The sequence below is a fragment of the Mangrovivirga halotolerans genome (genome assembly GCF_026241165.1).
GTDB lineage: Bacteria > Bacteroidota > Bacteroidia > Cytophagales > Cyclobacteriaceae > Mangrovivirga > Mangrovivirga halotolerans.
The window spans coordinates 57,672-113,590 of the sequence record NZ_JAPFQN010000013.1; the positions used below are offsets into that span (position 1 = coordinate 57,672).

The following is a 55,919-nucleotide window of genomic DNA, read 5'->3' on the forward strand; positions in this document are numbered from 1 at the left end:
AAAAATGATATCACCGGTGACCAGCTATATCGCTCAATCTGGTATTCCATCGAACGGACAAAATTGGAGAAACAAGTTTATCTGGTAAGAGAAAGAGCCAAAAGTCCTAATGGAATTTTAATTCTCAATACAAATAACCAGGTGGTGTATGCTAATGAAGCTGCAACAATTTTTCTTAATGCTAACATGAATGAGTTGAGCAATATGCATCTTCACTTTGACTTTAAGCCTAATCAAAATCACGAAGTAGAAATTACTACCAGAAACGGAAGTCTTGGGGTTGGAGAGATAAGAACGATGGATATTGATTATGAAGGTCAGAAAGCTTCCCTGATAACCATTATAGATATTACCGGTCACAAGCAGTTACAAAATAACTTGCTCACTGTGAATTCAAGGCTCGAAAAGCAGAATAATTACCTTAGGCAATTTGCCTACATAGCTTCACATGATCTTAAAAGCCCTGTAAATAATATTCTTTCTTTATTAGATCTTTTAAATATAGAAAGTAAACTTGATGACTCTGAATTAGAGCTATTCAATGCATTAAAGAAAGCCAGTAATAAGCTGGAGAGGTCTATTCAGGAAATGATCATGCTGCTAAAAGACCATAAGGAGGATAGTGAAATTGATGAGAATAAGGTAGATATATACGAGGTTTACGAAGATATCAAGGAATCGATTTATGAACAGATCGAACACTCTGGTGCTCAAATCGAAGTTGATTTCTCAGAGTTCAATCAAATAGGATATAACAGAGTTCATCTTAGAAGCATCTTATTAAATTTAGTTACCAACGCCATTAAATATCGAAATCCGGAAAAAGATCTGAAAATTGAGATCTGTACAGGAATTAAGGAAGGTAGAAAATATCTCCAGGTTAAGGACAATGGGAGAGGAATTGATTTAGATAAACATGGTGCAGCATTATTCGGATTATTTACAAGATTTAACCGGGATATAGAAGGGTCAGGAATCGGACTATACTCCGTGAAATCGATTGCTGAATCTTATGGAGGATCAATCGCTGTTAAAAGTACCCCCGGAAAAGGAGCCACCTTCAGGATTTTTCTTCATGATAAAATCAAATCACCCATGAAGGTTTTGGAAACTTAATATTCTTTCTGCGTCCTTTTATTGTAATTTCTTATAGATTGCGTTCAGTATTTTTATTTTTGCTATATGAATATTGTACTGTTCGACAACCCCACTACTCGTAAGAGGTTATTACCTTTTACCTTCACAAGACCTGTAGCAGAGATCCGGGTAGGAATTCTCACAATTGCAGATAAATGGAGTAAAAGACTCGATGAGAATATTTCTTATCTTACTGAGTCGTACCTTTCTAAAAAGTTCCCACTTCAAACCGACGAAGAAAACATATATATCGACGGAGCCCTTTGCCCGACTGAAGCCCTTATCAGGGAAATCAAATCCCTAAATGATAATCGAGGCCTAAAGATCGGGGATTCAGTAATTGCATTTAAAAGTAAAAATAAGATTGATTCCTGGGATTCTCTCAATGCTCATTTGGATGCTTGCGAAGAATGTAGCGAAGAAGTAGAAATGATCGATGTCCCATGGAAGATCTTTCAACAAAACAGGGCTCAATTGGAATTAGATTATGTTTTATTGACCGATGGAAGAACTTCTGCTGAGATAAGTGATCCTTATACGAAAGTTTATGGTAAGGAAAAGATCTTTATCGAAGATGGTGCAGATATTAAAGCAGCAATAATTAATGCTGAAACTGGTCCGGTTTATATAGGAAAGAATGTTACGATCCAGGAAGGTGCTATGATCAGAGGAGCTTGTGCACTTCTTGATAATTCCTATGTTAACATGGGAGCAAAGCTCCGGGGAGATAATACAATCGGACCGTATTGTAAAGTAGGTGGAGAAATTTCCAATTCTGTTTTTATAGGTTATTCTAACAAGGGGCATGATGGTTTCTTAGGAAATTCTGTAATTGGAGAATGGTGTAATATAGGAGCAGATTCTAACAATAGTAATCTTAAAAATAATTATGCTAAAGTTAAGATCTGGAGTTATGATCGTGAAGGTTTTGTAAACACAGATCAGCAATTTTGTGGTTTGATGATGGGTGATCATACCAAGTGTGCGATAAATACAATGTTTAATACAGGAACGGTAACAGGTGTTTCTGCAAACATCTTCGGTGCAGGATTTCCACGTAATTTCATTCCTTCATTTTCCTGGGGAGGGCCTCAAGGAGTGTCTACCTTCAGTGTAAAAAAAGCTTTTGAGGCTGCAAGTATTGTCTTTGATCGACGAGGCAAAGAATTTGATGATACTGAAAAAGAAATTTTAAATCATATTTTTGAAGAGACGAGTAAGTTTCGAAATTGGGAGAAATAAAATATGCAGTTTAAAGAGATACCTGGTTTTAAAGACGAAAAAGCAGCCTTAATTCAGGCTGTAAAAAACAACCACCTTGCCCATGCCCATATGTTTGCAGGTAAACAGGGGGGTGCCAATTTGGCTCTGGCAGTGGCATTCGGTCAATATATAAATTGTGAAAACCGTTTAGAAAACGATAGCTGTGGGGAATGTGGTAGTTGCCGGCAATTCAGCCAGTATACTCATCCTGACCTGCACTTCATTTTCCCAACGGGAGGAACGGCGAAGCTTTCCTCAAAAGATGCTGTTAGTAGTGCTTTGATGACAGAATGGAGATCGTTTTTAAAAGATAATCCTTTTCCTGCTTTAAATGACTGGGCGGCATTTTATGGAGGCCAGGATAAACAATTGAGTATTTCTAAAGAAGAAGCCAGGAATATAGTTAAGAGCCTTTCCCTTTCTACTTTTGGAGGGGGCTACAAAGTTATGATTATATGGCTGCCGGAATTTTTACATCCCTCTGCAGCTAATGCTATTTTGAAAATATTAGAGGAACCACCCGGAAAAACAATATTCATCCTGGTATCGTGTGACCTCGAGGCAATTCTTCCAACTATTCTTTCAAGAACACAGATTTTAACTGTAGGAAATTTTAAGGAGGAAGAGTTAAAAGAACTTCTTGTCGCTAAAGGAGTTGATGAAGATCAGGCTTTCCAGTTAGCAAGGATTTCAGAAGGAAATGTCAGTAAGGCAATATCTTATATTGGCCAGGAAGATCAGGATACGCATAAACTTTTTCAAGAGTGGATGCGAACTTGTTATAAGCGTGATTACTCTGAACTGGTATCCTGGGCAGACAGATATCAAAAGCTGGGTAAAATGAATCAAAAAAGCTTACTGGAATATGGGTTGCATATGATGCGGGAAAGCCTTATCGGTATCAGTGGAGCCGAAGAATTATACAGGATGTCCGGAAGTGAGATGGATTTTATAAAAAATTTCCAAAAGGTATTAAATGCTAAGAAGGTAGAACGGGTGTATGAATTACTAAGTGAATCATTATATCACATAGAAAGAAATGTAAACGCCCGACTGATGTTTTTAAATTTATCATTAAATCTGGTTAAAGCGTTAAGGTGAAAGAGGTAGTAAAGATAGTAACGAGAAAAAGTCTGTTGGCAATGTGGCAGACTAACCATATAGAAGATCTGCTAAATAAAGCAGGTCTTGAGACCGAGATCATTAAACTTGACACCATCGGAGATAAGATTCTCGATGTTGCCATAAATAAAATAGGTAGTAAAGGGGTTTTTACGGAAGAGCTAGAAGCTGCTTTATATGCCGGTGAAGCTCATATTGCAGTTCATTCTGCCAAGGATATGCCCAGCAAACTACCTGAAGGACTTGAACTTATTGCATTTACAAAGAGAGAAAAAATGCACGATGTGCTCGTTTCCGATAAGGAAATCGATATGACATCCAAGTTGACCATAGGTACATCATCTACGAGACGGGTAGCGATGCATAAGCGTTTCAATCCTCAGTTTAACATTGTAGATATGCGAGGCAATCTGCAAACAAGGATTGCCAAAATGCGTGATGGTCAATGTGATGCCTTACATTTGGCTTATGCCGGTGTCCATCGAATGGGATATGAAGATCTGATCAAGCATCATTTTGATCTTTCAGTTTTCACTCCTGCTGTAGGCCAGGGTAGTATTGCTATTGAAGCAAGTACATCTCTAGAACCAGAACTTAAACAAAAGATCGTTGAAGCAGTAAATGATTCAGATACTCATGCTTGTTTAGCTGCAGAAAGAGCTTTTCTTAAAAAATTAGAAGGAGGTTGTAGTGTTCCGGTATTTGGTCTGGCATCTCAAATGGGAGACAAAATATCGTTGCGAGGAGGTATTGTAAGCCTGGATGGCCAGACAATGATAGATGATGAAATATCTGGCAGCATGTCTGAGAGTAAAGAAATTGGCGAAAAACTTGGCGATATGCTTATAAGCAGAGGCGGGAAAGAACTATTAAACGAAATTAAAAGAGGACTCTGATATGAGGATAATCAAACTATCTCTAACCTTATTATTTTTATTTGGGCTGGTAAGTGCATGTGACGGGCTTTCAGAAGAAGAAAATCCGATTGTTGTAATGCATACAGAGATGGGAGATATGACCTTTATCCTCTTTGATGAAACAGAAAAACACAGGGAGAATTTCGTTAAGCTGGCAAAGGAAGGGTTTTATGACAAAACCAGTTTTCATCGTATTATCAGTGGAGAAATGGTTCAGGGAGGCGACCCGAATACTAAGGATGAAGATCGGTTTAATGATGGCATGGGCGGACCCGGCTATAAATTACCTGCAGAAATATTTCCTGAAATAATCCATAGAAAAGGGGCATTAGTATCGGCGAGAATAATTGGTAAAGATCGAGAAGAAAAATTAGCTCATGGATCACAGTTTTTTATTGTATATGGTAAAAAATGGGATAACAATAAGCTGGATAGTCTCGCTACAGCAAGAACCCGGGAACAACAAGATTACTATATAGCCAAATTTCTTGGCGATTCTGTAAACACTGAGATCCGTGACAGGTTAATAGAACTTTCAAATAACAGAAATGCATCCCGGTTTAAGTCAGTTACAGATTCTATAAGAGAAGAGGTGATTTCTCAATATGATTTGAAGCCAATTAAATATTCTACCGAGGCCAGGACAGTTTATGAAACTTATGGAGGGATGCCAGAATGGGATGGCGATTTTACCATATTTGGACAATTAATCGATGGCTTTGATACATTTGAAAAAATAATGAATGCCAAAACCGGACCTAATGGAAAACCAGAGGAAGACCTGGTGATTAGTGTCGAGGTTTTTAATGAAAATGAAATTGCATTACCAGAAAATTATAAGGAGTATTTACCCAATGAGAATTAATTTATATTGCCTTTCGATTCTATTTATTTTTCTTTTCTCTAATACAGAGATCAATGCTCAGAAAAAGAAAAAGAAAGATGAGCTGGTAAGGATGCATACTCCATATGGAGAAATGCTCATTTTACTTTATGATGATACCCCCCTGCATAAAGAAAACTTTTTAAAATTGGTAAAAGAAGGGTTTTATGACAGTACCACTTTTCACCGGGTGATCAAAGATTTTATGATCCAGGGTGGAGATCCTAATTCTAAAGATACAATCCCGGGGAATGATGGCTCGGGAGGCCCGAGATATACCATCGAATCGGAATTTGGTGCAGGGCACAAACACTTTAAAGGAGCACTTGCAGCTGCACGAAAAGGGGACAGAGCAAACCCTGAAAGAGAAAGTAGTGGTAGTCAGTTTTACATTGTTGAAGGACAAAAAGTAGATTCCATTCAATTAGTAAAGCTTGAAAAAGATAAGAATATGAAAAATCTTTTCAGGATCATGTCTGAAGCAGCCAAGCAACCTGGAGCAGATACTCTGGCAATTAAATATCAGGAATACAGGGATGCAGGTGACTATGCAGCATTTGAGGAATGGTTGTTAAGTATAAAACCTGCGCTTTTGGAATTTTCTGATGATTATTACGAGGTTAATTATTCTGAGTCTGATATAAAAAGATACCAGGAAATTGGAGGAGCACCCCATCTGGATGGTGAATATACTGTTTTTGGGAGGGTGATAGATGGAATGGAAGTAATTGATAAAATCAGTGAGGTGAAAACTAACTATAGTGACCGGCCTGAAAAAGATATTAAAATAGCTGTCGAGGTAGAGGAGTGGAAAAGAAAAAAGCTGGAAAAAGAATACGGAGATATATATAATTAATTCGACATGACATCAAAAAAAATATTGATAACCGGTTCAAATGGCCTTCTTGGACAAAAACTCGTTGGCCTTTTGGCTGAAAATCCTGAAGTAGAATTAATTGCTACATCCCGGGGCGAAAACAGGATCAGACATATCGATCCGAAAAGTTATCAATATGCAAGTCTTGATATCACAAGTAAAAGTGAGGTCGACGAAGTTATAGGAATGTATAAGCCCGATGTGATCATTCATGGCGCAGCAATGACCAATGTTGATCAATGTGAACAAAACCCTGAAGAGTGCCAAAAGTTGAATGTCGATTCCGTTAGCTACCTCACCGAGGCAGGTTCAGAAATAAAGGCATTTTTTCTATTTCTAAGTACTGATTTCATATTTGATGGATCCCAGGGGCCGTTATTAGAAACTGACATTCCAAAACCGATTTCTGTTTATGGTCAGTCAAAGCTTGATGCTGAAGAAATTGTAATGGCTTATCCTCATAATTGGGCTATTGCCAGGACAGTTCTGGTATATGGATTGACTCCATCGATGAGCCGGTCAAATATAATATTATGGGTTAAGAAAAGCCTGGAGAATGGTGAGAAGATAAATGTAGTGACTGATCAGTGGAGGACACCTACGCTTGCAGAGGATCTTGCCGAAGGTTGTGCATTAATAGCATTAAAAGAAGCAGAAGGAGTTTTTAATATCAGTGGCGAAGAAATGCTTACTCCATATGATATGGCTATGAAAACGGCAGAATATTTTGGTCTGGATAAGACACTCATTCAGAAAGCAGATGCCTCAACATTTTCTCAACCAGCCAAAAGACCTCCAAAAACCGGTTTTGTAATAAATAAAGCAAAAGATATTCTTGGTTATGCCCCACATTCCTTTGAAGAAGGGATTTCTATTTTGGATAAACAGTTGAATGAATTAAATTCACAGGATGGTTGATTTTTTAATTGAGGAGGGATTTGACGGTTGGTTAGATAATGTGTTAGCACCGATAACTGATAAAGTCAATGACATTGTACTTTTTAGCATTCCTTTAACAGATTCTATTGAAATTCCGGTTGTGGTTGCATTGCTGCTTATTTCGGCAGTTTTTTTCACGATTTCTTTCAGGTTTATAAATATAGGTATGTTCAAGCATGCCATTGATGTAGTCAGGGGTAAATATGACAATCCTGATGACGAAGGTGAGGTAAGCCACTTTCAGGCTTTGACTGCAGCACTATCCGGAACTGTAGGTATCGGAAATATTGGAGGAGTGGCTATCGCTGTCTCAACTGGTGGGCCCGGGGCAACATTCTGGATGATTCTTGCAGGAATCTTTGGAATGACTACCAAATTTGTTGAGTGTACGCTGGGTGTTAAATACAGAAATATTTACAATGATGGCACCGTTTCAGGTGGTCCAATGTATTACCTTCAAAAAGGATTGGCTAAAAGAAATCTACCACGATTCGGTCGTTTTCTCGCAGTGTTCTTCGCAATTGCCTGCGCAGGTGCTGCAATAGGTAGTGGTGGCCCTGCACAGGTGAACCAGGCGACAGAGCAAATGATTGCCATAACAGGAGGAGAGAATGGGTTTTTATATGGAAATGGATGGATGTTCGGCCTAGTGATGGCTGGAATCGTTGCTCTTGTAATTATTGGTGGAATTAAAAGTATTGTTAAAGTAACTGAGCGAATCGTACCATTTATGGTAGGGATATATCTGCTGGCAGCATTTGTCGTTTTATTTGCCCATGCAGATGACATTATTGGGGCTATCGGGACAATAATCTCTGAAGCATTTACCATGAAAGCTGGAATTGGTGGGTTTGTAGGGGTAATGATCGTAGGATTAACCCGTTCGGCCTATAGTAATGAAGCCGGGCTTGGATCAGCATCAATTGCTCACTCGGCTGTTAAAACTGATGAGCCGCTTTCTGAAGGCCTTGTGGCATTACTTGAGCCATTTATTGATACGGTTGTTGTATGTACAATTACTGCCCTCGTTATTGTTGTGACTAATAATTACGACCCTAATGCAACCGAAGGTATTAGTTTAACTAGTAAAGCCTTTGGAAGTGTCATTACCTGGTTTCCTTATGTGCTTTCAGTTGCGGTAATCCTTTTTGCTCTTTCTACCATGGTAGCATGGGCATATTATGGATTGAAAGCCTGGACATTTTTGTTTGGAGAAAACAAAACAGCAGACCTCATTTATAAGGTGCTGTTTTGTGTTGCTGTAGTCATCGGTTCCTCACTTAGTCTGAAAGCTATGTTTTCCCTGGCAGATGCTTTGGTCTTACTTATGGCTTTTCCAAACCTGATTGGTTTGTATTTCCTCTTCCCCGATGTTGCCAAAGAAGTACGTTCATATAAGCAAAGGCTTCGCGATGGTATTATTAAAAAAATGAAATAGACCAGGATTTATTTCGCCGTTAGCCAGTGTTTTGCTTTTTCTGTATCAGTAAAAACTTTTACATCCGAACCTGTTATTCGAGCTAAAAAGTAGATCGCATAAGCATCCATCGAATTTAATGCAATGATAGCTCTTGCTTTTACATGAGCCCGGTATTTTATTTTGAGTAACCTGAAAAATGCACTAAAAACCGATTTTCTGGAAATAGTGGTCATTACCAAAGCTGATTTCGGATCACAGTATTTTAAAAAGGCATCCCGCTCAGTGGTACTTTCGTTATTGAGGTTCAGGTCTTCCTGAACGATCAATTTTCCGTTGTGTGTTATTAGTTTTATTGCTGACATAGACAGGTGGTTTTATTTCAAGGATACCTCCAATTTTCGTCAAATACCTTTCAGCAATGCTGCAAAACTTACCGATATGTGATATTTCCCCTGTTTTACGAAATGTTTTTATACATAAAATAAAAATTGTCTTTTTTTAAGAACGCGATGTTTTAAATAGGTTTAGCCTTTGTATAAAGGATTGATTGTCAGTTTTCTATCGTGTTTTTCATGTTGAAAACTTTAATTCTCAAGTGGTTTGAGGAGGTATAATATCGCCAGTTGAATTGAATATAATTGAGAAATATGAAGGTAAACCCCCGGGTAATAATTTTTTTGAAATAGACTCTTTTTGAGGTTTTGACTCTTTTTTAATGTGATTTTTATTAGAATAAAAAAATAATCTTACATTATTAATCGCATAAGATTTTTTCAGACGAACCGAGGTTTGAAGTTTCTTCTTTTAGCAGGGAGCCATTATTGTTAACATATCTTATAGATCTGTAACCTGCTTCTTCAAAGTCTCTATATGCAAAAAACACTATCTCTGCTTCATTACCTCTAAATTCGATTCCTGTATATTCCGGTTTAATGGTCTGTCCATATTTAGAAGAGGCAGCACCATATCCATTTTCAGTTAGAAAGATTGCCAGGCGTTCATTTTCATTTTTATCAAGATCATGCATTCTGATCGTTTTAGCCTCTATACCTGCAGAATCATTTTCATTGATATCCCACAATGTCCATCTGAAATTATTTTTAATCCATACCGAAGAATCATTCCATGACTTTAGGTCTTCAGAATCAGATCGATAAAAAAGAGATCCGTCGGTATTGAGCAAATAATGGTATTTCCCGTATTTTGTTAACACCCGAGCACCATCTTTCACTGGTAATTTTGAATATCTCGGGGCTACGACTTTATAATTTTTAGTATTTATCCAACCAAATTTCCCATCCCGAACAATGACCAGATTGTTATCGTCAAGTTTTTGAAAGCCATCATAAACCCCGGGAAGTAGCGTTTTTCCATCAAGGGTTTTAAGCATATAGTTACCTGAAGTAAACATAATAGAGATAACGGAGTCACTCATTATTGAATAACTTTTTCCATCTCCGCTGAAGACCTGTTCACCAGATGCATTATAGACGACCTGCCTTCTGCCTTTATAGGATATCAGGGCCTGATCATTTTCTTTTTTATCAGTGGTTGATATTAATTTAAAACCAGTGCCAGAAGTAAAATTTATTGATTTTTTGTTATTGAAATAAACAACCGGTTTTTCGTTAGTAACAGTAACCAGGAAGTTTTCTCCCAATATATATGAAGAATCTGTTTCAAGATTAAGTGGAGCAGACCATTTTTGATTGTAAACTACTGTGCTTGTATCATTTTTGGCCAGTAGCCATTTTTTACTATTAACCAGTTTATTATAAGGGTCGGTATAATTTTGCATGTTATCATATGCGAGTCTGTAACCCAGTGCATCTTTAACGACAATACCGAAAGGAGTATCATAGATCTTATTTTCAGCGGGTGATTTTAACCATTGCAGATTTTCATTAAGCACTCCAAATTGCCTGTTTTCATTTTCAATGATTAGTGTTGAATCATTTGCCAACTCATAGTCATAAACATTCCTTATCCATGGAAAAAAATCAGTTTTTATATTAGGCAACATGGATACATGACTTACTTTTAACTGATCATCAGTTTCATGAAAAATAAAGTCTTTTTCCGAGTAAAGATCACCGTCCACAATAGTCATTAAAAGTGAACCCAGCAGAGATCTGAATTCTATTAATCCGGATTTTCTTGCTGCAATAAAGTTTTTATGTGGGAAAAAGATCTCATCGTAAATAGGAGGAAGGATTATAGAACCATCAGAAAGTAAAAGGCCACTTTTTCCATTTTGAACGAAAGAAATGTAGGCCGGGGAAAGTTCAATAATATTTTCTGCAGGTCCACGGAAAACAAATTTCCCTGATCGATTGACCACGGCAGTGGCCTCTCCTATATATCCAATAATATATTTAGATTCATATCCTTTACAATTATCTGATGATTCCAAACGGTCGAAAATCGCTGGTACAATATATTCGCCCTGTGAATTAATCAGCCCGATCTTTGCATTTTGGGCAATTGGATATAATAATTCAGACTTTGAAGATTCATCATAATGAGAATTAACTATCAGCTTTGCTTTTTTTGCTAAGTTAAGATCAGGATACTGATTTGCCAGATATGACATTTTTTCTTTTGAACCGGAAATAGTTAGCAAATCGGCCAGTTTGTTTTCAACCTCTTGTATGTACGGACTATTAGGGTTTTTTCTTAGGAAATTGGCATATTCTTTTTCTGAGAACTCAGTAAAGTGCTGGCTAAATTCAAGGTCAGCCTGACGCCTTTTAATATTGCTTATATACTGGCTGTTTGGAAACCACCTCTTAAAATTATTGTAGGCTGAATCAGTATGAGTAGCAATGGCTGTATTATATGCCCAGTCTTCCCATATATTTTTTGCCTGTGATGAATATGGCTGTGTATTATGAATTGTAAGGAAGTTGAGGAACCTGTTTTGCGTATGTGGAGGATTCAACTGTTGAAAAGCCAAAGAATCAATTCTGATCTTCAAACTATCAGGATGAACTTCTTCACTTAGTTTTGACTCTTCTGTAGCAATGTTGAGGTATTTACTCAACATTGATGCAGCGCTATCCAGATGCTTAAGATTTTCGGGGTACATCCACTGAAGATAATAAGCAGTGGCAAGTTTAGTTTCAGGATCGTTGGGATCCTTATCATTTATTTTGAGGACATAGTCTTTAGCCTTGGCAGTATCGGCTTTTCCGACCAGTTTGAAAATTCTGTTTTGTGCTGAAACAGAAAAAGATAGAATTGCAAGTAGTATAAAAAATAGCTGGCGTATCATCATTTCTGGTTTAAGATTCGATGAAAGGATAAAGCTAATATTTTCTAAATAATAATACGATAATTTGTAATTAAGCTTGCGTAAATGGTGTAAGAATGCAGATATTTACCCTGAAAATACCATTTATATGAATTCGGGATGTAGCGCAGCCCGGTTAGCGCGTTCGTCTGGGGGGCGAGAGGTCGCTGGTTCGAATCCAGTCATCCCGACAATGAAAACCCAACACGGAAGTGTTGGGTTTAGTTATTTAAAGGCGGCAAGCCAAGTTACACTTGAGCTTGTGCCTTTAAATAACTAAACATTCCCGCGATAGCGGGATAGGTTTTCATTAGCACCGTTCCCAAACCTGGATCGCCGGCAGGCAATCCAGTCATTAAGTGATTAATGTATAATCTGGTTCGTGGAGACACGAACCAGGGCTTCACTAGAACTATGAGCCAAGCTCGCTTGAGCTCAACCCCCTACTAAACAAAAAAGGTATATCGCGGTAGCGATATGGGTTTTCATTAGCACCGTTCCCCCACCTGGATCGCCTCCAGGCAATCCAGTCCTCCCAGCTGCAGTTGATCATTGAGATTTGTAAATAACACATCGCGATAGCGGGATAGGTTGTCATTAGCAACACCTCCAAAACCTGGATCGCCGCCAGGCAATCCAGTCAATGATGTTTAACTGTTTCGTGGAGACACGAACCAGGGCTTCAAAAAACATTTGGTTTGATAAGAATACAGTTTAAATGTATAATTGTGATAAGTGACCGAGTCACAGACTCTGCATTTCATACAAAAGTTTGAAGTTGTCCTGCGGAACACTCCAAACAGCGGGGAACTGATATTAATCCAGCAACAATAGCATCAATATTGGCAAATATTTTTAATCCTGCAACCACAGGTATAGGCGAATCAACTTCACAATTAGAAAATACGTTTGAAAGTGGAATTGGAGGAAGTGTAGCAGTAGGTTCTTCAACTCAAGAAGCACCGGCAGCATATTTAAATTATTTGTATTTTGATGCTAATTTTGAATTCCAACATGGTGATTACATACAGGTTCCAGAAACAGGAACTTTTCAAGATAATAATGGTACCCCTTTGGGTGAGAAAGTAAATTATACCCTAACGGAAGTAAGGGCTACACTAGAAGAATAAAAGAAAAAATGAAGACTTGGCTATTTAAAATATTTGCGGGATTAATCTTAGCTATTTTGGTGATTTCAATTTATTGGTATCTTAATTCAAAAATTGCTGATCCTGATTTTCATCAATTAGTTAATTCTACTCTTCGGCAAAGAGTAGAAAAGGATTCGAGTATAGTCAAAAGAAATCCAGATATTCTTGTATCCAAATTTACCTTTAATAACGTGGTTTTTTTTGATAAATCAGGATCTACTGCGAAATTACATTCCATAGATTTTATTCAACAGGGGAGGAATAAATATGAGGAGATACTTCTCGAATTGCCAAATGGAGAGTTAGATATTATTTATAAGAAGGATGATTTAAAAAAAGAAATAAATTATTCTGGTTCTGATTACAATGTGAGTATTTATAATGGTAATATTAAAATTGTTGAAAAGTATGGAGGTAATAAGATAGTTTTTATTGGAGTCCAAGAGTAGTGTTTAATTTTTGTAATTCCACACTTCATAGTGTGTCTTAGATACATTTCAGTCAAATTATTGAAATGATACATTTAAGATTTTAAGTCTCCAGATTATTCTACACCCTCTGTTAGTAGTTTAGTGATAGCGTAACTACTAACGATAAATGAAAAGTAGGGCTTGTCTGAACTAGGATTTATAGGATAGAAAGATGATAAGATATGAAGCCTCTGATCACTCAGGGGCTTTTTTTGAATACACATTTTTAACAGAAGCCATTTTACTAGCAATCCGAACAATAAATATTCTTATATTCGAAATTTTAAATAAATGAAGAAAAAACTTAACAACACAAGCCCAAGAGAATTCTTGCGCCAGGGGGGGATACGTATACAACAGGATCCTTTGGCTGTTTTGGAATATATGGAGGGAACGCTGGAATTAAGAAATTTGTGACTGATGTTGTTAGGAGACGTGAAGCAAATAGAAGGGAAGGCACAGGCACAACAGTTTGGGTTATCGTTGAAAAAAGGATGAATGTTAATTGGAATTGGACTGTAGACTCTAATGGAAATAATATTAAGAAATAAGATCTTCGTAATGGTAATTTTATTTATATCACAAAGCTGTCAAGATAATCGTTCACTTGAAGAAAAGCTTAATGGATCATGGAGTGGTAATTTTAATGAGGATACAATTACATTAAATTTTGTTACAAAAGATAAATTAATTTACTCTTCTACAAATATTAATAATCAGGAGAGACATTATTCTTTAATGAATGATTCTTTGCTTGAGATAAATAATACAACATATAAAATTATCTTTAAAAGAAAAGATGAGTTTTCATTATCACCTCTAGATTCAAATATCTGGAATAGAGAGAGCTTAAATATAATTTACTTAATTTCTTTCAAAAAAAAATAGGAGCTTTCTTGCATCAAGTTTATCACTTTTCTTATCAGACCTGTTGCATTTTATCAAAACTCCAGCTATTAGAAGTTTATCAATAGCCTAATTACGAACTTTTAAATGAAAAGCAGGGATTGCATCCCGGTCATAATAACGAGAAAATAAATAGAAACCAAAAGCCTCCACTCGGGCGCGTTGCTTTTTCAGCAAAACGCGTTCGGCTAAATAAATAAATAGAAACCAAAAGCCTCTGATCACTCAGGGGCTTTATTATGAATAAGCCTTTTTAGCTTTAAAATCCCGGATAGACATATCCATGAAGTAGTAAATCTTTTCCTGGATGTCTTCGGGCAGTTTTTGGAGTTCAAGCACCCGGTTGAGTGTTTTTTTGTCAATGAGCTCATCGGCAGCACCGACGAGATAATCTAAGGAAACATCCAGGTAATCGGCCATCTTAGCAGCCACTTCAATGGAAGGCTTCATCTCATCGCGTTCATACCTGCCAATAGCCGGACCTTTTGTTCCCAACTACATGTGAAAAACCTTTGCGTTTAATTTATCTCTAATCTATGAGATATTGAATGAAAACCTTAATTTAAGCATATCAAGAAACATCAATTTATAGGTGAGTGATTCGGTGAGTTAATATTTTGAAAAGCTTGTAAGTCATTGAAAATAAACGGGTTTAAGAGTAGGGTTTCAATCCTGCCACACTTATTTCAAACTAGCTATTTTATTAATTAAGTTTAAAGAATTTATCCCTTTTTGTTAATTTAGAAGTATCAAAAAATATCAAAATAAAGTAGACCTAATCGGATACCTGATTTTTGAAATTGACCTTAACTTATTGATAATAAGATAGATATTTGACTGGGTTCAAATCCAGTCATCCCGACAATGAAAACCCAACACGGAAGTGTTGGGTTTAGTTATTTAAAGGCGGCAAGCCAAGTTACACTTGAGCTTGTGCCTTTAAATAACTAAACATTCCCGCGATAGCGGGATAGGTTTTCATTAGCACCGTTCCCAAACCTGGATCGCCGGCAGGCAATCCAGTCATTAAGTGATTAATGTATAATCTGGTTCGTGGAGACACGAACCAGGGCTTCACTAGAACTATGAGCCAAGCTCGCTTGAGCTCAACCCCCTACTAAACAAAAAAGGTATATCGCGGTAGCGATATGGGTTTTCATTAGCACCGTTCCCCCACCTGGATCGCCTCCAGGCAATCCAGTCCTCCCAGCTGCAGTTGATCATTGAGATTTGTAAATAACACATCGCGATAGCGGGATAGGTTGTCATTAGCAACACCTCCAAAACCTGGATCGCCGCCAGGCAATCCAGTCAATGATGTTTAACTGTTTCGTGAAGACACGAACCAGGGCTTCAAAAAACATTTGGTTTGATAAGAATACAGTTTAAATGTATAATTGTGATAATTGACCGAGTCACAGACTCTACAATTCATTAAAAAGTTTGAAGTTGTCCTGCGGAACACTCCAAACAGCGGGGAAAAATCATAACCATTAATATAAATGAAGTTGTTTAGTAAAGTAACAGGATTAGTATTTACTGGTTTATTAATGATTTATTCTATAGTATTTGAATGGGATAAAGCAAATGTAGCTATTAATTATACGCTGATAATATTAATGATTATAACATTATTTATCATTTTTAACTTAGGATTGCTCAGTAGTAAAAATATATTCTTTAGTTTTCTAAGGAAGAATATTTTTATTGGAATAATATTTTTTCTTTTTTTAACAGGTGCTATTTATTTATCTGAATATTTCTTAGGAGTTTATTTATTTAATTTATTTTTATTAATAGGTTTATCGCATAAGTAATTAAATAAAATTTTTGTGTTATTGTTATTACCACCACTGACTAGAGTTTAGTGATATCAGGAAAGGTTTTTATTAACAACACACCCTCCACTGTCTGGAGTTTAACGATAACATACCTTCAGAATTTTGATAAAAAGTAGAATTTCATCCTAGTCATTTAAATAAGTATATTTCATTATATTTGACTGATATCTGTAATCGGTCAAAATCAATTATGAAAACCACTGTAAATATTGTTTTTGCAATTTTAGTTTTAGCAATGTCTCAGTCTTGCTCTAAGCCAGCACCCGCTGTAGAATTTGAAGGTACCAAATGGTTAATGACAAGCTATTCAAAGAGTTGTAATCAAGATGATTATCTACAGAAAACTTTTGATTGCGAACAAGAAAATTGTGTGGAATATTATTTTGATGGCACATTACTGATAATAAACTCTTATGATTCTTTAGGTATTCCTGTTAATTACCAATATGAATATTATAAAAATGGCAATCAACTTCATTATGACACAAATGAGGTTTTAGATGATGAAATTGGAGAAGTTTATGTGAGCTACCATATTCTGGGCAAAACCTTATATTTTGATGAATTTGTAATTGAGGGATGTCAAATAGAAAGAGAATTTATTGCTATAGAATAATATCAAAAGGATGTTCTATCTGGTGTTGACAAGAGTATAAAACATCACCAATTTTAAAGTTAAGATCAGGATGATTAGAATATTAATACGCTTTCAGTTGATTTTAAACATCGAATATTGATTATAATGATTGCCTGACTTTCTTTTCAACTAATAATGAATAACATTTTTTACATGGCCCTTTTTAATCTATTCAAAATAAAATATAGTGTATTTTTTATGCTCTTTATTGTGAGCAATTGGGCAAATGCTCAGGACTGCCAAAATCTTACTCCTCAGCAATTGAACCAAATACAAAACTATGCCGAAGCTATCGTGCCTATTGTTTTGTTCAAATTACATCCTGCGCCAAACAATGATACCGAACGTCAGGAGAAACTCGACTCACTCAAAACCTATGATTATCCAGCTTATGTTGAGTTAATAAATAATATTCAGGGATTCATTGCCAACACGTCTCAGGAACAGCAGGTTTGTTTCTATAAAATTGCTGATAACACCACTGTTAATGCATGGATCAGCTATATTTATCGCAAGGATGCACCTACTAATGAGTCTCTGTCACCGGAATTTCAAAAAGGAATAGGCATACTGGCTGAAATCAATCAGGGGGTAATCGATCCATTTCGTTCTACCGAACAATACCTGTTAACTGTTAAAGGACTTCTGGCCTACACTTTCGCTAAAGAACAAGCAGGGGGAAGAATCCGTATGATGCTCGGACCATCTCTATATTATTCGAAACAGGAGGTAGACGTCTATCTCACCTCCAGGATGGAAGTGCGTATCTATGATCTTAAGGCAGAGCCAGTATCTCTTGGTACTTTTAAATTTTTGTTAGAAGGAAGTACTGATCTGGATGGACTTTGGATTGCTGGCCCGGGTGTAGGACTTGAGTTTCCACAGTTTGGTGTTAAATTGCTTCATCAATGGCGTACCGGAACAGCAATTAATCAATTAGAGTTAGGGATTTCCTACCGGTTTTTAAATTAATTAAATCATGAAAAGAGCATTAATTACTAGTGGAGGAGGTGCAAAAGGCGCTTTTTCCGTCGGGGCGCTTTCTTATATTTTTAATAATAATTTAGGTGATTTTGATATCATTAGTGGTACCAGCACGGGTTCACTGATTGCAGTTTTTGCTGCTATCGGAGATATTGAAACACTCAAAGATGTTTATACAAATGTGGTCAATGATGACATCATAGCCAGAACAAACCTGGTAAGGCAGCTTCAACAAGGAGAACCGTATCTACTTGATACTTATCCTCTGAAAGAATTGATCAATGAAAAAGTTACGGATGATGTCTTTCTGCAAGTAATGAATAGTAACACTACCTTATGTCTGACGGCTGTAAGTCTTCAAACAGGGAAACCGTATATTTTTACTACTAAAAATATTATTGTGCCCGAGGGATATGAAATGAAAATGATCCAGAGCTTATCAGACTTAAAAGACGCTATGTTAGCCAGTAGTAGCCAGGGAGGATTTTTACCTCCTGTAAATATTGATGGGCATCAAATGGTGGATGGAGGACATTGGACGGTTGTTCCTTCAGCCGCAGCAGTTGCACAAAATCCTGATGAGATTATAGTTTTGAGTAACAATCCACGAGAACTATCTCCGGGAGAACCTCAATACACGAGCGTTATTAATACGATTATGCGAGTCATTTCTATATTTCTTCAAGGGGTTAAAACGAAAGACTACATGGTGCTTGAAGATTATGTAGCCAGGACTAATAACAGAGTGTTTAACATTGAGCCGGACACGAACCTCGATGAAGAAAATCCAACTGGTTTGCGTTTCGACAGGTTCTTAATGACATTATGGCGAAGTCAGGGTGAGCAGAAAGCCAAAGAAGTATTTACTGAATCTTCTAATGAAGGAGGATTAGTTACTTAATCATTATTATTTTAAAGACCATACGCACCTTTTAAGCCAAATAATATAGTAATTTAAAGGTCTGATAAATTTATCAAAAAACAATCCATGGGTTCGTATGCAACTGAAATCAATTTTTGTAGGAAAACCAAAAGAAGTACCATATAATGGTGAAATCATATCCAGCGGGATATTTAAAAAAGAGGTAACAGGTGCAGTCAAGGTGAATAAATTTAATCTCGAAGGCGATAAACAAGCAGACCTGACTGTCCATGGGGGAGAGTTTAAGGCAGTATATGCGTATCCGGTTGAACATTATGATTACTGGAATAAAAAGAGACCTGACCTTCAATTTCAACCAGGTATTTTTGGTGAAAACTTATGTGTTTCAGGCTTATTGGAAAATGACGTTAATGTAGGTGATCGGTATAAAATTGGTACTGCAGTTTTTTCAGTTACCATTCCAAGGCTTCCTTGCTATAAGTTGGGAATCAAGATGAATGATTCCAAAATTGTTAAAGACTTTATGATCGCAGAGCGAAGTGGATTCTACCTTAAAGTAATCGAAGAAGGTGTTATTAATCCCGGTGATAAAATTGAGCTAGTATATAAGGACACCTATGGTCTGACTATAAGTGATCTGGTAAAACTTTATACTACAGAGAAAGCAAATAAGGAATTATTGAAAAAGGCTATTAAAGCTCCTTCGCTTCAAAAAGACTGGCAAGAAAAGTTTGCTGAAAAGCTAAGGGCCCTTTCCTGATAATCAAGACCAACATTATTCAAAGCTTTTTGAGGTCTTCGTTTCAATGTCCAGAAGAACAATAATTTTCAATCTTCTCCTTTTTTATAAAAAAGAACCCCAAAAAAATGCTTTTCGACTATCTATGGATCTGTAATCCTTATTTTGAAAAGAATAAAGACTCCGAATGCCGGAGCCTTTATTAATGTCTAATTACCTGTACCAAAATCTGCATCCTCTTCGATCTCAAATACCTTCAACATATTCTTTGAAAGTGGGTCAGGAACTTCTGCTACAAAAGCATATTTCCCGGGTTTAAGATTTACTTTGAAATAACCTTTTTTACCTGCGGGCATGTCCTGGGTACCTCCAATCCATTTTCCAGGTGAAGGAGTTTCCAACCCGGTAATATCTATCCAGTTCATCCAGGAGTTGATCTCTGCAATTTCTTCCCCCTCTTCATATTTGACTAAGTGAACATCATGTCCGAGAAAATGAGAATATGATGTCTGATCTATAAACTCAACACCGATAATTTGCTCCCCGGGGACGAGTTTATTTAGGATGTTAATACCCCCTTCTTCAGAAATTTCAAGGCTTACATCTGCCTCAGGTTCCTCGGCCGTATTTCCCATATCCTTAACTATCATGCTTTCCCGCATCGGATGAAATTCTCCATCGGTTTTGACATAGCATTCAACTACATATGTGCCAGGTTCTATATACAATGTTGATTCAGCACTTTCACCGGGAGATACCAGTCCTATCCCACCATAAAATATTATATCTCCAAACCAAACCGGTAATCTTTCAAATTCAGCAAATCCTTCTTCGGTGTTTCCTTCTCTAATTAGTGCGTAAGCGTCATTAAATACTGGGGGAACTCCGGTTGTAAAATCTTCAAAAGTTATTTGCTTTCCTTCATGAACCGGCATCCTGTCGATCAGCATGAAATGTGTCCAGGTTGATTTATTTGTATATCTGAAAGTGGTCCAACCGGAGGGAACTTCCTTCGGAAGTATGAAATTCATTCCGGTAGTGGTTACCTCTACTATATTAACAGGCGGTTCTTCCTCCAGCATTGATACTTGTTCCGTGCTAGTGCTTTCTGCAACAGAGGTTTTGCCGCAGCCAGCTAAAAGTACCATGAATAATAAAAACATTGTGGTATTTAAAGCTCTTGTTTTCATGATTTATTTGATTGATTAGTTCCATTAAAATATAAAAAGAAATGGCAAAAGAAAAATTTAGATATATAAGTTGTACAGCCCTTAAAATGGTAACGATACTAATCTGATTAGTCCGGTTATTAAAAGTCCAAACTCTGGTAAATAAGTACGGACTTAAGGAGTAAAATTGCTTTTAGTTTCTTTATAAAGTACTTTTCCGCTCACAACCACCCGATCTGTACCACTTTACCAATTATTTGAACTTTTTAATTAAACCCAGTTAATCATGAAACAATTAAACCTTTCATTGCTTGCTCTTTTCCTTTTATTTCTTGGTGCTTGTGATGATGATGATGAGGGATCAAGAAATCGGATTGTTATCAGTCCGGGTCCCGATGCTCAGGCAGAAGTGCAGACTGCTTTTATTGAAGCCAATGCAGGAACTGATATTGTGTTTGAAGCAGGAACATATAATTTTACCAGTCAACTTTCCATTGATGATAAAAATGACATCAGAATTCTCGGAGCCGGAAGGGAATCAACAATTCTTAACTTCTCACAACAAACGGGAGGGGGAGAAGGATTGCTAGCTACCAATTGCGAAAATATATTGTTTCAGGATTTTACTATTGAAGATACGGATGGTGATGCATTAAAAACCAGGGATTGTGACTTTGTGACTTTTCTTAATGTTGGTACTGTTTGGAGTGGAACTCCAAGTACTGATAATGGAGCTTATGGATTATACCCTGTTCTTTGTACTAATGTCTTGATTGATAACTGCTATGCTTATGGAGCATCTGATGCAGGGATTTACGTAGGGCAAACGACTAATGCAGTGGTAAGAAACTCTACTGCCGAAGGAAATGTTGCAGGAATAGAGATTGAAAACACAATCAATGCAGACGTTTATGGCAATACTGCCACAGACAATACCGGAGGTATTTTGATATTTGATTTACCTGGGTTGAGCCAGTATGGTAATACCTGCAGAGTATTTAATAATACTGTAAGTGATAATAACAGAACAAACTTTGCGCCTGCGGGTAATGTTGTGGCTGAAGTTCCTGCCGGTACTGGAATTATGATGTTGAGTACCAGGAAAGTGGAGATCTTTGATAATGATTTATTAGATAATATGTTCGCTAATATCATTGCCGCAAGCTATCTGATTATAAATGATAATCCAGGCGATCCTGATTATGTGGCATTCTGGAATGAGATATATGTGCACGATAATACGTATAGCCGAAATGGTACATACAATCAAAACCAAAATCAAACTGCTATGTGTATCAATACTTTTATTGAAACATGGAATGAATTAGAACAGCCTGATATATTGATTGACGGAATTACAGGAGGTGCATTTTGTATTAAGGAAACTCCTTCTCCATCATTTATAAATGTTGATGCTTTTAACCTGGATACATCTGATTGTAGTGGAACAGCTAAAACAGATCTTTCAATTTACGATTGCGAAGGTGAAGTTCTACCTGCAGTTTCATTTGATCCATATGGAGCGAGTCTTTAAAATCAAATAGTGTGTGATGATGATTCGATTGTTGAGTGTATTGATTTTATTGGGGATATTTAGTGCAGGCTGTAGTGAAGACGAATCCGCAACTTCACCTACCGGGCCTCTGTTTCCTGAATCCCAGGTTTTTGAAAAACTAAGTGACTATAGACTGTTTGAAGGATCCCTGGCCGACCTCCAGCCGGCTGAGGGAGTTCTTCCTTATGATCTTAATTCTCCTTTATTTACTGATCATGCCTCGAAATTGAGGTTTGTTTATGTTCCAAAAGGGAACTTTGTATCCTATGATACCACAGATGTGTTGTCTTTTCCAAAAGGCACTATCCTGGTTAAGAATTTTTATTATACTCTGGAATCAGGCGAAGATTTTATAATCGAAACCCGGTTATTACTTCATCAAAATAATGGATGGAATCTGGAGGTGTATGAATGGAATGATGAACAAACAGAAGCTTACAGAAATATCATAGGGAATACTAAAACACTTTCATTTGTAGCCAACGGCCAATCTTATACAGTTGATTATGTGATTCCAAATAAAAATCAATGTAAGAACTGCCATGCAAGAGGGAATGACGAAAAACCAATAGGGCCTGTTGTCCAAAACCTGAATAAAAATTACTCCTATTCTGATGGAGTTGAAAACCAGTTGACAAAATGGATAGAAGCTGGAATCTTAGAACAACCAAATCATAAAGAGATACCCACCTGGGCCGATTATACTGATGAATCGAAAAGCCTGAATGACAGAGCAAGAGTTTACCTTGAGGTGAATTGCGCTCATTGTCATCAGAGAAATGGTTCAGCATATAACTCTGGCTTGTTCCTGAATTATTATAATACTGATTCCTTAAGCCTTGGATTCAATAAAACACCAGTAGCAGCCGGAGCTGGTTCAGGTGGTTTAGATTATGTCATAGTCAAAGGAAATGCAGATGCATCTATTTTACATTTCAGGATGAATTCTACAAAAACTGAAGTAATGATGCCTGAACTTGGCAGAACTTTGATCGATGAAGAAGGTGTAGCATTGATCAGAGAGTGGATAAATAGTTTAGAATAAAAGTTTACGTGGATCTAGAGCTATTTTATAAGGAAGGCAAATTAATTTGCCTTCCTTTTTTATTAATTCAAAGCAAACAATATAGATCTAAATATTGAATGATTCAGATTTGTACATGATTAATAAAAAAGGGAAACTGTAAATTGCCCTTCTTATTTTTTGGATCAAAAAAAGAGACTACCCTTCGATAGCCTCTTTATCTATTAATTAAATCAAACCATTCCATGTTATGATAGTCCTGATATCACCCCTTCATTATTGATATCAATACCCTCAGCAGCAGGTGTGGGGGGAAGTCCGGGCATCCTCAATATATTTCCTGCTATTGGTATCAAAAATCCTGCGCCGGCAGCGATCTCAAATTCCCGGATGTTTATATCAAAGTTCTTTGGTCTGCCTAATAATTTTTCATCGTCAGAAAGTGATTTCTGTGTTTTTGCAATACAGATGGGTAATCTGCTAAATCCCAGCTCCTCGAATCTGTGTAATTGTCTTTTAGCTTTATTAGAAAGGATTACATATTTAGCTCCGTAGACAGTCTGGCAAACTTTTTCGATTTTTTCTCTTGGTGAATCTTCCAGGTCATAGGTAGGAACAAAGGTTGATTCACACTTTGCCGTAGCTTTTACCACTTCTTCTGCCAGATCTAAAGTTCCTTCGCTACCTTTTGTAAAGCCATTACTTTCTACAAAAGGAACATTACAATCTGCACAAGCTTTTTTAAGGATAGATATTTCTGCATCAGTATCAGATTCAAACCTGTTGATACAAACTACTGCAGGCAGCCCGAATCGGGTGATATTTTCCACGTGTTTTCTCAGATTTTCTTTTCCTTTAACTACTGCTTCCAGATCTTCTTCCTTCAAATCAGCTAAGGGCTTACCTCCGTGATATTTTAATGCCCTGATAGTTGCCACGATGACCACAGCTTTTGGGGAAATACCGGCATGTCGGCATTTGATATTAAAAAACTTTTCTGCACCAAGATCAGCTCCGAAACCCGCTTCTGTCACAACGTAATCGGATAATGACATGGCCATTTTCGTTGCAATTATACTGTTTGTACCCTGGGCGATATTGGCAAATGGCCCGCCATGGATTATGGCTGGTGTACCTTCCAGTGTTTGTACCAGGTTTGGTTTGATTGCATCTTTTAATAGCGCTGCCATGGCTCCCTCGGCATTCAGATCACGTGCAAAAACAGGTGTATGATCAAAGGTATCTCCAACATAGATATTTCCAAGGCGCTCCTTTAAGTCTTCAAAATCCTTGCTGATACATAAAATAGCCATCACTTCTGATGCGGCAGTAATATTAAAGCCTGTTTCCATAGGAATTCCTCCGGATTTTCCTCCTAAGGCCGTAACCATCTTTCGCAAAGCGCGGTCGTTCATATCCATGCTGCGCTTCCAGAGCACAGTACGTGGATCGATACCCAAACTACGGGTTGAGCTCTGTATATTATTATCAATTAAAGCGGCAAGCAGATTATTTGCTTTTTCTATTGCAGAAAAATCACCAGTAAAGTGAAGGTTTATATCCTCCATAGGTACTACCTGTGAATATCCGCCGCCTGCAGCACCACCTTTGATACCAAACACAGGGCCTAATGATGGTTCTCTCAATACTACAGTTGTTTTTTTGCCAATCCTGGAAAGTCCGTCTGCCAATCCAATCGATGTGGTGGTTTTTCCCTCACCAGCAGGTGTAGGGGTTATAGCAGTAACCAGGATAAGATTACTGCGATTGATTTTATCTTTATTGTTATGTTCTAAAGGGAGTTTAGCTTTGAATTTACCATAATGTTCCAGGTCATCTCTTTCAAGTCCCAGACCTGACGCTATTTCATCAATGTGTTTTAACTGACAATTTTGTGCAATTTCTATATCTGTGAGCATGTGTTTCTGATCTTTATTTGGATTTCACTCAAATTAGCTCTACTTAATCGATCCTGTTAAGTCAGATATTAGTGGGCAAACTGACTTTTATCATCTTGGTTTACAATAGGGGGGTATTTATAACCTAGTTTGATATAAAAGCCTTGCTGCGGATCAAGGATAATAAACTAATTTTAACCAGACAGTATTCTAAAAGCCACTATATTATGAGGAGCATTATATTTTTATTCCTGCTGATTACTAATCTGATAAGCGCACAGGATTTTTTACATACTGAAGGGAAATACATAATCGATAAAAACGGGGAAAAGATTATTCTTAGAGGAATTGGTCTTGGAGGCTATATGCTACAGGAAGGTTATATGTTGAAGGTTCCTTTTTCCGGTCAACAATATGTTTTCAGAAATCATGTTGAAGAATTGATCGGAGAGGAAGCAACTGAAGAATTTTATAAAAGGTGGTTGTCAAATCATGTGCAAAAACCAGATATTGATTCACTGAAAAAATGGGGCTTTAATTCTGTCAGGCTACCCATGCATTATAACTTGTACACCTTGCCTATAGAAGATGAGCCTGTAAAAGGTGAAAATACGTGGCGTGAAACGGGCTTTGCATTAACAGATTCTTTATTAAAATGGTGTACGGACAATGAAATGTATCTCATCTTAGATATGCATGCAGCCCCGGGAGGGCAGGGGCATGACCTCAATATATCAGATCGGGATCCCTCAAAACCGTCATTATGGGAAAGCAAGGCTAATCAGGAAAAGCTGATTGCTTTATGGGAGGAGCTGGCAAAAAGATATAAAGACCAACCCTGGATAGGAGGTTATGACCTGATTAATGAACCCAACTGGCGTTTTAGTGAGGAAGGTCATAAACATGGTATTGATGAAAAAAATAATGCTCCGATCAGAAAATTGATGATAGAGATTACTAAAGTGATCAGAGAAGTGGATCAAAATCACATAATTTTTATTGAAGGAAATGGATGGGGAAATAACTATACAGGTATCCTTCCTCCCTGGGATAAAAATATGGTCGTAAGTTTTCATAAGTACTGGAATTATAACCGGACAAAAGATATAGAAGCTTTTTTAGAAATAAGAGATCAGTATAATGTTCCGGTTTGGCTGGGAGAATCCGGAGAGAATTCTAATGTCTGGTTTCGGGATGCGATTAAGCTGATGGAAGAAAACCAGATTGGCTGGTGCTGGTGGCCACTAAAAAAACTGGGAAGTAACAATCCGTTAGAAATAAAGATGAATGAAGGGTATCTGAATATCATAAATTACTGGAAAGATGAAGCAGAAAAACCTTCGAGGGATGAAGCGATCAAAGCTTTCATGCAGTTGGCTGAAAATACTAAGATTAAAAATAATATAGTTCACTATGATGTTTTGGATGCTATGTTCAGGCAAGTAAAAACAGATAGTACTCTTTCATTCAGGGATCACCTTACTGGAAAAAATATTATCAAAGCTGTGAATTATGATCTTGGTCCAATTAATAAAGCTTATTATGATGTGGATTACGCAAACTATCACGTTTCTACGGGAGGTGAGCGACAACCATGGAACAAAAGCAGGCTTTATAGAAACGATGGTGTAGATATATTTAAAACACAGGAAGGGGAATTGTATGTAGGAGATTTTGTTGAAGAGGAGTGGCTTCTGTATTCTATTGAAGAAGAGGAGAAACAGAATTATAACTTGATACTTTCCCTGAGGTCAGTTAGTGAGGGTTCAGTTGTCAATGTTTATCTTAATGATCAGTTAAAAGAGACTTTAGAAGTTGAACAATCTGATCAATTCCAAATTTATAAATTAGATGAGATTGAATTGAATAAAGGTCTAAACCAATTGAAGATAGCCGTTAATTCAGGTGATATAGATTTTAAGGATATGAAGTTTAATGTTCAGTAGCATTGATTTTATTCAACATTCTTAAGTTTTATATCCGGCATTTTTTTACCAAAAGTACTAAGTCCGTCAAGAGCACTTTTCATTGAGATAGGATTTATTTCAAATCCTTTTTTTGCAAAAAACCTGAGTTCTCCGGCATCCATTCGAGGAGCATCTGGGACAAAAACTGAATAAAAATTTTGATCGGTATCGTCAGTAATAAAGGCTATACGATAAAAATTATCTTCTTTGAGTAAAATAGCCTTCCATGGTTCTTCTACTGAATCGTCCTCGGAAATAAATTTGAATTTAAGAATTTGTAAAAAAGGAAATACCCTGAATAAAAAGTCTTCTATCCCCGATCCCCAGCTTTTAAGTAATCCGACTTTTATTAAATAACCTGCAAGGTATGATATTATTAAAATGATTATGACCAGAGAAAGTGTTGCTGCAATGGCGGCACCGAACATGGTATCAATACCAGTAATGGAAGCAAACCATGCTGCTAGAGGATTTAATAAAGCTACTATTTTGCCAACTATAATGAGCATCACAGTCAAAGGAATAAGAAAAAGTACCCCGCCTAAGAGTACTTTCCTTGTTGTCTTTTTTATTATATGCATTTCGTGTTCTTTTTTTATGGCAGCTAGCTTATTAAGTTAATAAAATCTACCATTTATTTATATGAACACGTATTTAATTCAATAATAAAGCGGTTAAGATTCTGATGATTTTACTTTATTAATTTCTCCATTCAGATCTTTCCCATTTGAATTTTTGTTTGTTTCAATATAGGATGTCAGATCAAAGGCAAATTTCATTACTTTTTCAGCTTGACCAAGTTCGTTCTGAACTAAGGTATACGCTCCGTAAAGAATTACTTCATTTCCGAATTTGTCAATTCTTTTAAATTCGCCGCTTTTAGTAATTCCATTACCAAGATCAGACCAGAATTGTTTGTACTCCATTGAAGTTCTTAAGGCCTCATCCACAAAAATCTTATGGTGTTGCCCTTCGATTTCGCTTGGGTTGTATTTCATTAGTTTGCAAAAAGCATCATTGGCATTAAGAATAGTCCCATCAGTTGCAAATTCGATCATACCAATATTACTGTTACTAATGGCGATGAGCTGTTCTTCAGCTAATGTAGATTTTCTTCTCATTTCCTCCTGGGTCGCCTGCAGTTCTTCCATATTTTGTCTCATTTCTTCTTCCTGGGCACGCATTTCTTCAGTTTGCTGCTGAGACACCTGAAGCAGTTCATTTGTTTTATTTGTTAATTGAGAAGTGCTGATTGAAGAAGCAATTGTTTCGCTCACACGATCCAAAAATTTGTGATGCTTTGATTCAAATTTTTTCAGCGTAGCTATTTCCAGGATACCCACTATTTCCTGGTCAGTTTTTATAGGAATTATAATAATTTCGCGAGGTTCAGATGATCCAAGTCCGGAGGTAATCTTAATATAGTTTTCAGGAATTTCTTTCAGATGGATTTTCTCTCTTTCGAGAAAGCATTGACCAACAAGGCCTTCACCAACTTTAATCCTTTTATCAATAAATTTTTTCCTGTCGTAAGCATAACAGCCCGTCATTTCCAGATCTTCTTCAGTTTCTGAATCAAGAATAAATAAGGCAGCCTGATTGGCATCCATGTAATTGACCATAAATGATACGATCAAATCAGAGAGTTCTTCAAGATTATTAATTTTTGAACGGACGATATCACTCACTTTAGCTATACCTTCAGTAATAAACTTTTCTTGCCTTTCTCTTTTTGAACTTTCGCTAATATTATTCCTCATGTTCTGAAGAGCTGTAGCGAGGACATCATCTTCATCATTTTTGAATTCAATATCTATGTTTCCTTTTGCTATTTCATTTGCAAAATCTATACTGCGCTGGACACTTTCATCCTTTTTTCGAAGCTCCATGATATTATCAGCACTTTCTTTGGTACTTTGTTCCTGGTTATGTGCATATATAGAAGCAATAATTATCCCTACAGCATACAAGCCTGCGTGGAATAAAAATGTCTGAAAGTCCATGTAATCCAGCTGAGTAAAATAGATTTGTTTATAAGATTCAATATTTTCGGTACTTCCCAGATACTGAATGTAAGCAAAGGAAGAATGGTGGATTACTACGAATAAAAACTGGGGGATGAAAGCATATTTGTTTTGGTAAGCTATCAAAACAATAATAGCTATAAATGCAGTAAAATGCATTTCAAACAAACCGTGCATCTGGTAAATAAATTGAGCCATAAAAATTCCGGCCACGAGGCTACCAATATACTGGTTCAGTCTTGAGTCCTTAAAAAATATTTTGGCACTGTAATACATCATCAAGTTGATCAGACCTACGCCAAATCCAACAAGAAAAGTATCATAAATAAATGAGAGACCAATTCCAAAAATAAAATAACCAATGAGTAAAGATTCCAGGACCTTATCAGATTGCTTATATATTTTTTCAAAAAATGGTAGATATTTAGATTGCATATTTATTTGTTTTTATTGGTTAGAAGGTAGCTCACAGCCATAAGTGATATAAGCTAATTCAGGAAATGAGGGTGGGTTTTTATTTTCCAAAAGCGCTTCCAGGGCAAGTTCTGCAAAGCGCGTATTTTTAGATGTGCAAAAACGAGCCTTATTGTAATTGCCTTTATAAAAAACCTTTCCATTTTCAATAATTACCGCTTGTGGAGTACTATAAACGCCAAGTTCTTTAGCTATTTTACCTCCTTTATCGATAACTGTCTCAATTCCGAGATCATACTTTTCTCTAAATTCCTCTAATTTATCAGCTTGCTTTTCTTCTATTACAGCAATGAATTTCACAGAATCAGCATTTTTACCAACAATTCGTTTGAAATCTTTGATGTTAAATCTTGAGCAGGGGCATTCACTATTATAAAAATGGAAATAAACTCTTTGGCTTGAATATGCTTTTTCAAGACTTACAGAATCACCTTGGTTAATTTCTTTTAGATCTGCAGGTTTAGGTGTTGGCATCAGGAATCTATATTCCTGTCGATAAAAAATAATTGCTATGACTGAAAGTAAAAAAGTCAGCCATATAGCGAAAAATAACTTTTTCTTCATATCAATCTTCACTTCGTTTTTTATTAATCATCAAAAGAGTTTAAAAGTAAACCCGGTTAATTTTACCGGGAAGTATTGACATGTAATGACAAAGATGAAATTTGTATTTATAGTTATATAACTTTGAAAAATGGTTAAAATCAAATTGGCTTTTGAATTGGGTGAAGCTAAATGCTATGAGAATTAATTGTTATAATCATTTGTAAAATCTATAGTTTTCAGGTTCAAAATATTATTAAAACATAGATATCATTATATTATTTGTGTCAACAATAAAATCAATTTTATTAATAGTAAAAGAACTCGCTTACAGGGTATATGTTTAGGAGGAGTAATGTTTTAACAGTTTTCGAACAATAAATAAATATGGTACTTCCAATCAGACCAGATTTAAATAATGAATAATATTAATATACCAAGATTCAAGAATTCTATAATGTTGATTTGACAAAAAGTATATTTGTACAACAAGTAGCTTTTTATTCCAAAAGGTGAAAACCTATTTTAAAGTTTTTATTACTAATTATGTTTAAAGAGAATGCCTGTTAATTTTTTAATTAGTTAAAACTCTCTACATACGTTCAAAATAATTTCCCCCGGGGGGAAGAAATATTTTTTCTAAAACACCAGGTAGTTAACCACGCCTAATATCCAGATTAAAGTCCAGCCAAATGTTCGTATGATATTGACCTTTATAAGCTTTGCACTAATGATTTTAACATCTCCTGATTCAGTCATTTTATTATGGAGTGGAACTGCCGAAAAGAATGTGTTTGCCCAAACAAGTAAAACGATTGCCAGACAGATAAAATTGATTATTCCCGGATCTTTGATAAAAAAATAAATAATGATTCCCAATTGAGTAATCATTAAAGGGGCTACCAGTGCAGTAATTCTTGCGACATATCTCTTATGCCAGGTACTCACCTCACTTTGACTCATGTACCGGAAACCTGGATATACTATGATCTGGGTTAGCCAAATGAGTATAAATAGTCCGAAATCAATAATCATTCTTACAATTTCCATGTCTTATAAACTTTATAACAGCCAATATGTTTTATGAATATGTTACACTTTAAAACAGAGATAAATCCAAATAGTTTAAAATGGATTGTCTTTATACATGGAGCAGGAGGTAGCCTTGATACTTGGAACTATCAATGGGAGGAAATGAGTTCTCATTTTAATTTGTTAGCCATAGATCTCAGAGATCACGGAAAAAGTAAAAACATTTTGCCAGATAAAGAAGTCTATGAATTTCAGTTGATCACCACTGATATTCTAAAGGTGATTGATTTTTTAGACATAGAGAAAGCCTATTTTGTTACCTTGTCTTTTGGAAGTGTTTTAATGCAGGATTTGAGCATGAGACGTCCTGAGTTGGTATGTGGAGCAGTATTGGCAGGAGCTATTTTTAAGGGCAATTTATTAATAAAAACTTTTGTACACCTGGCGAGGTTTTTTAACTTTTTTCTATCTTATAGTCAGATGTACAGCTTATTTTCTTATCTGTTAATGCCTAAGAAAGAACATCAAAGATCCCGAAGAATTTATAAAATTCAAGCTACTAAAATTGGTTCTGAAGAATATATGAAATGGCTGGGGCTATATTCCTCTTTTTTTTATACACTTAGAAAGTTTAGCAGTCAGCAAATACATTTTCCCACACTTATTATTATGGGGGCAGATGATTTTGTTTTCTTATCAGCGGCAAGAGAATTTAATGAAAAGCAGAGATATACCAGGCTGAAAATAATTGAAGGAGCTGGCCACATTTGTAATATTGATAAGCCAATGAAATTTAATGAGATAATGAGAAGGTTTTTATTAAATGATAAACTGGTTAGTCAAAAAACAAATTCCTCATTCTGATAATGTTCAAACTATTAGAATCGGTTTTATTTGAAGACGTGGGTATATACTATTATAGGATTTTTTATTTATAGTTCATTTTAATTATTATCTTAAAATTAAAAGCCAACTTATTCTGCCGTGAAAGATCAGTTAAGTATTAGTAAAGAAAATTCGGGACTTGATTTACTTCTTCTATTTTTAATTATTTCAATATATTTTAATGGTATTTCTCAGGAGAAAGATCAACTTAAAAGTCTGTCAGAAAAGGTAGAAAAAGGGACAGAACAAATCAATTATCTTGAAAATAACATAGAAGAATATTCTGATTCTTCAGATAGCCTGGATCATTATTCTGAAAAGCTAATTAATTTTAATGAGCAGCTCGATGAATATGCTGAAAAGGCAAAAGAAATTCAGAAAACTTATTCAGACAGATTGAAAGAGTTAGGCCCAGAGCCAAAGGAAGGAGAAACCCCTGAAACAAAGGTGATTTCAGATCTGAGGTCAAATATTGAAGAAAACCTGGCTAAAGCCGAGGGATTGAAACAATCAATAAATTTAATAAAACCTCGTATTGATGAACTGATAGTCGAAATATCTAAAAAGAAACGTTCACTATTCCTCTATGAAATCAGCAATCGACATTATTCTATTTTATCACCTTCGTTATGGGAATCAGCAATTGATGAAATCCCTGCTTTCTGGGCAGAGGTAGAAATATATTTTATAAAGTGGAAGAATAAATTAGTAGAAGAGAACAGCTATAAAGCGACTATATTGACTATTAGTGTAGTGTTTATGTTTCTGGTTGTTATTTTTTACCTGATTTATAAAAACAGTATATGGCAAGGTATTGATAATTATTTTTATAACGATGGTAATTATACCGCCATCGATAAAAGAAGACGGGCAGCTTTAAAGAGCTTTTCAGATTTAATACTTTTTAGTTTAGCAAGTTTTATTATTTATCGGGTTGGGAAAGAATTTGGTCTGATCAATGATCATAATAACCTATTTTTCATTAGGCTGCTTTTTGGAATTACAATTACAGTATTTTTCATTAAATATATTAAATCTGCTTTTTCTCCAAATACAGGTAAATGGAGGATTATTAACTGTAATGATAGTTATGCAAAAAAGATCGTTAAAGTATTATCCTTAATTTTTGTATTATATATCCTTGAGCGTGTACCCGTTACCGGTATTGAATTAACATTAGAAGGGGGAATAGATTTAATACAATTGATCTCAGGTGTCTTTAGTTTTATTGTCCTTGTTTTGGTTTTATGGCTTACGAAAAAAAACATTTGGATAAACACCATTGTTTCTTCAGAAGAAGGTGATAAAAATCCTCAGGAAAAGAAACTGAAGTTAAGATATGAGATAATTAGAAAAGTTTTCAGGCTTATTGGGCTTATTCTAATAGCCGCAATTTTTCTAGGGTATATCAGGCTTTCCGAATTTTTAGTGATCAGGTTCATTCTGTTATCTTTTTTATTGGTTTTTTATATTTCTCTCAGGGAATTGCTAATCTGGGGAATCGCAAGCTTGCAAGCTTTTGGTGCTTCTTATAAATCAAAATATGAATCAGAAGAGAGTGATGAAACAGAAAGTTCAGCTGAGTTCTGGATAAAGGTAATTGTTGATCTTTCATTACCATTTGTATTATTTCCTGTATTACTAATTTTGCTTGGATTTGATAGATTGGATATCAAACGTATTTATTCATTCTTTGATTCTAATATTAATATTGGGGCAGTATCATTTTCTATATCAAATCTAATTTATGGATTTATAGTATTTTTAATTGTTATAATAGTTACCCGGTGGATTAGCAGTTTATTCAATAAAAGAATATTGGGCCCGGCTCACTTCGATCCCGGATTGAAGAATTCAATGATGACCCTTTCAAATTATTTTGGAATCTTATTAGCAATAATTTTATCTTTGGCTACTATAGGTATAGACTTTTCTAAAATAGCAATAATTGCAGGTGCATTGTCTGTTGGTATTGGTTTTGGACTTCAAAGTATAGTAAGCAACTTTGTTTCCGGGTTGATTTTATTGTTTGAGCGTCCTATTAAAATAGGAGATTGGGTAGTAGTAAACTCCGGAGAAGGATATGTGAAGCACATTGGGGCCAGAGCCACTCATATACAAACCTTTGATCAGTCAACCATAATTATTCCTAATTCAGAATTGATTTCAAATTCATTAACTAACTGGTTTTTTAATAATAGAAGAGGAAGAGTAATTGTTCCTGTGGGAGTTGCTTATAGTTCAGATCCGGAAAAAGTAAAAAATATACTTACAGACGTGGCAATGAACCATCCTTCTGTTTTAAAAGTTCCTCCGGTAACAATTTATTGGAGTGATTTTGGGGATAGTTCTCTTAATTTTGAAGTCCGAGCTTTTATCAAAAATTATGATGAAGTTTTGTCAGTAAAAACGGACTTGAGATTTGCTATTTTTCAAAAGCTCAAGGAAGAAGGTGTTACAATTCCATTTCCACAAAGAGATGTTAATTTTTATCCCCAAGAAAAAGCTCAGCATTCTTCAAAAGAAACTGAAATTACTCCCCACAAAAGAACAAAAGGAACAAAAGGAGAGTAATTATTTTAGCATATCCGGAGTTGCTACTGTCCGAAAGCCCAGGTGGTCAGATCCGGTATCAATGCTGGATGGCATTCTTGCAGAAATTCTGTAACTGGCACAATATGAGGCATGACATAAAAAAGAACCACCTTTAATTACTTTGACCGGTTCGTAGGGTCTGTCCGGATCAAAATATTCATCTGCACCGGATGGGTTACTCAATGGGGAAGAAGTATTAATAGTTTTATAATAATCCCTGTTATACCAATCGCTAGTCCACTCCCAAACATTACCGGCCATATCATATATTCCGGCCGAATTTGGAGGATAGGATTTTACAGGTGAGATATATTTAAAGCCATCTTCAGACTCATTTTTAGTTGGGAATATTCCCTGCCATGTGTTAGCCATAGCATTGATTTTATTATCGTCATTACCCCAGGTGTAAGTACACATTGTCAAAGTGCCTTTTGCAGCAGCTTCCCATTCTGATTCAGTAGGTAATCGTCGATTAGCCCATCTACAATAAGCCTGAGCATCTTCAAAGGCAATATGGACTACAGGGTAGTTGTCCTTCCCATCAATATTACTTCCCGGACCATAGGGCTGTTTCCAGTTTGCCCCTTTTTTCCATTCCCACCATTGATAGTAATTATTCATGTTTTGAACTTCTTCGACTTTTTTATTAAAGATCAATGATCCTGGCGCTAACATTGAGTCAGCTGGTTTTGGAGTGCCGGGTGGAAGTTGTTTTTTCATTTCTTCCCAATCTATGGGTCTTTCAGCAACAGTTATGTAACCGGTTTCCTCAACGAATTTTTTGAATTGTTTATTGGTCACCTCATGGATGTCAATGAAAAACCCATCTACATACACTTCATGAGCAGGTTTCTCATGGTCGATAGCAAATTCATCAGCTGGGAGAGCTCCTTGAGTGAATTTTTTAGCAGGAACCCATGCCATTCCTTCTGGTGTAGGCATCGGAGGAGTAAGATCTACCAGTTCACTATTTTTAATCTGTTTATTTTTATGCTCATTGGTATTTTGACATGAAATCAAAAAAGAAGCTAAAAGTAGTATGAAGATGTTCTTTTTATTCATTGAGAAAGTATAATTCTAACTAAAATTGAATATTAATATTAAACTTACAATTCTGCCAATAGTTTTTTCAACCTGGAGATTGCTTCTTTTCTGGCTTGCGCATTTTCTTCTGAAGCATCTGGTGCCTGACCCGCCCGCATAAACCCGTGCCCTGCACCCTTATAAATTTCAGGTTTATAAGTCTTATTATATTCATTCATAATTTCTTTTGACATATCGATAGTTGAATTGACCCGATTATCATTCCCACCATAAAAACCATAAACGGGAGCGGATATATCTTTGTAATCTTCTGGATCTTTAGGGCCTGATCCATAAAATACAAAGAAGGCCTCAACTTCATCAGTATTGGTAGCAAATCTGAACGTTTGTGATCCACCCCAGCAAAATCCCATTACTGCCACTTCACTGTTACCGGCAGGTAAATTTTTAGCATATGAAACTACTGCTTTGAGGTTATTCGTTATCATTTGAGGGCTTAGCTCATATATTGCTGATCTTGCTGCATCACTGTTCTCGAAATCCGGTGTATTACCACCATTGGGAGCTTTGCCAGATAAAAAATCAGGAGCAATAACAATGTATCCCATTGCAGCTACCTGGTCTGCCATACTTCTGGCCCAGTCATTTAATCCCCTGTTTTCATGGATCAAGATAATTACGGGTACTTTTTCTGATACTTCAGGGTAAACGAGGAAGCATGATATTGATTCATCTCCATAGGAAACTGTTATATTTTCCTGGTGACGAGGAGAATTTTCTAGTTGTTCAATCGCCCAGTCCTGTGATCTGACCTGAATTAAATTAACGATTAAAAGAATGAGAAGGATAGCAGTTTTTTTCATGGTTAACAGATTGGTATACATGAATATAACCATAAATATCACAAAGAGATAATTTGCCTTTAAATTTAGCCTGTATTAATTAACTACCTCGAATGACTGGCTCACTTCATTCCCGTTTTCGTCAACTAGTGTCAGAAGATGAATACCAGTTGAAGTATTTATTCCCATTTTATGTTCTCCTGTGGTAAAGCCCAGGAATTGATCATCCAGATGCCAGAATACTTTTATATCAGCATTTTCATGTGCTGCCTCAAAGATAGTTTGGCCGGTATTTCCAGCTTGTTCTCTGGGGATGTGAACTTTAGTAAATTTTCCTGGATAAATTAGGTCGAAGAATTGGGTTACATCCTGTGCATTACAACCTTCAGTAAAAGGAGGGACAGAATTATAATTCGGGTTAAAACGTTTATAATAATAAGCCTGGACAGGCGGTAAAATAAAATATGATTTTGTAACCATATTTGAAATCTCATAGCAACTACTGTTTACACGGTATTCTTGCTTTTGATCAAGTTTTATATTTTGATGCAGGTCACATTGTTTTGTTGCAGTAAGATACTCAGGCAAACTTTTGTTCTCGATCTCAGTACAATTTTCCGAAGCAATCATGCCACTTTTTTGACAAACGACCTTGCTCAATCCAAATGGTTCCCTCAAATTAAGTTGATCATCGAGCAAATCAAAAATTTCAAACATCAGAGGGGCTGCAGCTTCGACTCCAGTTAAACCCGGGCGGCCCTCGCCATCAGCATTACCTATCCAGACCCCTACTACAAAACTGTCTGTTAACCCGATCGCCCACCCATCTTTGAACCCATAACTCGTGCCTGTTTTCCATGCAATAGATTGAGAAGAGTTAAACTGTTCCCAACCAGCCTCTTGATCAGGCCTGTTTAAGTTTTTCATGGCATTGAACGTGAACCAGACAGATGGAGCCTTGATATGACCGTCTGATTTTAGTTTAATTTCATTCTGGCTGATTGAGTCAGTTTTATCATAGTAATTACTATGAAAATCAGAATTACTATATCCTTTATTAATTGGCCTGGTGTAATAATTGTCAAGAGATCTTTTCATTCCGGCGTAAGCGCTCGTTATTTCCCACAATGTAGTTTCAGCACCTCCAAGAATTATCGATAAGCCATAATGGCTAGCTGGTTTATCAAAAGACCGGAAACCTATTTTTTTTAAGTTGTGATGAAATTTTTCATAACCGTAATCAACCAGTAGATGGACAAAAGGAACATTCAGGCTACTTGCTAACGCTTCATCGGCAGGTACTGCCCCACGATATTGTTTGTCAAAGTTTTTTGGAGCAAACCCATTATAAAAAAGAGGTATATCAGGGACCAGTTTTTGGGGAGTAATGAGTCCTTCATCCAACGAAGCAGCATATAAAAATGGTTTAAGTAAACTGCCAGAGCTTCTTCTGGAGGTGATAATATCTACATGTTGACCATGTGATCCTGTATTTTTACTGTTTCCAACATAGGCTAATACACTTCCATCCTCAATATTTAAAACTAAAGCGGCAGCGTTATGTATTTCGTTTGAGGCCATTTTACTGCTATACTGGTTAACTATTTCTTCAACTTTATTTTGAAGTGAAGAAGATAAAGTGGAATTAATATTGGTTCCTGTCTTTCCTTCTTTAATTGATCTGTATAACAGATGATAGGCGTGATCAGGCAGGTTATAAATTTCAGACGGGATCATCTCTTCCTTGGCAAGAAATAATTCTTCTTCAGACATAAATCCCTTTTTTGCAAGTTTCGATAGTAACGTGTTCCTTTTAGAAATTAATAATTCCTGGTTTTTTCCCGGATAAATGTTTGAGGGTTCATTGGGTAAAATTGCTAGCGTAGCTGCTTCTGACCATGAAAGCCTGTATGGTGGCCTGCCATAATATTTCCAGGCAGCGGTTGTGATTCCGACAATATTTCCACCAAAAGGTGCATTGTCAGCATAGAGTTTGATTATAGTTTCTTTTGAATAAAATAGGTCTAATTTAATGGCCGCAAAGATCTCAATTACTTTTTGGAATAAGGTTCTCTTTTTATTTCCATAAGCCATGCGAATTACCTGCATAGTCAGAGTACTTCCTCCTGACACCACCTTGCCTGCTTCGAGATTTTGCCATGCAGCTCTAAAAATGGATACAGGGTTTACACCGGGATGATAATAATAATATTCATCTTCAAAGATCCGGATAGCATTTTCAAATTTTTTCGGAATTGAATCTGATGAAGGGAATCTCCATTGTTGGTCGTCTGCGATACTTGCACTTAGTAAGTTGCCCTCAGAGGAATAAAGTACAGTTGATCGGGGAGTGTCAAAAACAGGATCGGGAATCGGTATCAATAAAATCAATAAGATCAGAGCAAGTACAAGATATATACCTGCCCTGATAACCTTATTCAACTTTTTTTTGATGCCTGGATTCATATTTATTCAGCTATTACCTCAATCCATTCTCCACCTGTCGCTCCAAATACTGAGTTATCATACATTGCTTCCACTTTTACCGATGGCTTGTAAAATCTACCCCGGTAAGCGGCATTTAAAAGCACCTCAAATTTTACTTTTTCATAAGCCCTTAAATCAAAATAATGCATCGTCCGGTCATCGCGAATATCAATGTAATCCGCTTTTGAATTGCCATTATCTGACCCATCGAGTCGAGTATTGATGATCTCCCATCCGGAAGGCAGGATTTGAGTTAATGCCATATCTTTATAATCGCCTTTCGTACCTGGATTGGTTATTGTTACAACAGCTGTGAAATTTGTACCCTGAACAAGATTGGCAGGGTTAATAGTATTTCCATCTAAATCAAAATAGTCAACCTCGAAATCAATGTTGCGTTCTGAAGGTTCTTCCTTTCCTTCAACAGGTGTTCCGGTACGGATAAGCCTTGCATAGATCGGTGCATTACCTTTATTATTGATTTTAATATTTTGAGAATTATTAACCTTACTTATTGCTACCTGGTTAATGAAATAATCATTATTTACTGCTAGCTGATCACTTCCTGTAATGACTTCTGCATTAACCGGTTTATCTATATCAAATCCTTGAACATACTTAGCAATTGCAATAAAACTATATGCAGTGGTTTGAGTACTCATCCATTGACTATTATCACCCATTTCTTTAGCAATATCCATAAGAAGAAGGAATGCGTCCTCTTTTTGGTCTAATCTAACTAAAGTTTCGAGAATCATGGCTTTATCCCTTGTTCTGGAACCAAAGGTATAATACCTTCTTTCGTCAGAAATCTCAATATTTTTAGATAATCCTGTGATCATGTTCTTGCCCTGATCTTTGTATCCTGCCACAGCATAAGCTAAAGCAAGACGCCATTTTGCTGCAAGGCTGAGAGAATTATTTTCTTTCATTCTATTCATCGCACCCAATGCAGGAGATCCGGCTAATGCAAGAGTATACAGTCTGTATGCCTGAGTCAGATCAGTGTCATTGTCATCTTGCAAACTTCCCCATGATCTGGCTTTTGCTTTTTGGTACTTCTCCCATGAATTGAGAAGATCATCCGGCACCATATAACCTGCCTTCTTGGCTTCGATCAAAAAGTGGCCTGCATAATTAGTCCCCCAGTTAGACGCATAATTACCACCTGGCCAGTAAGCAAAACCTCCGGTTGAAACCCTGAAAGATTTCATTTTATTTATTCCTGCCTCAATATTGTTCTGGATCTTCTGTTCTTCCTCACTTGATAATTCAGTCAGGTCATCTAAATATAGCTGAGCAAAAACAGCAGAAGTGGTTTGTTCGATACAGCCATGAGGATATTTTACCAAATAGTTCATCCGCTGTTCGATATTCAACGGTGGCATCGTACTGATCTCAACTGAACCTGTATTATTCCCTTTAATGCCTAAAGGAGTATATCTGGATGACCAGCTTTCTCCGGGCTTAATCACTTCATCTTTTACATCAGTCATCAGAGGGTTACGGGCGATGACATTCATTTCTATATCATATTCGGCTCTCAGGCCTGAGCCTGTAGCTATGACCTTGACTTTTCCAATGCCAGTTTCATCTGTTGCTTCCAGATCGAAATAAATAACTTTATCACTGGCTTTGGTGAAAGAAACAGATTTATCAGAGCTACCGGAAATTTTCAGATTGCCGCTGGTTTGTACTTTTATATTGACAGAACCCAGGTTATTTTTAAGGGCAAAAATGTTAACAGGTAATTTCATTTTCTCTTTTGGTCCTGCTACACGAGGAAGCGTTGCGAGAACCATCAGCGGCTGTTTTACTGGTGTAGTGTTCTGGGCATGACCATAAGCACCATCTTCAGCAGCAATTACCATAGTCCTGACGCTACCAATGTATTGAGGCATTTTCACATTATGCTTTGCAACCTCACCCTCTTCAAGGTAGAACGGACCTAAAACTTTAACCACTGGTTTAAACCTGTTTGCTTCATTATTATCCTTAGATTTTAATAGGCCATCACCACCAACTGCTAAGAGATGAAGCATTTCTCCCGTAAAGGCTCCCATTACATCATCATAAACATCCCACGTTTTTATTCCCAGTGCTTCACGGGAGTAAAAAGAATTCCACGGTTCGGGAGTTTTGAAATTTGTAATATCAAGTAGACCTTCATCAACAACGGCGATCGTATACGCCATTGGCTTTCCCTTTTTCTCTGAGATTTTTATTTCAAATTTTTGTTGTGGCTTTATCTCGGAAGGCATCTTTATTTCTGGCTCCAGGATGGTATTCTTATTCACTACCTTAATTGATTTTACACCATACAGCCTGATTGGCAGGTCGTTTTCAGTTTGGCCGTGGGGCTGAATCATCGTAAGGTGAGCGTATATATTTGGAGCCATTTTATCAGTAGCTTCAAATTCAACCACTGTCTGTCCCGATTCAGTTTCAACCCAAAATGTTTCTAGGATTTCACTTCCAGTTTCCAGACTGACGAGAAGCCTGTTGCCCTCAGTTGAAGGAATCTGTAGAGAAACGTTATCTCCTACATTGTATTCATCCTTTTCAACTGCAAAATCCAGCATTGCTTCTCCACCAAGCTCTCCTCTCTGGCCTTTTCCTGCCCAGCCCGGCCAGTCAATATACACTACCTGACCGGCTGAATGACCTGATTCTTTGTCTGTTACTTTAATGAAATACCTGCCCCATTCGGGTTTGTTTACACGCAGGTTGTACACAGCCCTGCCATTGACAGTACTGATTTTTTGAGTGGAAATAGGCTCGTTATAACTTCTGCCTATATAATTACTGATGTTTTCATACGAATTATCCCACCACCATCGCCATCTGAGTTTATATACTGAAACAGTCAGGTCTTTTCTTGATACCGGACTTCCCTTTGAGTTTACAGTAGCTATTTGAACTTTATGGTCTTTGTCTGTCAGTAACATTCCTCGTTTATCGCCTTCGGGAACTTTAATGCCCACAAAATGAGTATATGGATAATAAGGTATTGAGGTGCTGCTTATGCTAAAATTCCCGCCTTCTTCATAAACCTTGCCATAGAAAGTTGCATTCAAAGCGCCTGGAGCATTTTTGTTTTCCCCTAACTCTACTCTCAGTTTTGTGTAACCATTGTTATCCAGAGTACCTTCAAAAACAGGCTCCCTGTTAGCGTTAAAATCTTTGGACTGATCGTCAAACTCATAATTTGGAAATTCTTCGAAAGTAGTATTGGTGGGCCTTAATAATAAATCAAATTCTGCGTCTAAGTTTCTTGCTGTTGCGCCAGTCAACCATTTTACATTGAGGTCAGCTGTAACCCAATCATCATCAGCAGTAAATTTTTCCTGGTCAAACTTCAGGTCAATTTTCAACCGGTTTGGTTTGATCGTTTCAATTTTGACTTGTTTTTGAAAAACAGCTCCGCCAACCTTGGCTTTTGCAGACCAATTCCCTGTTGGGGCATCATTTTTAGTATCAAAATCAAACCTGTATATCGGGCCGATTCTATTCGAGCTAACTTTTTTATAGGTAAGCTGTCCTGCGGGATTATACAATTCCATAATCACCGGATGATTTTCATGGAGGAACTTTGATTTATCTTCGATAATAAAATGCAAGTGAACGGTATCACCTGGTCTCCAGACTCCTCGCTCACCATAAATGAAACCCTTCAGGCCTTTTTGAACATTTTTTCCTGACACATTAAAATTGCTCAGAGACAAAGCGCTGCCGTCATCAAGCTTCAGGTATCCTTTTTTATTTTCCTGAGATGCTACCAGAGCAAAAGGCTTTCCTTCAACTTTTAGCAAAACTTTTCCTTCAGAATCTGTATTCCCAGATGCTATAACTTGTTGTTGATAATCGTAAACGTCGATTTTTACATTACTTTGAGGTTCTGTATCCAATAGGTTAGTGACAAAAACAGAAAGATCACCTCCATCTCTTTTTTTGGCAATTAACCCCAGGTCAGATGAGAACAGCATTTTACTGACTGTTCTTCTTCGTCCGTAGTAAGAGTCACTGCATGGATTATCCCTTTGTGACCAGTCATAGCCAGGTGAATAATAGCTGTCATAGTAATCCCAGTATGATCCTTGATCTTCACTATCCCAATTGTCAGAAAGATCTTCCATGTTGCCATTTTCCGACTGACCTTCACAGAAATAAAGAGAATGAGACTTTCTGAAACCAATATTTATCTGGTAAAAAGCACCGGGCTCAGCTTTAAAAACCTCTTCCAGATTTAATGTAAATCTGTTCCATTTATTCAGATCGGTTACACCGCTGGCTTTTAAAGAAATTGTTTTTCTTGCAACTGGTCGCCCAACACGATTTAATTGGCTTTCACCTCCAAGGCTATTGACCTGGAGATATTGCAGCATGTTATTTTCAAAGATCCTGACTATTGTTACATCTACTGCTTTCAGACCAATTGCTTCAAAAGGTAAGACCAGGTTTTCTGAATTTGGTATAATCGACTTGTCACTGTTATTTATCAGTTTAACATTTGGCTTTGCCTGAGTAAATTCCAGTGTTTTTGTGAAGGTGTTAGCCAGCCTGATACCATTAATATTTTTTATGCCCTGATTTACAGTTAGAGTAACATCATCATTTGGCTGACTGCTGGGATAAACCTTTATTTCGTTCAGGTCTACTACCAGGCGAGGGCTTTTATTGGTATTAGACAAGCTTATTAATCCTAATAAATTCTGTTTACTATCTACCGGTTCAGTAAACAGAATTGATATATAACTTTCCTCCCCACGGATAATTTTAGCAGAAGAAACCTGAAAGTCACCTTTTTCAGGGATGGCAACATCAAATTTCATTTTTTTGTCAACCCCAATAGCAGTTCCGTCGATTTCAATATTTACTTTGTCATCAGCACTGTTTCGTTTTGCATTTTCAACAGTGAAAATGTGTTCTGTGGAATTCTCAGATGTTGTAAAGGAAACTTCCAGTTCGGTTCCATTCTGGGTGGCTTCTATTGTTTTTTTCAGATCTTCTGTTGTTACTATATCTGCAGTATTTATTATACCGTTTATCTTAACCTTTGATAGATCTGATTGATCGTAATATTTAAATCCTCTAATCGATGCTTCATAGTTTTGTATGAATGTCTGGAAGATGAATTTAAATTCTTCTTTGTCTGAATCGATTTCAGTAAATATTTTACCCAGGTCAACGGTTGCCTTATATTCCTGGTCATACGGGAGATTTGCCTGTGGCTCAAACACCAGGGTGTTATTATTTTCAAAGTAGGATTTACCCTCTATGGATGGAGAGAAGTTAAAAACATCAGTATCTATTTCATCGAGAAGGCTATCCGGAAAAGATTTAGCCAAACGAATTTTAATATTACTTCCCACTGAAATCACTCCACCGGTATATGAGCTTATATAATCGACAAATAAACCCTTTTGACTACTGAAATCATCATGATCATTATTACAGCCCAGAGTCAGAAAAAGGGCACAGAGGAGAATCAATACTTTTTTCATACTTATTTTTATATGGAGAACTGAAAGATGGTTACTTAAAAAAAATAAAGCCTTTTTATATTTAATAGCTTTCAGCCCGGTTAAAAAATCTTATACTTTCTAAATTAGAATAGTTGATATTATTTATAATGCAATATAATATTCTATTCAATTATGATTCAAGTAATTGAGATAAGAATTGTTTCAGGTTGAAAAAATATTTTGAAAAAAGAATAAGAGCACTTCTGGGAAAAAAATCTGCGTTTTTAAAGGGAATTCGTCAAAAGATTTGATTTTTAATTAGGTAATACCCTGCTCGATCATGGCATTGGCCACCCTTGTGAATCCGGCAATATTCGCTCCGTGAACATAATCTGTTTTTTTAAATCCGAATTCCTCAGCAGCTTCAGTACAATCTTTGTGAATCGTATTCATGATATTTATTAATTGCTTGTTTACTTTTTCACGGCTCCAGCTTTCGCCCATACGGTTTTGTGTCATTTCAATACTTGATACAGCCACACCACCTGCATTTGATGCTTTACCCTGGGCATACATAACATCTGAATTTTGAAAAACCTGAACACCTTCCTTAGATACTGGCATATTGGCGCCTTCTGCAACTAAAACCATATTATTATTTACCAGGTTTTCAGCATCTTTTTTATTTATTTCATTTTGGGTGGCGCAGGGAAAAGCACAATCTGCTTTAATATCCCAAAGAGGATTAAATTCTTCGTCTTCTTTATTTTCGTGATATTCTGCATTAGAATAATGATCAAGATATTCTTTTATTCGGCCCCGGTCTTCATTTTTAATTTTCATAATGACCTTTAACTTATCTTTATCAATCCCTTCTTCGTCGTAAATAAAGCCTGAAGAATCTGATACAGTTATAGGCGTACCACCCATTTCAATGATTTTTTCTATGGCATGCTGAGCGACATTACCCGCACCTGAAACCAGGCATTTTTTCCCCTCTAAAGAGTCCTTCTGGGTACTAAGCATATTACAGGCAAAATAGATTAATCCAAATCCTGTGGCTTCTGTCCTGACCCACGAGCCACCCCATCTTACGTTTTTACCAGTTATAACTCCTGCAAATTCATTTCTTAATTTTTTGTATTGACCAAACAAATAACCGATTTCACGATTACCAACTCCTATATCTCCGGCCGGGATGTCTGTGAATTGACCCATATGCCTGAAAAGTTCATTCATAAAAGTCTGGCAAAACCGCATAACTTCCTCGTCAGATTTTCCTTTTGGATCAAAATCAGCACCACCTTTACCACTACCCAAAGGCATTCCGGTGAGCGCGTTTTTAAATGTCTGTTCAAAAGCAAGAAACTTCAGTATAGAATAATTTACAGAAGGATGAAACCTTAAACCTCCTTTGAATGGTCCTAGTGAACTGTTCATCTGAACTCTGTATCCTCTATTGACCTGTATATCTCCATTATCATCCATCCAATTAACCCTAAATGATATTAACCTTTCAGGTTCAGTCAGACGTTCGAGAATTTTATATTTTCTGTAGATTTCCTTTTTCTCAAGGACAGGGCTTAGTGATTCGATCACCTCTTCTACAGATTGAATGAATTCAGGCTGATGGGGATTTCTTTCTTTTATATTAGAAATGATTTGATCAACAGACATAGATATTAATTAGAATTACAACTTATTATATAATAGAATTTACACATTTTTGTTAAGAAAGTGTTTAGTTATATATATATAAAGTGTTCTAGTATAATAACATACATAGACAAAGAATTGTAAATAGGATTATAGCTTTAAAAGATTAAATAGATGTTTTTGAATCTTTCTATTATCAAGGTTTTACTACCAAATAGTACTGATAGTCCTTCATATTAATTGAAAAAAATACTGATTTTGGATGGTATAATTCGGGTAATAATTAATAATAGATTCTTGAATATGGTGAAAAAAAGCCCTTAAATCATAAGGGCTTTTAGTAGCTGTTATTTATTTCTGGTTTTTAACAACCATAATTGTCGGCGATTGGGTACTTAGCTCTTCATCAAATTTCCATAATTCCATTTTCATTTCTTTAATCGTTTCTTCGTATTTTTTTGATGTTTCCTCATTCAATTCCTCTCCAAACATTTCCTTATATTTTTCTGTAAATGCATCCCAATTCCAGGATTGATCTCGATCAAGTTTTTCCTTGAAATTTACAATTGCAACATGGAAATTATCATAAGTAAATGCACTTGTATAATAGCCTTCATTTCGAATGGAGAATTTGTTTTGTACGGCACTAAATTTTCTTTGCATATCATTAAAATGTTTATATGCCTCATCTATTTCTTTAAAGTCAAAAAATCTGACTCGGACATATTTATGATCAAATTGTTTTACAAAACTTGATCTGTCTAATTGCAGCCTCCATAATGCAACTTGTGGATGGGTTTTTAATGTAGAAACTACTTTGCTATCCCAATGTGCTTTGTGGTCTGCTCCTGAAGGTGAATTTTCCAGGTCATCGTATGAGTCTGTACGCATGGCCCATATGTATTTTCCTGCATCTTTTCCGGTTTCAATCTCATATACTGTCACATCATATTTACCTTTCGGGTGAAATTTTTGATTATGTTCTGCTAGGTTTTTTCTGAATTCCATTATTTTTTCAGGATGAGGAGTGAGAAGCATTTGTTTGATAACAGGCTTTTTTTCTTCCTGGGCATTTACCTGAATGAACATAGCAAATGCCATAAATAGTATTGATAGTTTTTTCATAGTGGTGTGGTTTTAATTTGCTCTTAATAGAGATATAACAATTAATATAAGATCGAAAGAGATAAAATACAAATATAACTAGTTATAAGTCAGATTTTTGTTGGTTTTTGACGTGTTTTGTCAGAGTAGTGATTTATAAAACATAGTCAACTAAAAACTGTAAGATAAGAGTTGAATTCTTTATAAGAAAATCACGGCACCAAGTATATATTCAATAAAAATGTCAGGCTTTAATAATTAACTATTATTAACTGCGGGAAGAATTTTTTTTACCTCCATATTATATTGTAAAAATTAAAGTAAATATTTTTTAAATTATATAAATAATTAATTTAGATAAAATATGAAATGGAAAGGTCGCAGAACCAGTAGTAATGTCGATGACAGGCGTGGCAGATCTATAGGGAGAGGGGGATCTTTAGGATGCGGAGGAATAATTATAATACTTTTACTTTCCTGGATATTCGGTCTCAATCCCTTGCAACTATTTGAGGCTTCATCTGGAGTAAGTTCCTTAACCGTTGAAAAGGAATATGAATCAACCGAAGAAGAAAATGAACTGGCGGAATTCACAAAAGTAGTTTTAGCGGATACTGAAGATGTCTGGAATAAAGTGTTCATGGAACAATATGGAGAAGATTATCCTGAGCCTACCTTAGTGCTTTTTACTGATCAGGTGCAATCAGGTTGTGGTTTCGCCGGAGCAGCCACCGGGCCTTTTTATTGTCCTGCAGATCAGAAAGTATATATTGACCTAAGTTTTTATAATGAACTACAAAATCGGTTTGGTGCGCCAGGAGATTTTGCCATGGCTTATGTAATAGCCCACGAGGTTGGTCACCATGTACAAAATTTATTAGGATATACGGATAAAGTACATAGTCAGAGAAATCGTTTAAGTCAAAAGGAATACAATAAATTGTCCGTGAGGTTGGAATTACAAGCTGACTTTTTAGCTGGCTTCTGGGCACGAAGAGCCGATGAAATGTTTGATATCCTCGAACAAGGAGATATTGAAGAAGCTATTAATGCTGCAAATGCTATTGGCGATGATCGATTACAAAAGCAAATGCAGGGTAGAGTAGTTCCCGATGCTTTTACTCATGGCACATCAGAGCAGCGCATTAGATGGTTTAAACGAGGTTACGAATCAGGGGATCTCTCCTTCGGAGATACATTTTCTACTGATAATTTATAAAAATAATTGAGCAAATTCTTCAGGGATCTGCATAGGCTTCCTTGTAGTTTTATTCAAGAGACACCATGTAGTAATTGCTTTTGCTGCCAGCTTATTATTACTATATATTTCAACAGATCTCTTAGACAACGGTCCTTTCATGTTTAATACTTTGGTTTTGGTTCTGACAATATCATCTGCGAAAATTTCCAATTTATAATCGATTTCATGTCTTAATACAACCCATAAATATTCTTCTTGCATTGTTTTCGAGGCAACAGTTTCCCAATGTGATTTGGCTGTTTCCTGTACCCATTTTAAGTAAATAATATTGTTAACATGTCCTAATTCATCAATATGCCCCGGTAAAACTTTTATGTCCTGAGTGTATTCTTTCATTTTTGTTTATAATTTGCTATTGTTTAACATAAAGTAACTCAGTTTAGATATGAAATTAAAATCCTATTTTTTCCTGATAGTTGCCTTTTTAGTTTTTATCTCATGTACTCAGGAAAAGAGTGATTCAGAACAATTATTGGATAAACCTGAAATTGAACCAACAATAATATTTTTAACCAGACATGCTGAAAAAGATACTCTTAGTAATGATCCGGATTTATCTGCTACTGGTTTTAAGCGGGTTGAAACGTTAACTTCTATGCTTAAAAATGTAGAGTTTGATGGCATTTATTCAACTAATTACAAAAGAACCATTCAGACAGTTAAACCAATTGCTGATCAGAACAGCCTGGTTATAATGCCATATGAGCCATCTGAAAGTACTAAGGAATTTGCTAAGAAAATAAAAGAGAATGAGAAAGGAAATACCATACTCGTTTCCGGTCATTCAAATACAATTCCATTTTTGATTAATGAATTCATAGGCGAAGAAATGCTTCAACAATTTGAAGATAACCAATATGGTGATTTATTTATGGTAATGCTGTCTGGTGAAAAAGCAGAAGTATTGAGGTTTTATGTTCCTTTAATTACAGGCTCTAAGGAAACAACTAAAGTAAATCTAAACTAGACTGCCATTGGAGTTAATTAGTGATTTCTTTAAAGATCTTTTAAAAGTTATAATAAAGCAGTTATTTATTATATTTTAAACTTGTTGAATGTTAAATAGTACAATAATTTAATTTAAATATCAGATATTTTTTTGTAAAAAGGATATAACGTATTAATTTCCATGCCTTAAAATCAATAACATTGATATTTAACCAGCTATATTGTTTATGATTTTTGAATTTAAATTAGAAGGAGAGGATACATCAGTTTATGTTTTAAGTGCAAGACTTAGAATGGATTTCTTAAAACAAAAACTAGGAGATGATTTCAAAATAGCCAATAAGGACGATGAAATAGGATTGATACTTCATTACGAGGCAACTAAATTTGCAAAAGATAATCTAAGTTTAAATGGTTTCGGGTCTATAAATTATTGTCTTAACGAAAAAGAGTCTTCAGCTCCTGTTTATAAAATACAAATCCTGAAATGATCCCGGGTTTGATATAGAATAATAGTCATTGTTATTATAAGTAATCATTGTTCATTATTTTGCACATAGAAAAACTTATAAGATTATGAACAAGCAACTATTAAAAATTACCGCGCTAACATTTTCATTATTATTTGTATTAGTATCATGTGGAGGAAGTCATTCCGATGTTGTAGAATCTGGCACTTATTCAGGTACAATTGAAAAAGTAAATCCTGATGAAGTTGAGATCTACGTAAAAACAGATGATAATAAAACATTAGAACTTTACTTTACTGATGATACTCAGTTAATGAAAGGGGGAGAATCAGTAGATTTTTCTGTGCTTTCTGAAGGAACCAATGTGACTGTTGACGTTGAAAAACAAGGACAGAAAGTTGTACCTTTATCAGTAACAATCACTGAGTAATATGACAGAAGTACCGGGTATGTGGAGGCCGGAATTATGGCATCCACTTGCTGTTCATTTGCCTATTGGTCTAGTTATTATCGGGTCAATCCTGGCAATTTGTTCAGTAATTCCTCCATTAAATCAAAAATATTCCTTTTTAAAGCCTGCATCCAAATTACTTCTTTTAGTAGGAGTGCCATTGATTTGGCTGGCTATATGGACAGGAAATGAAGCCTATGAAATTGTTGGAAGGGATCTATGTGATCCAACAGTTAAAAACGATCATGAATATTTCGGGTACTTCTTAGGTTGGTCTTTCACAATAGGAACTGGCCTGTTTTTTATAGCAGGGATTTTTAATGATACAATTTCAAAATATGTTAAAATAATCTCAGCGGCCGCCCTTCTACTTGCATTTTTTCTAACCGGATATGTTGGACATTTAGGTGCAAGACTCGTTTATCAGCAGGGCGCTGCAGTTTACCAACCTAGTGAAGATTGTAAAGAATTTGAATAAAAAAAGGAGCGTAAATAACGCTCCTTTTATTTTGATTAGATTTTTGAAACAAATTCCTTTACCGGTTTTCTTGATCTGCTGCCATACTCTCTTTCTTTAAATGGATCTTCAAGCTTTTCAGCTTCATCAGGATACCCCAAAGCAATAAAGCAAACTGGCTCATAACTATCGTCAATATCCAGATTATTTATTGTTTTCTCCTTATCAAAACCAGCCATCATATGCCCTAGAATGCCCATGTTTACAGCTTGTAGTAACATGGTGGTATTTGCCGCGCCGGTATCGTGAAAATAATGAGTATTAGGTTTGTCGTTTTTACTAAAAGTCTTTCTTGCCATACTTAATATTAATACCGGAGCATCTTTTGCCCATCTGTTACCTTCCATCAGGCAATTAGCCAGTTTTTCAAATCCTTCAGTCCCTCTATGAGCATAGATATACTCGCAGGGTTGTTCATTTCTACTACTGGCTGCCCATGAAGCAGCTTCAAACAGGTTGGTTAGAGTTTCATCACTAATATTCATTTCTTTAAATGATCGGGTACTCCACCTGTTTTTTATGACATCCAAAATTGGATAGTTCGTTTCAGCTATTTTTTCTTTATGTTGTAAAATATCTATTTTTTCTATTGTTTCCATAATTATGATATTTTCATTGGTATATCCATTACAAGGATTTCAGAATCTTGACTTGCTTTTACATTAAACTTTTCAGTATCCCAGATTCCTACAGCATCTCTTTTTTTAATATTCTCGCCATCTATTTCCAATTCTCCTTCTAACAAGAATAAATAGGCGCCGTTCTCTTTTCTTTTAATTTCGTAAGACAGATCCCTTCCTTTTTCCAATGTAGATAAACTAAACCAGGCATCCTGATGAATCCAAACCCCCTCATCGTCTTTATCAGGAGATAATACTTGCTGCCATTTATTTATTCTATTTTCCTTTTTGAAAGATTGCTGGTCATAGCGGGGCTCAACATTCTTTTTATTTGGGAAGACCCATATCTGTAAAAACTTAACTTGTTGATCATTGTTTTTATTCTTTTCACTATGCATGATACCCGTACCAGCACTCATCACCTGCACATCACCTTCTTTGATAACTTGTTTGTTGCCCATATTATCCTGGTGCTCAAGATCCCCGCTAAGAGGGATGGATATGATTTCCATATTGTCATGAGGGTGTTGACCAAAACCCATTCCCGGAGCCACTGTATCGTCATTAAGCACTCTTAAGACGCCAAAGTGCATCCGCTCAGGATTGTAGTAATTAGCGAAACTAAATGAATGCCAGGTGTTTAACCAGCCATGATCTGCATGACCTCTACTATTGGATTTGTGTATGACTTTGTTCATGATTTTCCAACCCTTATATTTGTTTAAACAAATGTTATATTAAATAACGGCATTTTGCAGGTAAAGGTTTTATTCTTAAAGAGTATATTGACTTAGTAATTTATATATCTCGTTGATGTTATTATCTTCCTTAAAATCTTTAGCTATTGGTTCTGCCTGGCCTCTGATCCAGATTTTGAGCTCCGCATCAAAGTCAAGCAATCCGGCACTTTCTTTCGAAAACTTGATTATACTATGATAGGGGATAGTTAGATACTCTCTTTTTTTGCCTGTAATACCTTGTTTGTTAACAAGTATTAATCGTTTGTTTGTAAACACAAAAACATCTCTGATGATCTTATATGCTTTATGTAGTTCTTCGCCCTCGATTAATACCTGTGAAAACTCCGAATATATTTTTTTTATTGGAATTTCAGAAGCATTGCCCATTAGGCCATCAAAAATAGACATAGGAGGTTTTATTATAAGTTAAAAATCAGCTATTTAAAAAGTTCTATTAATATACCTTAATAATTTCTCCATTTACCAATCCTAATACGCTTTTTTCATATGCTTTAATTACTCTTTTCATGCTGACGGGATTATGGCCGGGGAAAGCTTCACCAAGCTCATCTACAGAATCTTCGACAAGGCCTGGTGAAATTGCATTTAGACGGATGCCTTTTTCAAACATTTCTAATGATGCGGCCTTTATGAAAGAATTTATAGCACCATTGACCATAGACAGTGCCGAAGAATTTTTTATTGGGTCTTCAGATAATATTCCGCTTATTATGGAAATTGAAGTTCCTTTTTTGAGAAAGTGCTGACCCTCCAGAATTAAGTTGATTTGTCCCATGGCTTTATTTCCAAAACTATCCATACCTTTTTTATAATCAAGCTCGTTTAACGGGCCAAAAAAAGCTCCACCCGTTGCTGAAATGACAGCATCAATATCTCCGGCTTTTTCGAACATCTGTTTTATTGTTTCCGGTTTTGTGATATCTGCTTTTATATCTCCGTCATTTCTACTTACTCGAATCACTTCATGATTTTTGGAAAAATGATTGTCTAAATGTTTCCCAATAGTTCCGGTAGCTCCAACTAATAGTATTCTCATTTTATTTGTCTACTTTTATTGATTGATAAAAAAATTATTTTGTGAATTTTGGCAACTGTAACAATAATCACAGTAATGCGCTTTCCACAAGGTTAGATTTGTGGAAAAATTTAAATAAAAATGTTTATAGGAGCACTTATATCAGCTATTATTATTGGAGTAAGTCTGGGACTTATTGGAGGAGGGGGGTCAATCTTAACTGTACCTGTTTTCGTTTATATGTTAGGAATTTCTCCAGTTATTGCTACGGCATATTCACTTTTTGTAGTTGGGTCGACAAGTTTGGTGGGATCAATCGCATTTATGAGAAAGGGCCTGGTTAATTATAAAACAGCAATTGTCTTTGCTATACCTTCATTTATTTCAGTTTATTTAACCAGGATGTATATTATTCCTGCTATACCTGAAGAGATTTTTAGTATCGGTGACCTAGTTGTATCTAAAGATATAGCCATAATGGTCTTCTTTGCTTTTATTATGTTTGCAGCAGCAATATCGATGATAAAGAAAAAGAAAGGGCCTGATTCAAAAGATGAGGTACCTAACGAACTGAAATTTAACATACCTCTGATTGCACTTGAAGGTGCTTTCGTGGGCGTGCTTACAGGGATAGTAGGAGCAGGGGGAGGATTTTTGATTATTCCTGCACTGGTTTTGTTTGCCCGATTACCCATGAAAATGGCAGTAGGAACGTCACTACTCATTATCTCAGCAAAATCGCTGATTGGTTTTATCGGTGATGTTCAAAATCAACCGATAGATTGGGAATTTTTATTAATGTTTACCGGTATATCAATAGTTGGTATTATTCTGGGAAGTATTTTATCGAAAAAGATTAGTGGAGAAAAACTTAAATCAGGATTTGGTTACTTTGTATTAATAATGGCCGTATATATAATTGTAAGTGAATTTATAAAAGCATCATAATGAAACTAAATAGAAATATTGTATTAGTACTGATTCTTGTAGTTATCACATTAAATTCTTGTGGAGGTCAAACATCTGAAGAAGGTGATTATTCGAAAGTTTCTCCTGAGAAATTTAAAGAGTTAGTAAGTAAAGAGGATGTCCAGCTTGTTGATGTCAGAACAATGGAAGAATACAGAAACGGGCACATCAAGGGTGCAATACTGGCAGATTATTTAAGTGGAGAATTTTCTGATTACAAACCAAAACTGGATAGACAAAAAACCGTTTATGTTTATTGTGCAGTTGGGGGAAGAAGTAAAAGAGCCGCTGAAGATCTTGAAAGATCAGGTTATACAGTGGTAGAATTAGAGGGTGGAATTAGAAATTGGACCAGTAAAGGTTTAGAATTAGAGAAATAGAGTTGGAGAAGTATTTAGAAATAGTAAAAAATTCATATTCGGGATATGCTAATTATTTATGGGGTGAAATAACCAATCCCTCATGGCACAATTATTTTTATTGGCTGGTTGGCATATCTCTGTTCTTTTTTGTTTTAGAAGCATATAAGCCCTGGAATAAAAATCAAAAGTTATTTAGAAAAGATTTCTGGCTGGATTTTTTTTACATGTTCTTTAACTTCTTTCTGTTTTCGCTCATTATTTATAATGCAGCTAGTGATGTTGTAGTAAATTTCTTCAATGACATACTAGCCTCGGTCGGGATAAAAAATGTTGTGGCTTTTGAAGTCATGACCTGGCCAATGTGGGCTCATTTACTCTTAGGTTTCTTAGTCAGGGATTTCGTTCAGTGGAATGTTCACAGACTTTTACATACAGTGCCTGCCTTATGGGAATTCCACAAGGTGCATCATTCTGTTGAAGAAATGGGCTTTGCCGCTCATTTAAGATACCATTGGATGGAGACAGTGGTTTACCGGACTATAGAGTATATCCCATTAGCATTAATCGGTATTGGTTTAAGAGACTTCTTTATAATTCACATATTCACATTGGCCGTGGGACATTTTAACCACAGTAATATAAAGGTTAACCTTGGACCGGTAAGATATATATTAAATAATCCCCAAATGCATATTTGGCATCACGCTATGAATTTGCCAAAAGAACGTCGATTTGGGGTTAATTATGGAATCACTTTAAGCTTATGGGATTATTTATTTAAAACCGATTATATTCCTTACGAAGGAAAAGGTATTAAGCTTGGGTTCAATGGTATAAAAAGTTTCCCTAAATCCTTCACTAACCAAATATTATACGGTTTCAGAAAGAAAAGTCGGAATTGACCAAATAATTATTAATAAAGCTTTGCGATTATAGATACTTTTCTTACCTTTGCAATCCCTTTCGGAAACAGACGGTGGAAGAGGGAGTAAGATTGAAGTGATGGAGACGAGTTTATTAGGAGGGAGATCGGGGTTAAGTTCCTGGTTTAGAGGCCGGGAGAGAAAAGAAAAAATAAACTTCCAAAAAGTTGTGTGGAAATGAAAAATATGTTTCAATTTTGCACTCCCAAAACGGGAAAAGGGTACTTAAAAAGTTAAGTATTCACAATCGCTGAGATCCGGAAACGTCCGGGTATAGCAAGCGAAAAAGTTCTTTGAATAGATGTAGGCAAGATAGCAAACCGCTTAAGGAATTTCCTTAAGTCAATTTTTAGGGCCTGGGATACAACAAACATTTAAGAATAATTACAATGGAGAG

The 55,919-nt window shown here is 36.0% G+C and carries 49 protein-coding genes and 1 tRNA gene (1 of these 50 only partly in view); 30 read left to right on the forward strand and 20 right to left on the reverse strand.

Annotation, left to right across the window (positions count from 1 at the left end):
* The 8 genes from OO013_RS19210 to OO013_RS19245 form a co-directional block, all read left to right on the forward strand.
* On the forward strand, positions 1-1,116 hold the 3' portion of the coding sequence (locus OO013_RS19210) for an ATP-binding response regulator (protein ID WP_266058680.1). The gene continues 315 nt to the left of window position 1, outside the view; 1,116 of the gene's 1,431 nt are visible here — the last part of the coding sequence; its start codon lies off the left edge, out of view; the stop codon is at positions 1,114-1,116.
* A 66-nt stretch (positions 1,117-1,182) separates the two neighbouring features.
* On the forward strand, positions 1,183-2,379 hold the full coding sequence (locus OO013_RS19215) for a GlmU family protein (RefSeq protein ID WP_266058681.1): 1,197 nt from the start codon (positions 1,183-1,185) through the stop codon (positions 2,377-2,379).
* 3 nt (positions 2,380-2,382) lie between these two features.
* On the forward strand, positions 2,383-3,501 hold the full coding sequence (locus OO013_RS19220) for a DNA polymerase III subunit (protein ID WP_266058682.1): 1,119 nt from the start codon (positions 2,383-2,385) through the stop codon (positions 3,499-3,501).
* Positions 3,498-4,418 (forward strand): hydroxymethylbilane synthase, encoded by a 921-nt coding sequence (gene hemC, locus OO013_RS19225; protein WP_266058684.1) that lies wholly within the window; start codon positions 3,498-3,500, stop codon positions 4,416-4,418. The genes OO013_RS19220 and hemC overlap by 4 nt, the downstream gene beginning before the upstream one ends.
* Position 4,419: 1 nt before the next feature.
* On the forward strand, positions 4,420-5,304 hold the full coding sequence (locus OO013_RS19230) for a peptidylprolyl isomerase (protein ID WP_266058686.1): 885 nt from the start codon (positions 4,420-4,422) through the stop codon (positions 5,302-5,304).
* Positions 5,294-6,178 carry a peptidylprolyl isomerase gene (locus tag OO013_RS19235; RefSeq protein ID WP_305067258.1) on the forward strand — a complete coding sequence of 295 codons (885 nt, stop codon included), beginning with the start codon at positions 5,294-5,296 and terminating at the stop codon, positions 6,176-6,178. Before OO013_RS19230 ends, OO013_RS19235 begins: the two co-directional genes overlap by 11 nt.
* Before the next feature lie 6 nt (positions 6,179-6,184).
* Complete coding sequence (locus tag OO013_RS19240) at positions 6,185-7,117, forward strand: SDR family oxidoreductase (protein ID WP_266058687.1); 933 nt, start codon at positions 6,185-6,187, stop codon at positions 7,115-7,117.
* Positions 7,110-8,576, forward strand: coding sequence for an alanine/glycine:cation symporter family protein (locus OO013_RS19245; protein ID WP_266058689.1), 1,467 nt, complete (start codon positions 7,110-7,112; stop codon positions 8,574-8,576). The genes OO013_RS19240 and OO013_RS19245 overlap by 8 nt, the downstream gene beginning before the upstream one ends.
* 8 nt (positions 8,577-8,584) lie before the next feature.
* Here the strand turns inward: OO013_RS19245 and OO013_RS19250 are convergent, their stop codons facing one another.
* Both OO013_RS19250 and OO013_RS19255 read right to left on the reverse strand, forming a co-directional pair.
* Positions 8,585-8,920, reverse strand: a complete 336-nt coding sequence (locus tag OO013_RS19250; RefSeq protein ID WP_266058691.1) for a hypothetical protein — start codon at positions 8,918-8,920, stop codon at positions 8,585-8,587.
* A 392-nt stretch (positions 8,921-9,312) separates the two neighbouring features.
* Positions 9,313-11,832 (reverse strand): WG repeat-containing protein, encoded by a 2,520-nt coding sequence (locus OO013_RS19255; protein WP_266058692.1) that lies wholly within the window; start codon positions 11,830-11,832, stop codon positions 9,313-9,315.
* A gap of 134 nt (positions 11,833-11,966) precedes the next feature.
* Between OO013_RS19255 and OO013_RS19260 the strand changes: the two genes are divergently transcribed.
* The 4 genes from OO013_RS19260 to OO013_RS19275 all read left to right on the forward strand — a co-directional run bounded on the left by OO013_RS19260 (position 11,967) and on the right by OO013_RS19275 (position 14,359).
* Positions 11,967-12,041: transfer RNA gene (locus OO013_RS19260), tRNA-Pro, on the forward strand.
* A 651-nt stretch (positions 12,042-12,692) separates the two neighbouring features.
* Positions 12,693-12,980 (forward strand): hypothetical protein, encoded by a 288-nt coding sequence (locus OO013_RS19265; RefSeq protein WP_266058693.1) that lies wholly within the window; start codon positions 12,693-12,695, stop codon positions 12,978-12,980.
* Positions 12,981-12,988: 8 nt separating this feature from the next.
* Positions 12,989-13,450, forward strand: a complete 462-nt coding sequence (locus tag OO013_RS19270) for a hypothetical protein (protein ID WP_266058694.1) — start codon at positions 12,989-12,991, stop codon at positions 13,448-13,450.
* Between the two features lie 549 nt (positions 13,451-13,999).
* Positions 14,000-14,359 carry a hypothetical protein gene (locus OO013_RS19275; protein ID WP_266058695.1) on the forward strand — a complete coding sequence of 120 codons (360 nt, stop codon included), beginning with the start codon at positions 14,000-14,002 and terminating at the stop codon, positions 14,357-14,359.
* A gap of 255 nt (positions 14,360-14,614) precedes the next feature.
* On the opposite strand, the gene OO013_RS19280 is transcribed toward OO013_RS19275, so the two are convergent.
* Positions 14,615-14,872, reverse strand: a complete 258-nt coding sequence (locus OO013_RS19280) for a helix-turn-helix domain-containing protein (RefSeq protein WP_266058697.1) — start codon at positions 14,870-14,872, stop codon at positions 14,615-14,617.
* Positions 14,873-15,879: 1,007 nt separating this feature from the next.
* Here OO013_RS19280 and OO013_RS19285 point away from each other — a divergent pair.
* The 5 genes from OO013_RS19285 to OO013_RS19305 all read left to right on the forward strand — a co-directional run bounded on the left by OO013_RS19285 (position 15,880) and on the right by OO013_RS19305 (position 19,482).
* Positions 15,880-16,194 (forward strand): hypothetical protein, encoded by a 315-nt coding sequence (locus OO013_RS19285; protein WP_266058699.1) that lies wholly within the window; start codon positions 15,880-15,882, stop codon positions 16,192-16,194.
* Positions 16,195-16,408: 214 nt separating this feature from the next.
* Entirely contained in the window at positions 16,409-16,834 is a 426-nt protein-coding gene (locus tag OO013_RS19290) for a hypothetical protein (protein WP_266058700.1), read from the forward strand.
* Between the two features lie 156 nt (positions 16,835-16,990).
* Positions 16,991-17,827, forward strand: a complete 837-nt coding sequence (locus tag OO013_RS19295) for a hypothetical protein (protein ID WP_266058701.1) — start codon at positions 16,991-16,993, stop codon at positions 17,825-17,827.
* A 7-nt stretch (positions 17,828-17,834) separates the two neighbouring features.
* A complete protein-coding gene (locus OO013_RS19300; protein ID WP_266058702.1) occupies positions 17,835-18,740 on the forward strand; it encodes a patatin-like phospholipase family protein in 906 nt (301 codons plus the stop codon).
* Between the two features lie 97 nt (positions 18,741-18,837).
* Positions 18,838-19,482: an MOSC domain-containing protein gene (locus tag OO013_RS19305; RefSeq protein ID WP_266058703.1), complete on the forward strand. Its 645-nt coding sequence runs from the start codon at positions 18,838-18,840 to the stop codon at positions 19,480-19,482.
* Between the two features lie 188 nt (positions 19,483-19,670).
* On the opposite strand, the gene OO013_RS19310 is transcribed toward OO013_RS19305, so the two are convergent.
* Complete coding sequence (locus OO013_RS19310; protein ID WP_266058704.1) at positions 19,671-20,651, reverse strand: hypothetical protein; 981 nt, start codon at positions 20,649-20,651, stop codon at positions 19,671-19,673.
* 265 nt (positions 20,652-20,916) lie between these two features.
* On the opposite strand from OO013_RS19310, the gene OO013_RS19315 reads away from it, so the two are divergent.
* Complete coding sequence (locus tag OO013_RS19315; protein WP_266058705.1) at positions 20,917-22,164, forward strand: parallel beta-helix domain-containing protein; 1,248 nt, start codon at positions 20,917-20,919, stop codon at positions 22,162-22,164.
* Positions 22,165-22,180: 16 nt separating this feature from the next.
* On the forward strand, positions 22,181-23,230 hold the full coding sequence (locus OO013_RS19320) for an SO2930 family diheme c-type cytochrome (RefSeq protein WP_266058707.1): 1,050 nt from the start codon (positions 22,181-22,183) through the stop codon (positions 23,228-23,230).
* Positions 23,231-23,457: 227 nt separating this feature from the next.
* Here OO013_RS19320 and OO013_RS19325 read toward each other — a convergent pair whose 3' ends face one another.
* Entirely contained in the window at positions 23,458-25,128 is a 1,671-nt protein-coding gene (locus tag OO013_RS19325; RefSeq protein ID WP_266058709.1) for a formate--tetrahydrofolate ligase, read from the reverse strand.
* A 206-nt stretch (positions 25,129-25,334) separates the two neighbouring features.
* On the opposite strand from OO013_RS19325, the gene OO013_RS19330 reads away from it, so the two are divergent.
* Entirely contained in the window at positions 25,335-27,053 is a 1,719-nt protein-coding gene (locus tag OO013_RS19330) for a cellulase family glycosylhydrolase (RefSeq protein ID WP_266058710.1), read from the forward strand.
* A gap of 8 nt (positions 27,054-27,061) precedes the next feature.
* On the opposite strand, the gene OO013_RS19335 is transcribed toward OO013_RS19330, so the two are convergent.
* From OO013_RS19335 to OO013_RS19350, 4 genes are all read right to left on the reverse strand, one after another.
* A complete protein-coding gene (locus OO013_RS19335; protein WP_266058711.1) occupies positions 27,062-27,655 on the reverse strand; it encodes a hypothetical protein in 594 nt (197 codons plus the stop codon).
* A gap of 93 nt (positions 27,656-27,748) precedes the next feature.
* The gene (locus OO013_RS19340; protein ID WP_266058712.1) at positions 27,749-29,533 is read right to left on the reverse strand and encodes a GAF domain-containing protein; all 1,785 of its coding nucleotides are present in this window, start codon (positions 29,531-29,533) and stop codon (positions 27,749-27,751) included.
* Positions 29,534-29,545: 12 nt separating this feature from the next.
* The gene (locus tag OO013_RS19345) at positions 29,546-30,136 is read right to left on the reverse strand and encodes a TlpA family protein disulfide reductase (RefSeq protein ID WP_266058713.1); all 591 of its coding nucleotides are present in this window, start codon (positions 30,134-30,136) and stop codon (positions 29,546-29,548) included.
* Between the two features lie 618 nt (positions 30,137-30,754).
* Positions 30,755-31,165, reverse strand: a complete 411-nt coding sequence (locus OO013_RS19350) for a hypothetical protein (RefSeq protein WP_266058714.1) — start codon at positions 31,163-31,165, stop codon at positions 30,755-30,757.
* Positions 31,166-31,198: 33 nt separating this feature from the next.
* On the opposite strand from OO013_RS19350, the gene OO013_RS19355 reads away from it, so the two are divergent.
* Together OO013_RS19355 and OO013_RS19360 are read left to right on the forward strand one after the other, a co-directional pair.
* On the forward strand, positions 31,199-32,011 hold the full coding sequence (locus OO013_RS19355) for an alpha/beta fold hydrolase (RefSeq protein ID WP_266058716.1): 813 nt from the start codon (positions 31,199-31,201) through the stop codon (positions 32,009-32,011).
* A 120-nt stretch (positions 32,012-32,131) separates the two neighbouring features.
* The gene (locus OO013_RS19360; RefSeq protein WP_266058717.1) at positions 32,132-34,606 is read left to right on the forward strand and encodes a DUF3772 domain-containing protein; all 2,475 of its coding nucleotides are present in this window, start codon (positions 32,132-32,134) and stop codon (positions 34,604-34,606) included.
* Here OO013_RS19360 and OO013_RS19365 read toward each other — a convergent pair whose 3' ends face one another.
* The 6 genes from OO013_RS19365 to OO013_RS19390 all read right to left on the reverse strand — a co-directional run bounded on the left by OO013_RS19365 (position 34,607) and on the right by OO013_RS19390 (position 47,246).
* A complete protein-coding gene (locus tag OO013_RS19365) occupies positions 34,607-35,689 on the reverse strand; it encodes a formylglycine-generating enzyme family protein (RefSeq protein WP_266058718.1) in 1,083 nt (360 codons plus the stop codon). It abuts the gene before it with no gap.
* A gap of 44 nt (positions 35,690-35,733) precedes the next feature.
* Positions 35,734-36,534 (reverse strand): dienelactone hydrolase family protein, encoded by an 801-nt coding sequence (locus OO013_RS19370; protein ID WP_266058720.1) that lies wholly within the window; start codon positions 36,532-36,534, stop codon positions 35,734-35,736.
* Positions 36,535-36,609: 75 nt separating this feature from the next.
* Complete coding sequence (gene pbpC, locus OO013_RS19375) at positions 36,610-38,979, reverse strand: penicillin-binding protein 1C (RefSeq protein WP_266058721.1); 2,370 nt, start codon at positions 38,977-38,979, stop codon at positions 36,610-36,612.
* A gap of 2 nt (positions 38,980-38,981) precedes the next feature.
* Positions 38,982-44,504 carry an alpha-2-macroglobulin family protein gene (locus tag OO013_RS19380; protein ID WP_266058723.1) on the reverse strand — a complete coding sequence of 1,841 codons (5,523 nt, stop codon included), beginning with the start codon at positions 44,502-44,504 and terminating at the stop codon, positions 38,982-38,984.
* 279 nt (positions 44,505-44,783) lie between these two features.
* Positions 44,784-46,142: an NADP-specific glutamate dehydrogenase gene (gene gdhA, locus OO013_RS19385; protein WP_266058724.1), complete on the reverse strand. Its 1,359-nt coding sequence runs from the start codon at positions 46,140-46,142 to the stop codon at positions 44,784-44,786.
* Positions 46,143-46,472: 330 nt separating this feature from the next.
* Positions 46,473-47,246, reverse strand: coding sequence for a hypothetical protein (locus OO013_RS19390; protein ID WP_266058725.1), 774 nt, complete (start codon positions 47,244-47,246; stop codon positions 46,473-46,475).
* Between the two features lie 343 nt (positions 47,247-47,589).
* Between OO013_RS19390 and ypfJ the strand changes: the two genes are divergently transcribed.
* On the forward strand, positions 47,590-48,444 hold the full coding sequence (gene ypfJ, locus OO013_RS19395; RefSeq protein WP_266058727.1) for a KPN_02809 family neutral zinc metallopeptidase: 855 nt from the start codon (positions 47,590-47,592) through the stop codon (positions 48,442-48,444).
* Here ypfJ and OO013_RS19400 read toward each other — a convergent pair.
* Positions 48,439-48,822, reverse strand: a complete 384-nt coding sequence (locus OO013_RS19400) for an acyl-CoA thioesterase (protein ID WP_266058728.1) — start codon at positions 48,820-48,822, stop codon at positions 48,439-48,441. The two genes, ypfJ and OO013_RS19400, sit on opposite strands and share 6 nt — an antisense overlap.
* A 49-nt stretch (positions 48,823-48,871) precedes the next feature.
* Between OO013_RS19400 and OO013_RS19405 the strand changes: the two genes are divergently transcribed.
* From OO013_RS19405 to OO013_RS19420, 4 genes are all read left to right on the forward strand, one after another.
* A complete protein-coding gene (locus OO013_RS19405; RefSeq protein ID WP_266058730.1) occupies positions 48,872-49,453 on the forward strand; it encodes a phosphoglycerate mutase family protein in 582 nt (193 codons plus the stop codon).
* A gap of 208 nt (positions 49,454-49,661) precedes the next feature.
* Positions 49,662-49,925, forward strand: a complete 264-nt coding sequence (locus tag OO013_RS19410) for a hypothetical protein (protein WP_266058732.1) — start codon at positions 49,662-49,664, stop codon at positions 49,923-49,925.
* A gap of 85 nt (positions 49,926-50,010) precedes the next feature.
* Complete coding sequence (locus OO013_RS19415; RefSeq protein WP_266058733.1) at positions 50,011-50,334, forward strand: hypothetical protein; 324 nt, start codon at positions 50,011-50,013, stop codon at positions 50,332-50,334.
* A 1-nt stretch (position 50,335) separates the two neighbouring features.
* On the forward strand, positions 50,336-50,833 hold the full coding sequence (locus OO013_RS19420; protein WP_266058734.1) for a DUF2231 domain-containing protein: 498 nt from the start codon (positions 50,336-50,338) through the stop codon (positions 50,831-50,833).
* 35 nt (positions 50,834-50,868) lie between these two features.
* Here OO013_RS19420 and OO013_RS19425 read toward each other — a convergent pair whose 3' ends face one another.
* The 4 genes from OO013_RS19425 to OO013_RS19440 all read right to left on the reverse strand — a co-directional run bounded on the left by OO013_RS19425 (position 50,869) and on the right by OO013_RS19440 (position 53,289).
* Positions 50,869-51,471, reverse strand: coding sequence for a nitroreductase family protein (locus OO013_RS19425; RefSeq protein ID WP_266058736.1), 603 nt, complete (start codon positions 51,469-51,471; stop codon positions 50,869-50,871).
* A gap of 2 nt (positions 51,472-51,473) precedes the next feature.
* A complete protein-coding gene (locus OO013_RS19430) occupies positions 51,474-52,190 on the reverse strand; it encodes a pirin family protein (protein ID WP_266058738.1) in 717 nt (238 codons plus the stop codon).
* A gap of 75 nt (positions 52,191-52,265) precedes the next feature.
* Positions 52,266-52,640, reverse strand: a complete 375-nt coding sequence (locus OO013_RS19435) for a PH domain-containing protein (RefSeq protein ID WP_266058740.1) — start codon at positions 52,638-52,640, stop codon at positions 52,266-52,268.
* Between the two features lie 46 nt (positions 52,641-52,686).
* Complete coding sequence (locus OO013_RS19440) at positions 52,687-53,289, reverse strand: short chain dehydrogenase (protein ID WP_266058743.1); 603 nt, start codon at positions 53,287-53,289, stop codon at positions 52,687-52,689.
* Positions 53,290-53,409: 120 nt separating this feature from the next.
* On the opposite strand from OO013_RS19440, the gene OO013_RS19445 reads away from it, so the two are divergent.
* Genes OO013_RS19445 through OO013_RS19455 form a run of 3 tightly spaced genes read left to right on the forward strand, consistent with a single transcriptional unit; the run spans position 53,410 to position 55,501 of the window.
* Positions 53,410-54,216, forward strand: a complete 807-nt coding sequence (locus OO013_RS19445; protein WP_266058744.1) for a sulfite exporter TauE/SafE family protein — start codon at positions 53,410-53,412, stop codon at positions 54,214-54,216.
* On the forward strand, positions 54,216-54,617 hold the full coding sequence (locus OO013_RS19450; protein ID WP_266058745.1) for a rhodanese-like domain-containing protein: 402 nt from the start codon (positions 54,216-54,218) through the stop codon (positions 54,615-54,617). The genes OO013_RS19445 and OO013_RS19450 overlap by 1 nt, the downstream gene beginning before the upstream one ends.
* A 2-nt stretch (positions 54,618-54,619) precedes the next feature.
* Positions 54,620-55,501, forward strand: a complete 882-nt coding sequence (locus tag OO013_RS19455; protein WP_266058746.1) for a sterol desaturase family protein — start codon at positions 54,620-54,622, stop codon at positions 55,499-55,501.
* The last annotated feature ends 418 nt before the right edge of the window (positions 55,502-55,919 follow it).

Excerpts from the sequence above, each read along its gene's own strand:
- OO013_RS19240 (WP_266058687.1), top strand. The coding sequence starts at position 6,185 with ATGACATCAAAAAAAATATTGATAACCGGTTCAAATGGCCTTCTTGGA.
- OO013_RS19320 (WP_266058707.1), top strand. The coding sequence starts at position 22,181 with ATGATGATTCGATTGTTGAGTGTATTGATTTTATTGGGGATATTTAGT.
- OO013_RS19440 (WP_266058743.1), bottom strand. The coding sequence starts at position 53,289 with ATGAGAATACTATTAGTTGGAGCTACCGGAACTATTGGGAAACATTTA.
- pbpC (WP_266058721.1), bottom strand. The coding sequence starts at position 38,979 with ATGAATCCAGGCATCAAAAAAAAGTTGAATAAGGTTATCAGGGCAGGT.
- OO013_RS19255 (WP_266058692.1), bottom strand. The coding sequence starts at position 11,832 with ATGATACGCCAGCTATTTTTTATACTACTTGCAATTCTATCTTTTTCT.
- OO013_RS19415 (WP_266058733.1), top strand. The coding sequence starts at position 50,011 with ATGAACAAGCAACTATTAAAAATTACCGCGCTAACATTTTCATTATTA.
- OO013_RS19290 (WP_266058700.1), top strand. The coding sequence starts at position 16,409 with ATGAAAACCACTGTAAATATTGTTTTTGCAATTTTAGTTTTAGCAATG.
- OO013_RS19340 (WP_266058712.1), bottom strand. The coding sequence starts at position 29,533 with ATGCAATCTAAATATCTACCATTTTTTGAAAAAATATATAAGCAATCT.
- OO013_RS19370 (WP_266058720.1), bottom strand. The coding sequence starts at position 36,534 with ATGAAAAAAACTGCTATCCTTCTCATTCTTTTAATCGTTAATTTAATT.
- OO013_RS19300 (WP_266058702.1), top strand. The coding sequence starts at position 17,835 with ATGAAAAGAGCATTAATTACTAGTGGAGGAGGTGCAAAAGGCGCTTTT.
- OO013_RS19295 (WP_266058701.1), top strand. The coding sequence starts at position 16,991 with ATGAATAACATTTTTTACATGGCCCTTTTTAATCTATTCAAAATAAAA.
- OO013_RS19245 (WP_266058689.1), top strand. The coding sequence starts at position 7,110 with ATGGTTGATTTTTTAATTGAGGAGGGATTTGACGGTTGGTTAGATAAT.
- OO013_RS19345 (WP_266058713.1), bottom strand. The coding sequence starts at position 30,136 with ATGAAGAAAAAGTTATTTTTCGCTATATGGCTGACTTTTTTACTTTCA.
- OO013_RS19365 (WP_266058718.1), bottom strand. The coding sequence starts at position 35,689 with ATGAATAAAAAGAACATCTTCATACTACTTTTAGCTTCTTTTTTGATT.
- OO013_RS19430 (WP_266058738.1), bottom strand. The coding sequence starts at position 52,190 with ATGAACAAAGTCATACACAAATCCAATAGTAGAGGTCATGCAGATCAT.
- OO013_RS19380 (WP_266058723.1), bottom strand. The coding sequence starts at position 44,504 with ATGAAAAAAGTATTGATTCTCCTCTGTGCCCTTTTTCTGACTCTGGGC.
- OO013_RS19250 (WP_266058691.1), bottom strand. The coding sequence starts at position 8,920 with ATGTCAGCAATAAAACTAATAACACACAACGGAAAATTGATCGTTCAG.
- gdhA (WP_266058724.1), bottom strand. The coding sequence starts at position 46,142 with ATGTCTGTTGATCAAATCATTTCTAATATAAAAGAAAGAAATCCCCAT.
- OO013_RS19355 (WP_266058716.1), top strand. The coding sequence starts at position 31,199 with ATGAATATGTTACACTTTAAAACAGAGATAAATCCAAATAGTTTAAAA.
- OO013_RS19285 (WP_266058699.1), top strand. The coding sequence starts at position 15,880 with ATGAAGTTGTTTAGTAAAGTAACAGGATTAGTATTTACTGGTTTATTA.
- OO013_RS19275 (WP_266058695.1), top strand. The coding sequence starts at position 14,000 with ATGGAAATAATATTAAGAAATAAGATCTTCGTAATGGTAATTTTATTT.
- OO013_RS19435 (WP_266058740.1), bottom strand. The coding sequence starts at position 52,640 with ATGTCTATTTTTGATGGCCTAATGGGCAATGCTTCTGAAATTCCAATA.
- OO013_RS19315 (WP_266058705.1), top strand. The coding sequence starts at position 20,917 with ATGAAACAATTAAACCTTTCATTGCTTGCTCTTTTCCTTTTATTTCTT.
- OO013_RS19220 (WP_266058682.1), top strand. The coding sequence starts at position 2,383 with ATGCAGTTTAAAGAGATACCTGGTTTTAAAGACGAAAAAGCAGCCTTA.
- OO013_RS19235 (WP_305067258.1), top strand. The coding sequence starts at position 5,294 with ATGAGAATTAATTTATATTGCCTTTCGATTCTATTTATTTTTCTTTTC.
- OO013_RS19230 (WP_266058686.1), top strand. The coding sequence starts at position 4,420 with ATGAGGATAATCAAACTATCTCTAACCTTATTATTTTTATTTGGGCTG.
- OO013_RS19305 (WP_266058703.1), top strand. The coding sequence starts at position 18,838 with ATGCAACTGAAATCAATTTTTGTAGGAAAACCAAAAGAAGTACCATAT.
- OO013_RS19310 (WP_266058704.1), bottom strand. The coding sequence starts at position 20,651 with ATGAAAACAAGAGCTTTAAATACCACAATGTTTTTATTATTCATGGTA.
- OO013_RS19450 (WP_266058745.1), top strand. The coding sequence starts at position 54,216 with ATGAAACTAAATAGAAATATTGTATTAGTACTGATTCTTGTAGTTATC.
- OO013_RS19445 (WP_266058744.1), top strand. The coding sequence starts at position 53,410 with ATGTTTATAGGAGCACTTATATCAGCTATTATTATTGGAGTAAGTCTG.
- OO013_RS19325 (WP_266058709.1), bottom strand. The coding sequence starts at position 25,128 with ATGCTCACAGATATAGAAATTGCACAAAATTGTCAGTTAAAACACATT.
- OO013_RS19330 (WP_266058710.1), top strand. The coding sequence starts at position 25,335 with ATGAGGAGCATTATATTTTTATTCCTGCTGATTACTAATCTGATAAGC.
- ypfJ (WP_266058727.1), top strand. The coding sequence starts at position 47,590 with ATGAAATGGAAAGGTCGCAGAACCAGTAGTAATGTCGATGACAGGCGT.
- OO013_RS19390 (WP_266058725.1), bottom strand. The coding sequence starts at position 47,246 with ATGAAAAAACTATCAATACTATTTATGGCATTTGCTATGTTCATTCAG.
- OO013_RS19420 (WP_266058734.1), top strand. The coding sequence starts at position 50,336 with ATGACAGAAGTACCGGGTATGTGGAGGCCGGAATTATGGCATCCACTT.
- OO013_RS19350 (WP_266058714.1), bottom strand. The coding sequence starts at position 31,165 with ATGGAAATTGTAAGAATGATTATTGATTTCGGACTATTTATACTCATT.
- OO013_RS19335 (WP_266058711.1), bottom strand. The coding sequence starts at position 27,655 with ATGCATATAATAAAAAAGACAACAAGGAAAGTACTCTTAGGCGGGGTA.
- OO013_RS19405 (WP_266058730.1), top strand. The coding sequence starts at position 48,872 with ATGAAATTAAAATCCTATTTTTTCCTGATAGTTGCCTTTTTAGTTTTT.
- OO013_RS19215 (WP_266058681.1), top strand. The coding sequence starts at position 1,183 with ATGAATATTGTACTGTTCGACAACCCCACTACTCGTAAGAGGTTATTA.
- OO013_RS19270 (WP_266058694.1), top strand. The coding sequence starts at position 12,989 with ATGAAGACTTGGCTATTTAAAATATTTGCGGGATTAATCTTAGCTATT.
- OO013_RS19400 (WP_266058728.1), bottom strand. The coding sequence starts at position 48,822 with ATGAAAGAATACACTCAGGACATAAAAGTTTTACCGGGGCATATTGAT.
- OO013_RS19425 (WP_266058736.1), bottom strand. The coding sequence starts at position 51,471 with ATGGAAACAATAGAAAAAATAGATATTTTACAACATAAAGAAAAAATA.
- OO013_RS19410 (WP_266058732.1), top strand. The coding sequence starts at position 49,662 with ATGATTTTTGAATTTAAATTAGAAGGAGAGGATACATCAGTTTATGTT.